Source organism: Paenibacillus sp. J22FR5 (assembly GCF_059691975.1).
The window spans coordinates 230,216-287,886 of record NZ_JCAUAN010000005.1; the positions used below are offsets into that span (position 1 = coordinate 230,216).

Here is a 57,671-nt window from a genome sequence, read left to right on the forward strand (position 1 = left end):
CATATTCTATTTCGTAACCGTTATTATCGAAAAAGTGATGATTAACGGTAACATAATGGTAACAGAGAAAAAATATTGATCGAGGAGCCATTTATGCATAAAAATAAAATCATTTTGAATAAAGAAACAGCTATTCGTAAAGCAACCAAGTATGAAATGCATACAGGGGAGGGGATTATCCCCTTCGTTTTTGGGAAATCGCAAATGGAAGAAGTGAAAATTAATACAAAGGGCATAGCTTATGAATTTGCAGGTATCCGCACTGAAAAGCATATCCTTGATTTTGCTGATAAGTATGGGTTATTGGGTTTACACCCTGCAAATGCGTATATCGAGAGCGATCATTATTACTACTTAAATAACTACGCTCTCACAAGTGAACCTATTTATGAATCAGTTTCAGAGTGGAAGGTTCATATCGATCATGCGAATAAGCTTTTAAAGCTTCATTCTAGGTTGATAAATGGGAAGTCAATTGAGGATGACATCATCAGGATTGACAATCTAGTTTTTGGGGATGACGATTGGAGGAACCGTGAAGATTTTCATAAAGAACTACAAAAAAGCCAATGGCAGAATTCAGTGTCTTTGGAAAAAAGAAATTTTATACATTTGGAAGCTAATCGCCCTTTAGCAGCAGCACAAATGTCAGATGCCCTTAGAAGATTTGCCAATGGCGATCCGGAACCACAGCCTCAGACCATCCCGTATTACTTTTGGTACAATAATCTTCCAACGCTCCTACCATATAGAGAGGTAATACCAGTAACAGAAGAAGGATATCATGTGGTCGCTAAAATCATTCTGAAACTACATTTGGAAGAAATGATGAATAAATTGATCTATATTGATTTTGACAACGTTGCCAACGAGCTTCCTTTAAAAGCTGCTAAAGATCTAAAGTTCATAGAGCATAAAGCAACAAATTATTTAATTGCAGCTATCTACTACGATATTTGGAGGATAGTCAATCAGCGGGAGGAAGTAGAACATTGCTGCGTTTGTGATAAAGCCTTCCCACTAAGGCGAAAAGGCAAAATATACTGTGGTAAAGCTTGTAATGTTCGCAAGTTAAGGGAAAAGCAGGATTCAGCCCTAGTCATTGAAGAAAGTCGAATGTAATAATTCAACAGCACAATTCCGTACTAATTATATATAGTTAATAACTATTAAAATATATGTTATAATAGATATTAACTATATATGTTTTTTCTATTTTTGTTAAAGTAAATAGCCATTAATCGCTTGATACTAAAGGATATTTTAAGGAGTGGTCATAATGGCAGATATTCATAGGGATATTCGAATTCATAAGCCGCAGCATGTTCGAAGGATGTTAAACGAGGTCATTAATGAAATTCGACACGAAACCCAAATGGATAAAGAAAAGCGCGCTCGTGTTTTGGGATATCTGGCTAACATCACCCTAACCAGTTTAAAGGACGGCGATTTGGAAGAACGATTAACTGCCTTAGAACTGAAAGTGAAGAACAAGTGATAGGGAGTAGATAATAATGAGGAATTTGCGAATCGATCGGATTGAAAAGTCATTTCAACTGGAATATGAGCGGAAGCAGCTAAATATCGTTTTGGGATCTTTGTGTTATGAAAATGATTTTATGATACTATGTGATGGATTCAGCGGCACAATTGTTGAAGGAATTCAGTACATGGAGTATCACCCTGAAAACCAGTATGTTATTTTTGGAGATCATAGTAAGGCCGAAGGGGTAGATATCTGATTTTAGATCTAAATGACAAAACCATACCAACCTTTCCAATCTTACGGATTAAACCATCCATGACTTCTTTCATTTCCTCACCCCCCAAAGTGTTTGAATTCGTTTAATTTGGTGTACTTTCTCTTCTTGATGACTATCACTAACCCCCTTACAATTTAAATCTTATATGATTGGATTTCTAAGTTGAAGCCCTCACTTTTACCCCGGATATCCCCTTTAAATTTAAGGGATTGAAAAAATATGTATTTCCGTTATAATTAATTTTTTTCTTAACCGTCTCATTTAAAATCGCCGACTAACAGAAAGGGATTGCCTTGTGAATAGTGGAATATATATTATAAAAAATGGACGTACTGGGGGAGTTCTATTTCATGAAAAATGAGGTTGTTACCGCTTCATTGGTTTCTGCCATAGTAGCCACATTATTGACGCTGTTTGTAGTTTACACGTTGAATCCTGTAGGAAAACAACTGCAGGCAGCCGCCTCAACCAATTCTTCCACCTCCATAATGCAAGAAGACTCGGATTATAGATATTTTACAGTCAAATATCCAGGTGGTAATGGTGAGGGATTTAGCTTTCCCGCCAGGGAAAACAAGAAGACTAGTGAAATGGAGTTCTTAAACCCAGCCAAAGGGCTATGGGTACGAACAATTTCTATCGACTTTAGTGAGATACGAAACAAATAAAACGCTAACCCCGCCAGCAAAAATTTCGTTGGAGCCATTACATTTAATGCTCCTGGGATATTTATGTTCAAGTCCGACGCTTCTTCATACACTAAAGATTACAAGAACATAATGAACTACGGTACCGACAATTTTATTGGGAATTTGAATATTCACCTTGGTAATTACTACTTACTGGATAGTCACCCAGTAGAGCGTTTAATACTTGGAAAAAACCATTCAATCTCCCAATTTTACTCTCTTTTGTTCGGCGACAATGTTATTAAGAAACTTGTTGATGCCACTAATTAATAATAATCCAGTCAAAGCTTAGACCGGCAATTAAAAGAACATAGTAATACTGAAAGCCGCCATAGTGCGGCTTTTTTATTTTCTTTCCCTTTAGATCATACAACGTACGTAAATGCCAATGTAAGACGGTATGTATGAATGCACGGAAGCCGTCTCTGATCTCATTTTCCTATGATTCTTGGCGAAATGTTCAAATGCCTTGTCATGTACTGCATGAATTGAATTTAATAATCATGGAAAATAATGGGATATAAATGATGAATCATGGAAATTATATTAGTGCCAGTTGTACCACAACTACTAAAGGAAGGCCGTGGAAAACGATGTCCGATTTTTTTGTCGCTTGCGCCAATGACGCCAAGCGCCGTCTGTTCATACATAAGCAAGCTAATGATCAAGTGAATGTCGCGTATTTGATGCCTCATGGACATACCGAGCCCGGCGTGACCCTTAACCAGGCATTGAGTCAATATGGCGGAACTTTTATCCTCACATCCCAGTCGCTATTACTTGGCAGCGCACGCGAAACTGGCGAACTGACTGATCAACTGATCGATACGATCGGCAAGCGCAAAGGAATCGTATGGTTGCGAGATTCACTTGTAATCAATACATCTTCACTATTTCCAGTGTGGTTGGGAGAGGACTCAGAATTAACTCATCCGGTCAGTCTTTCCATTAACGGAGACCGTTGGAGGCTTGACGTTCCGGGCGGTGCTTCCGTAAGCCTTGGCGAAGTGAATGACGTAAACGAACTCGTAATAAGTTCGCCTGCCAGTCATGCCATTTCATTTGCTGGTTCCGACTCTCCGAACTTCCAACCTTTCAACCGGATCGTCATTCCTTTGGAGGGAGAAGAAGTAGGCTGCTGGCACATCGATTCACTTTATGTGGCAAGTAGTTCTCTAGTTGGAAAACTGAATATCGGCTTTCAATTTACGTTCCCAGGTCGGGACGTTCGCAGCCCTGATAAATTCGGTTTCTATCCCTTGATCCGCACGAAATCGGATACGGAGGCGATTGGCTTTAAGGCAAGCTTTGATCCCTGCTATTCTAACCAACAAGAAGAAGCGGCAGTTTACGGACAAAAAAACCTCTTCGTGACTATTTCCGGTTTACCGGACGAAATATAGACGGCAGCATGACGAAACTGGACTCGACTTACATGACGAAATACGGTTACCCGGTGCAGCTTACGCCGATCCCTTCGCACGAATCGGCAGCCATGCTAGTCTTCCGCAGGTCAGATAACTCCCATCGTATGGTGCTCTCGCCGGCTGGTCTATACGGCTTATCCGTGGAACATAGTATAGAGAATGGCTGCATGGAGCTAGTTTGCGGTCTATCCGGCATAGAGAGCCTCTCTTTCATGGCAGGGGACTTCATTCACTTCACGCCGTTTCAACCGGCTCACGCTTTGAAATATCCGTTCAAAGCTTCTAAGTCGAACGGACACCCAAGTGAAACCCCAGCTTCCATGCTCAAGAGCCATGAGGTCACTTCTTATGCTAAACTGATTCCCTTTCAGCCGACTTCCCAATTCCAGACGGATTCTTCCATCCAGTACTCCTCCCAAGTAACGGGCAGTTCCTTATACGGTCACGGGTTGCTCTATAACGACTACAGTAACATGTTTTTAGATTTTCAGGATACCTTTGTACAACTTCACGAGGATCATTCTCCATTCCCCCTTGTCCCGTATCGCGCGGTCTCTGAGCATATAGGAACATTCACCATGGACGATTATGCCCAGTTCGAGAAACGAGTTCTTGCCCCCGTCCGCAGAGATGCAATTAGGCCGCTCCGAGAGCTAGCGTTGCCGATTCTTGCGGAGCAAGGAGAACCGTCGTATACGGCAACGACGCCTTCTGGACAATTGGTCGCAATCAACGGAAGCCAGTTTGTCAAAGTCTTGCTTGGCCAATCAGACGCATTCGATGGAGAACTAAGTTTCGTCCGTTTATCCGAGCAGCTTCAAACGGCATTTCAAACAAACCAACTCTTTCTTGTCGCCTCATCATCGCGTTTCATTGGAGAATCATATGAGAGCGATCCTGCTAAGCCAGGCTTCCGCAACCGGATCGATTTCGAAGGTTGGAAGTTCAGTGTGAATACAGGTTCGAGCACTATGTACGGAGATTACCACGATGTCGTCGTCATCAAGGGCAGAAAGGACGATCAGCCCGATTCACCGGCCCTTTCCATTTATGATCTTGCCTGCAGACCTGATTTATGGACGCAGGCGCATCAGTTCTCGGCAACGGCAGTAACTTCAGACTCGGAAATTGACGCGGCTTCGGACGTGTCCGACCTCTCGAAGTGGATGACGGAGTATATATGTCAAGCGTTGAACCAAACGGACGAAGCGTTTGCTTCCTTCAAAGCAATTGTTAAGAATCCAAGCTGGACTGGCGTCGTGGATGTGACCGGTTCATACTACAACATTGGCGATTATAAGTTGAAACAGTGGGAGCTTATCTATCTAGGCCCGATTTTGCAAGTACGCTTGCGCGAATTCTGCTCATTAGCGGAAATATAGGTATAGAATCAAAATTGAAATATTATCAGTTTAAATAATTGGATTAAGTAGTCCCCTCTTTCGGTCAAAGAAGGATTTTAGAAAAATAAATAGAATACATATAATCGCCAGCAGCTGTGGTGGGGACTGGGAGGGACAGTTTGCAGGGTGCTTTTTGTATATACTCTCCGTTATCGACACCGTGGAAAGGAACTAAATGCTTTACATTGTTAAAATCTTACTTGTCGTGACGCTCATTATTAGTAACCCAGTTTCCGAATTTTCTTCGTTGCCTCCGCAACGAGTGGAGTTTTGTTTAGAACGGGAAACTAAGAAAGGCTGATGATAGGAGTGCATGGTGACTATGGCGGAAGGGAAACACGAGTTCCCATCTCGAACACGAACGTTAAGTCTTCCAGCGCCAATGGTACTTGGAGCGCAGGCTCTTGGGAGAGTAGGACGTTGCCAGCCACAAAGAAAAGCGCACCTTATGGTGCGCTTTTCTTGATATTTCGGATATACGTAGACATTGTTCAAACATATTGCTCATTTCTTGGGATTTGTTTCTTATCATGAATAACGCCTCCAGGTTCTTTTAACCTAGGAAGCAATTCGCGAATTTGAAGATGCCGGAGTAGATCACAAGCGATATGATAATAGAGTCTGCCCCTCATAACGGGAGCGGGCTCTATTAATATTAAATATACTCCAACAATTTTTAAGCTCAAATGTTATTTTATGGGCTGCGTGCCCATGGCAAAAAAGTTTCGATGATGGCTATTTTAAACTTACCAATAATTCTACGGCTGGTATATCTGCAGGCGCCCAATTAAGCGAGCCTAAAAGTTTACGAGGTAACCATTGTAAAAGTTCATGTTCTTTAGCTATTGGATTACCTTCAATTATTCTAGAACGGTATAAATGTAAATGAACAGTAACATTGGTATATGGAAACAGTGTATCTATTACTTTATCTTGAGCTTCAATTAAACAACCAAGCTCTTCTTGAATCTCGCGAACTAGCGCCTCTTTATGTTGCTCCCCCGGCTCAATCTTTCCCCCCGGAAATTCCCAAAGTCCGGGTAAAGACATTTTCTGACTCCTTAAGGCACACAAAATTTCATCTTTCTGATTTATTATTACTGCGCCAACAACTTCGATAGTCTTATTCATAGTATCCTCCTTATAATTCGGGCCAATTTAAAGAACGAAACAATTGAAATATGTCATCCATCTGGGGTGATTTAGGTATATAGATGATCACTCCATCACGACCTCTAGTAAGGAGAACTCGATAAATATTTAGTCTTATTTTCATGGGGTCTTTCATTTTTTGATCGGTAACCGTGTTCTTCCATTCCTGTCCACTCCAGAGTAAATCACTTCCCCAACAAACGACCGGCATATCCAGTTCGAGTCCTTGAACACCAAATTCAGTGGCAGCAGTTTGCATATTATTACAGTAGTAAGGGGAAGAAGTTTGATTAAAATACGAAACTTCTTCGTTCCAAGGTAGAAGTTTTACTGAGTCAGAAAATAATTTCAAATGTCCTCTTTTTGAAGATGTTACTAAACCGTACGTGTTTCCCTGAATTGGATAAGTTCCATAAAGGAATTGTTTGGCGCGATCTAAATTTTGTGTTACATAAACATGAAATCTTTCTTTTTGAAATTGATATACTAGTTCAGCTAATTCACTATGATCGTTACTTAAAAATTTACGTACCCATTCATGCCACTTCAATGCTCCGTGGCTGCGTAAGGTACTAGTTAGATTTAAAGACGGGTGAGAATGCTTTTGTTGGCTGTTAATAAATTGATGTTGAATAGTTGGAGGGAGGTGTACTTCCCAATTACCTTGTTTAATAGCATCGTCCCATTGCGCAAGCCCACTTTCTTCACCAATATAAATCTCTTGTCCTTCACCGACTAATCCAATAATGACGGCCCAATCATGATGTTGCATCATGCGTACTATTAGCTCTGGTTCTGAATGTTTGTTGTTCATTTTTTCTTTGTCCCATGCTCTCTGAGCTTCATCGAAAATGAGAACTTTCTCATGAGGAAGGGAATTCCGAATGAGATACTCCCTTTTAACATTTTTTAAAGCTTGTACGAATGTTTCATTCCCAAGTAAATTTTGTAGTACTTGAACTAAGGGGCCATTTCCTGAAACGTAAACAGCTTGAGGTGTTGTATGTGCAAATTGAAGCCCTATCAAGGTTTTACCAGCACCAGGAACGCCTGTTAGAAGTACGAGGTGATGAGATTGAGTCGATTTTGCTAAAAGTACTATCTGTTCCAGTTCCATAAGTACTTCTGGAATATTTGTTTGATTGACAACGCGAATATTGGGAAGAGGCTCTTCAAGGAAAATACGCTTAGCTATATCCAACATAGTAGGTAATGGTTCGTACTCACCATTTATTAATTCCTGAGGTTCCACTGTAACACCAGTCGCGGTTTTTTTAATTAGTGAAAAATATGTTATCAATGAAGATGGATCGCTTACACATATCCTATATGTTTGATCCGCAGTAACCTTGCTTCGATTTGAAGAAGTTAATACTAAAACACCTTTCACCAGTAATTCTTTTTTTGATACTACATTATGATACATAAAAAGGTCTCTCACATATCCTGAACATTGCCGTAAATCTTCAGGTAGAGGCTGTCCTTTCATTTTAAATTCCAATACATGAATTTGGCCAGGAACCAATAAAAGTACATCGGGTCTTCGGCCACCTTGTCGTGGTAGTTCATACTCGAAAATTAGGCTCCAAGGTTCATTCGTAAAGGGCTGAAGAACATTCTGTAGGTTAAAGATACAATCTCTCCAAGCTTTTTCTTGTAATGTCGTATCTTCCTTTTTGTGACTATGATGATCTTCTTTTGATGCTTTAATGAAATTAGAAATCCCCTGTAAAATGGTTTCTAAATCTGTTTCCAAAAATGTTGATATAGTACCGAACCATCCACAGCGAAACATGATATTGCTCCTATTCAGATATATATTTGTCGTTAGTTGGCAAGAAAAAAGCACCCTAAGGTGCGATTGCTACCTGTTATTAAGCTTAAAGCTAAGAAAACAAATCCCTTAAGCAGGTATTTTACCTGACTATAACATTGAATTTATAGCTGTTACGTGCAAACCATGAGTTATCGATTCTTACATAATTTTCACAATATTCACGTATAATGCCGGCATTGTCGAGCAGATCATCTTTGCTTACGATTACACATGTTTGTGATAAAGCTGCAGCCAATAGTTCAATATCGGTTGATAAAGTTATTTTCATGAGAAAAGACCTCTGAGTTCCATAAATTTATTCGGTACACTAAGATACATATCGTATTATACTTTGTTCTGTTATTTTTTGTAAACAATAGTATGCTATTAGGATGGCTTCGATTTTTCTTGTAAGGATACGTTAAGTAGAGACAACAAGCTAATTATGAGGTAATATGTGGAAAATAAGAATAAATGAAGTATTATTAAAGGATAAGTTATTCTTATACTGGAGGGTAATATGAAACTTACAAGTTTAAGTGTAGAGAATTTCAGAAATTTTCTTAAAACAGATATTAAATTAGCTAATCAAAATGTTATTTTTGGTATGAACGATATGGGGAAAACAAACTTAATGTACGCGCTTAGATTTTTGTTAGACAGAGATGTTCGTAAAAATGGCTTTAGAGAGACTGATTTTTTTAAAAATAAGACTGATAAAACAATAAAAATAACTCTTGGTATTGATTTGACAGATCGCGATTCTAACGATGACTCTAAACATGCCATTTCTAAGATAGCTGGAGCACGAACAAGCGATGAACTAGACACATTCTATTTTCAAGTAAAAGGTGTATTTGACATTAGTGAAGGACTAGGGCTTCCTAAACTATTTTGGGGGAATAAGATTGATAATCTTGAAGAGATTGCCCAAGATGGGATATTTAGTGCTTTGGATAAGTTATTCAAAATTGTTTATGTTGATCCAATAATCGATTTAGATGAGACTTTCAAAAAAAATAGAAGTAGACTATTTGATCAAACTAAACTTGACGATAGCGATATTGATATATCAAATGATATAAAGAAATTAGGAACGCAATTAAACGATAAAATTAGCAGCATGAATGTAATTCAAACTTTTCAAACAACGATAACTGAAGAATACAAAAAATTAAAAACAGAAAATATTAGCATTGAGATGAAATCTGAGCTATCAATTAATGGATACTTCACAAATTTAATTCCTTATATCAAAAGGGATAATGACGATAATATATATCCAACATCTGGCGATGGTAGGAAAAAAATATTAGCTTATTCACTATTAAATCATCTTATTAAAGTCCAAGAAGGAAATAGAATTATTATATATCTCATTGAAGAACCTGAAAATAGTTTGCATAGATCTATGCAAATTGCTTTGTCAAAACAGTTGTTTAACTCAAAAGTATATAACTATTTCTTTTTATCAACACATTCATCTGAGTTATTATATGAAATGGACAATGCATCGCTTATCAGGATCTATTCTCAAGGTAATACAGAAAGTGAATCATTTCTTTACCATGTGGATGATGAATATAAAAACGTAAAAAAGGAACTAAATAGATCATTGTCTACGGCACTTTTCGCTGAAAAAGTTCTCTTAGTAGAAGGGCCATCTGAAAAAGTGTTATTTGAAAAAATATTAGAAGAGGTTCATCCTACATATGAATTAGATGGTGGTTATATTTTAGATGTATATGGCATAAAATTCAGACCATATGTAAAAGTACTTCGTGGCTTAAAGATTACTGCGATTGTCAAAACAGATAATGATCTTAAAGCAAAAAAAGGTCAGCCTAAAATCTTTGACCTAATAGGTCTGCAGCGATGTTTGAATTTATTAGATCTTGAGTCTGAAGAGTCGGAAGTGGAAAGTTTACTTCCTGTGGAAATTGATTACTTTATTGATGGTAAATGGACGCAATCGATGAAAAATCAAATGATAAGAGAAAAAAAATTAGCACTATATTCCCAGTATAGCGATAAAGTAAAAGAATTAGTTAAAGAAAATATATATCTTTCGAAGCTAGATTTAGAACATGATCTCTTTGAAGCTATTGAAAAACGGATGAAGGAAATACTAGGTTCTGATCCTATTAAGTACCTCCAAGATCATAAATTATTGAATATGATTGAATTGACAAACGAATTAAATAAAGTAGACTGCCTCAAAATTATAAAGCACCCCCTCTTCAAAGCTTTGAGAAAGTTGGTGCCTCATGAACTTAATTGACCAGGTTGCAAGAGATGGTATCTTGGCCGATGATGGAAATATTATGGTATCGGCAAGCGCAGGATCAGGGAAGACAACTATTATGGTAAAGAAAATGGAGATTGAACTGGATAAGATATCTAATCATCGTACAATAGCGGCAGTTACATTTACTGTAAAAGCAACAAAGGAAATTAAGAAAAAAGCATTGGGAAAGGTTAGTAAACCTTTTATTGTTATGACAAATGATTCTTTTATTGAACATGAAATTATAAGACCCTTTATTAAGGACGCTTTGGGTACTGAGTATGAAAGCAATTATATCGTTGAATATGGAAATTATAAATTTCAAGATTTCGACGCAGGATTAGAACAATTAAGAAGTCATAATATTTTGGGTAGTTTTCTAGATATTAAAAAGAACTTTAACTTTAAACTGGCACTGAAAGTTTTAGGTTCTTCCATTGCAGCGCAAGAATATATAAAATCAAAATATGCAATTGTTTTTATAGATGAATACCAAGATTCAGATGAAGATATGCATCGTTTTTTTATGTTTTTAAAAAATAAACTTAATATTAAGTTGTTTATTGTAGGAGATTCAAAACAAGCTATATATTTATGGAGAGGTGCTAATGAAAATATTTTTCAATTATTAGCAAAGGAAAATTTTAAATCTTATGAACTTGTCAAAAATTTTAGATGCCATAAAGAGATTGAAAACTTTGCAAATATTTTTCATAATCCTAAATACTACGAAAATGAAATCAATGACGTTAAGAATGTAATCATAAAGGAATATAGTAGCAACAACGGTTGGAATTTTTCTGGATTTGTTGATGAATTCGAAGATTTAGTTGATCAAGAAAAATTAGATCTAAAAAGAGAAATAACAATAATTGCAAACATTAATAACGATGCTCAAAAAATAGCTGAGTTACTAAGTGAAGCAGGATATGACTTTGTTTTTATCCCTAAAACACCTATTGAAGATGGGCTTCCAAATGGAAGTCTATTATGGGAATTGGCCTTACTTACCAAGAATCCTGCCTACTCTATTTTTGATTTTATTGAAAAGACTGGGATTGATGAAAGAAGCCAGACTCGAATTGAAGTTAATAAGATTTTAAGCGGTCTCAAAAATAATGGTATGTTATCACAGGAATATGTCAGTAACATTATATCGAATTTAGCGACATATTTAAGTATTACAATTAGTAATGACGAGGTAGAAAAATTTTATACAAGTATAAGTGAAAGCAAGTTTGAAATGGCTTTTCAAATAAATGAAAAGAATCATAAAGTAATGACGGTATTTGCTTCAAAGGGCCTGGAATTTGAACAAGTAATTAGTTTTTCTAGGTATTACAAAATTTATGAAGGTATCAATTTACAAAATCATTACGTATGTATAACAAGAGCAAAAGAAAAATTTATTATGTTTAATGACAATACAAATTATTTTAATCATTTGCAGGAGGTGGCAAGACAAGTAAATATTACTGATATTAAAAAGCTTGTTGAATACAAACTATAAAAAAAATCGGGTATTTATTTTGTTGTTGCCTATCTATTAACCCCAATAGAACAATGTTGTATACGTAAATATAAAGAAGGTTCATAGTGTGAGCATCCCCTTGTGAACCTTCTTCCGTTTTTCTACCTGCCGCTCCTGACAATATAAATTGTAGAACCCCATCCAATGATGTCAAAATAAAAAGCTTACAGTTAAAGCTTTCAGACATTACGCTTCCTTACCTCACGAATCAATGTGGATTTACTAATACCTGTGATCGCAGCCACTTCATTGTATGAATTAGTACTTAACAACTCCAAGGAATGATCCAATTGTTTTAACGAATAAGACTTCGGCCGGCCTTCTGTGAAGCCTTCCTTCTGCTTGGCTATTGCTTTACCCTCTTGCGTCCGTTCAACAATCATATCCCGTTCAAACTCTGCGAAGCTGGAGAAGATCGTAAGGATCAACCGACCAGTGACGGTATCTTCGATTATTCCCATGTTTAGGACATGAATCTTGACACCCTTGGCAAACAGTTCTTTCACCGTTGTAATGGCGTCGACGGTAGAACGTGCAAACCGATCGAGTTTCGTTACGATCAACGTATCGCCTTGTTTCAAGACTTTAAGTAGAGCTTGAAATTCAGGGCGTTCCTTTTTCGTGCCGGTAAACTTCTCTGAGTATATCTTTTGAGCTCCATGTTCCTTCAATTGCTCGAGCTGCGATTCTAAATCTTGGCCAAGCGTTGAAACCCGTCCATAACCATAAATCATCATATTTTCCTCCCTTGATTTTGACTATAAGATATGACCCCGTTAGATGCCTCTATCCTACGCTTATCTATGGGTGGTGTCAATACTCTTAAGATATGACCATGTTATTCGGTCAACACGTACAGATAACCGTTCACTCGGATGTACCCTAATACCGTGGGACACTTGTCCCTTTGGAAACCATTTAAACCATTTCATCATCGGTGGCGCCCTTCTTTCTTGGAACGACGATCCGCACCCGTGGCGCTACCTTCTTGAAACGTTCAATGGCCCAATCACTTTGATGCTCACGCATGAGTGTTTCCCAGGCGAGAAAGCAAAGCGGTGATATGTAATGATTGATCGTGACGTACATCGGATTGAGATAATACATGGTTTCAAATCGCGTCATAAGCTGGCATTCGATCAATCGTCGAATCAATGCATATACATGGCTGCGATCCAGGTCTAGCAGATCGACCATATCCATAGCGGTCATTGCCCTGCTTCGGAAGTGCAGCGCATTATCAGGTGTTAAGAATTCCCCAAATCTTAACAGGTGACGCAAGTCACGGTCCCGTAATGTTGTCGGCATTCCGAGTTTCAACGGCAATTTAAGATAGCGTTCATTCGCCAGAGACATATACCCCTTGCTTTCATCAAATCGCGTGAAGAGCAAATCTTCTTCTTTTTCGAATACAATTTCGCCGCCTTCACCCATGATACGCGTCATTTTTTCTTTTCAATGGTTCAGCTAAATCTGTGTCATTAAGATGTGAATATTTGGACTAAAAAGTAACAAGATATACACATTCGCGCTACACTGGAAAACCCGAAACCCCTGTACCCACAAGGGCTGCGAGGTTTTTCCATAACCGAGCTATATATAGTAGATCTTTATAGCTCGTCCGATTACTCGCTATTTTGGTCGCTTTCGCTCCATTCGGCATCAATGCTTTGATGCTTTTCGGAAGGAATCGAAGGACTTTCTGACGTACTGAACGTCACGATATGTTCAACGATTGCATCGACTTTCGTCTTATCGGAATGCAAATTCTCCCATTTCCATCAATAACTTGAAATGCGCGAACGATCCTGCCTTTGCTGCCTTTACCGCTTAATGCATCATCGGCAATGATTCTTGGTAAATCAAACATAATCCATGGAACAGCGAAAATGGAATTATTTCTTCTATTTGAATCAATTTCATAAATCAAAAGCCTTATTGATTCATTTAAAAATTAATCCTTACTTGCCTTCACAATTTGTTGGCTTTGTGGGATTATTTTTATTTATGCTTCTATAATCGAAAATGCAGCTTGCATAATGTTTCCATGAATATACGCATACGTGTAGGTATAGGTCCGACAAAAATCCTAGCCAAACAAACAACTAATAATATTGCAAAGAAGAATAAGAGTGGCATTTTCACACTCGGTAAAGAGGATGTAGAGCGCGAGTTATGGCCGTTGACCGTAGATAAGATGTATGGGGTCGTCTCGCGTATGACACGCCATCTGGGAATGATTACGATAAGTCACGTTGCGAGGATGCCACTTGCTGCATTAAAAAGTAAGTTTCGTGCTCGTTTCGGTAAACAATCCGATATCCAAGCGGAAGTAATTTGGCAGACGGCCAACAGGTTGGATGATAGCCTTGTCACACTAGGAACCTTTAATGCAGCTCCGAAGTCTATAGATCATGGTATGACGTTACCTCGGGATTATCTAACTGTGAAAGAGGTTTATATCGTTTTCAAGGGTATCTATAAAAAATATATGTGAAACCCTTCCATATGGCTTATGAATTCCGCAATTCGGGGGCTAAGAAGAAAGGTCTTTAAGGTGATGTTGGAATATGTGAAATTTTATCAAAATAGCATTTAATTCGACAAAATATTAATCATTCGACAACGAGATATGACATTTGATCTATTTTTAAAATGATAAAATAGTCCTTGTTTTGTAATTCCTAACATGAACTTTTTTGGAAAATGCAATTGACTTAATGGTAATATCCTCATGTTATCAATTTTGTAAAGGAGTGAGAATCACATATAACTTAAAGAAGCAAGTTTCCCTCGTCATATTTATAAAATTCCGAAGGAGCCAACAGTGAAATGAATATAAAAAGTAAAGTAGCCTGTTTAATAACCGTATTTGTCGTGTTTTTACAAATATCCATTCTGTTTATTATGCCTGAGTATTCCGAAGCAGCAATTTATGATGAACTACCGGTCTCGTCCAGTATTTCTGCTGGAAATGGATATACACTAATGATTACAAGTGACGGAACGGTAAAAGGTTGGGGAAATAATGGAACTGGGCAACTAGGTGTTGGAGATACCACAGATAGAACAACGCCTACTGTGATTACAAACCTTACTAATGTGAAGCAGGTTGTAGCTAGCAGTAATGGGCATTCGATGGCCTTGCTTACGGATGGAACGGTCAAGGTTTGGGGAAATAATGCAGGGGGGCAATTGGGCCTTGGGGATCTTACCAATCGTACAAGTCCGACACCCATTTCAACCGTGTATTTAAGTGACGTAAAACAATTAATACTCGGGAAATCCTTCTCATTTGCGTTAATGAACGATGGCACAATAAAGGCCTGGGGAAAAAATAGTTACGGTCAGTTAGGTTTAGGGGATCTAATAGACCGAACTTCCCCAACTCCAGTGTCAGGTTTATCAGGAGTTAAGCAACTGGTTGCGGGCACAGGTCACGCGTTAGCCCTGTTTAACGACGGCTCGGTTAAAGCTTGGGGAAATAACGCGGATGGCCAATTAGGATTAAATGACACGACAAATCGATCAAGCCCGACTCTTGTTTCTTCTATTGCTAATGTCTCTCAATTAGCGGCAGGGGCTAATCATACCCTAGCACTAATGAGTGATGGAACAGCAATGGCATGGGGAAGCAATTCATCAGGTTCATTGGGTTTAGCTGATAATTCAATAATAAGCCGTAGTACTCCAACTGCGGTTTATAATTATTCCAACAATATGTCCAACATAAAGCAATTGTTTGCTGCCGATAATCAAAGCATGGCAATGATGATGGATGGAACACTGAAGGTTTGGGGAAATAACGCTAACGGGCAGCTTGGGATAAATAGTCAATCCAATTCGTATTTAGCTGTCGCGATTACCAATTTCTCTGGCTTTGCTGGAGTTGCATTAGGAACCGCTCATAGTTTTGCTGTAATGAATGATGGTTCCCTTATGGGATGGGGCGACAATTCCTCCAGACAACTGTTAACTGGAGAGACAACCAGTCGCCTAAGTCCAATAGCAATTAGCAATCTATCCATATACGGTGCGATTAATATTGATTTACCCACCAGTCTGACATTTCAGCCAACAACAGTTACGACTGGAGGGGCAGGTACCTTTATCCTTTCTCCGGATGGGACCGTACAATCCATAGGTAGTAACACTAACGGTCAATTGGGTGTGGGGGATACAACTAATAGAACCTCTCTCACCACAATTCCGGGACTTTCGGGAGTCAAACAAATTTCAGCAAGTAGTGCCCATACATTAGCATTAATGAATGACGGTACGGTTAAAGCATGGGGACTCAACAGTAGTAGTCAGGTAGGTGTAGGGGATACAACAAATCGTACCGTTCCTCTTACTATTAACGGTTTAACGGATGTTAAGCAGGTTGTAGCAGGGGAAGGTTTTTCCATTGCTGTACTGAATGACGGGACCGTGAAAGCTTGGGGGACAAACGCTATCTATCAATTAGGGTTTGGAGATATCACTTCGCGTACAACACCTACCTTAATTCCGAATCTAACGAACGTAAAACAAATCGCAGTGGGGAGTTCCCCGCATGTATTGGCATTATTGAACGATGGAACGATGAAAGTCTGGGGGTATAACGGCAATGGGCAGTTGGGATTAGGCGATTTAACGACTCGTACAACACCCACACCCATTTTAGGTTTAACTGGGATTCAACAAATTGCGGCGACTTCTAGTTCATCTTTTGCTCTTCTTAGTGATGGTTCGGTAAAAAGCTGGGGCTCAAATGGAAATGGTGTATTGGGTCTTAATGATAGCGCGAGCACAAACCGGCAGACGCCAACATCGATTACAAGTGTTACTCAAGTGAAACAAATTACAGCAGGCAGCTTCCATGTGATCGCACTCTTAACCGATGGTACCATAAAAATATGGGGTAATAACGGTTATGGGCAGTTGGGATTGGGAGATACGACATCCAGAGTGGCTCCTGTATCGATAAGTGCACTTACGAGTGTAAGTGCCGTTGCTGCAGGTGGAAACCAGACCTTCGCCATGACGGATGGTAGGATTAATGCTTGGGGAGATAATACCTACTCGCAATTAGGACTGGCGAGCGTCACTAAACAACAAGTACCTGCAGAAATCCCTAACCTCTATACGTCGATAAAATTAGTACTTACGGATACAAGCGGGACTTTTACGCCAAGCTTTATCATGACCGGACGTCCGAATAGTCAAGGGTCGTTCAAATATACCATTGATTCAGAGACGGCTCCACGTCAAACGGTAGTCCAAACCTTCACACAAAGCAGCCAGACAATAACATTTGATCCAACATCGCTAGGTTCACTTGCTGAAGGTAAACACACGATGGTGATTGAAGCGACAAATGGAACTTATAATACAAAGGAAACGGTTGTCTTTTGGATTGAGAAATCGCCATTGACGGGAACAGTCACAATGACAACGACGGACACAAGTATTATTGCGTCCAGTTCTCTCGTTGACCCTTCACCTACCGCTGATATTGCATCTTATAGATACACAATTGGCACTGCATCCAGTGGGTGGTTAAATGTCCAGAACTCAGTCAACTCAACGATACTCTCTTCAACGACAGCGGATATTAGTAGCACAGGAAGACCAATGACCCGCCTCTCTAATGGTTGGATTGTCGCGTCGATCTACAACTCTGGTGTGTATCTTTATGTATCTAAGGATAATGGCAGTTCGTGGTCACAGCTATGCTACCTTACTGGAACCAACTTCACCACAAATGCCGCGATAACAAGTGTTGGTAGCAAGGTATTTGGTGTTATTAAGTATGGAAACACGGGAGTCGGAAGCTTTGTTTTTGATGCTACTTCACAACAAAATGTCAATATTAGCGGTTCCGTAAATGTGATTGACACCGGGACACCTTATGATGGCAAGCCAACTATTGTGGCTGATAAATTCGGCACTGTACACGCAGCATGGGGACTATATATCAGCAATACTAACAACTATCAACTGAGATACAGCAAGACAACAGATGGTATAACATGGGATAGCTCCAAAGCTGTCATTACACGAAGTAGCACTACTAGTGTTTCTTTCAAGAATCTGAATATGGCAATTGTCAAAGATAATATTCCGGTTATAGTTTGTGAGGTTAATTATTATGATGGTTCTAATTGGTCATATTCTATACAAGTAAGTACATTGAATTCGGGTACATGGACTAGCTACCCTGTAGCGTCTTCATCCATCAATCAATACTATTTTAATCCTAATGTTGTTGTGGATAACAATAATATCATTCATGTGGTTTGGGAGGGTAATGATAGTTCAGATAGTGGGTACGCTAACATTCGCTATAGCAAATCGTTAGATGGAGGAATAACATGGGACAGTCCAGTTAAGATAACCACAGGGTATACCACAAATGGTAATTCAACGACTAATCGCTTTCCGACAATAACAGTTGATAAAAGCAATTCTATTTATGTTTGGTACTTCGGAACGGATTATTCAATCTCGTCTTCTTACACTAACTTAAAGCAAATTGTAAATAACGGTAGCGGCTGGGGCACACCTGTTAAACTTACAAACTATACGAATGGAAATGCGGATTATCCACGGGCATTAATCGATAATAAGAACGCTATGTTCATGTATCGAGACGGTCCTGCGGGCGCGATCAAGTTTGTAGGTGCATCATTAAGTGATCGAACATATTCAAGCACAGGACTAACTCCAAATTCACAATACACGGTAACCTTTGATGCAAAGGACACGAACGGTTACGTCAGTACTTGGACGGATTCAACGTATACGAAAGCTCAAATGCCTTCTACATCGCTGTCCAATCCAACGAATACGACACTGGATCTAACGGTGTCGGATGCCAACCCAGCTCCAACGCTGTATCAGATTGTGACGAGTGGCCAATTTGTCGCACAGGATGGATCGTTAATCACAGATCCTGTTTGGATTAGTTTAACGAACAAAAAAATAACAATTACAGGTTTGGATTCTGGAGCAGGATATTCATTCAGAGTTAAAGCGATGAATGAGCTTGAGGAAGAAACAGATGTAGCATCTACGGGTACAGCAACAACAAATAGTGCACCTCTGGATGCTCCTAATAATATTGCAACTACGCCAGATACGAACCAAGTCACGATCACGTGGGATTCAGTTGATGGCGCCACAAGCTATCAGGTCGAGGTGGACGGCAGCATAAGTCTCGTCGACATTTCCGATGCTAGCGTTCTTACCTATGTTCATTCCGGATTGTTGGCCAATTCGCAACATTCCTACAGAATCCGTGCCAAGAAAGGTACGCAAGCAGGCAACTGGAGCATTGCAACAGCTGCCACCACCTTTGATAATGCTTATAATACGCCGCCAACGATCACGGTGACCGCTTCCAGCACCTCGGTTTCAATTACTTGGGGGGCTGTGGCAAAAGTTGTCGGATACGAGCTCGAAGTGGATGGCGAAATTAAAAATATGGGGACTAACACGACGAACACCTTATATACTCACACGGGTTTAATTCCCGGAACGCGTCATACGTATCGAATTCGCTCTAAAGATACTAGAGGAGCGGGTAGTTGGGGCAGTCTTCAATCGGTGGTGACTTCCATGACTACGCCGGCTTTCTCCTCAACCATTAGAACTTCGTCAACGAATACGAAGATTACGTTGTCTTGGGATGATGTCGCAGGGGCTCAAGGCTACGATGTCGAGACGGATGATGTTGTCACGGACAACGGCACGAGCACATTTGTCGAATTAAGCGGCTTAGCTACTTCTACTTCCCATTCCTTCCGGGTTCGCACCAAGAACGCGTCAGGGGTAGGAGGATGGAGCAGTTATGTCACCGTGAGTACCAACTTACTGGATACACCATCTGATTTCACGTTATTGGAAAGTGACACTTCAATTAATTTGACATGGAGTTCTGTATCCCAAGCAACCGGGTATGATTTGATGGCAGACGGAGTGCTTGTCGATGCCGGATCGGGAACAACATATACCTATAGCAATTTAACGCCTGAAACTCTTCATAAATTTAAGATTCGTGCTAAGAATGCTTCAGGGTTTAGTGGATGGAGCGATGAGTATTCAACAACTACGTTGCCTCTAAAACCGGGACTTCCGACCAAACTGTCTGCTGTGGCAGGTAAAGATATTATCACGCTAAAATGGGATACTGTTACGAATGCAACGGGCTATGATGTAGAGTTGGATGGCATTGTCGTTGTCGAAACCTATGAAGGAACCCAATATACGGATACAGATTTAAATCCGGTTTCGTCTCATACGTATAGAATCCGTTCAAAGAATGCGGCTACCGTCGGAGATTGGAGCCAGATGATCTATGTCACCACTCTGCCTGGGGCACCTCAGTCCCCGAAAAATATCGTCATTACGTCGTCGGGAAGTATTGTCAATGTCAAGTGGGATACAGAGCTCGGTGCAACGAGCTATGACATTGAAGTCGACGGTGTTGTCATTGATGTAGGCACGAAGACGCAATATCAACATCGGAGATTGGTTACTGGACAAGAGTATAAGTATCGGATTCGTACAAGGAATAAAGTAGGCACGAGCGATTGGAGCGGTATCATTAAAAATAATGCAATCTCCGCAAAACTTACAAAAGGTAAGACGGTTGATCTGGGACTTACAGCCTCGGATGTAGTGGACTTTAGCCAATACACATTGACCGTTACCTACGATCCGAATGCGGTTGATGTAGTCGATCTCTCTAGTCTGACAGATCAAAAGGAACTTAGCGTCGGCAAGATTCAAGGCACAGATATCACTATTGTTGAGTTTAGACCTGGTAAAATCACCTTTGTTTGTGATAAGGCCATAACGCCGGGATTTTCTTGGACGGGCCTCATCAATAGTATCCAATTTAAAGCCAAAGTATCCGGTGGCTCCTCAATTACGTATACGGTCTTTGTAAAAAAATAAGCACTTAATTAAAGGAGATGCCCATGAGCTGGTCTAGTAAATATTTCCTATCTATGCTACTAAGCTTAAGTATATTTGGGGTTACTACAATTCCTGTCAGCGCGGCTAATACAGCCCCAGTCAGTAAGGTAACATCAAGCCCACGTGAAAAAGTGGAATTTATTATTAAGTATAAAGATGCCACAAAAGCAGATAATGTGAAGTCTGAAGCCAAAGATAAGTTGAAGCTCAGCAAGTTGAAAGTGAAAAAGAAATTAAAAGGTGGCTCAAGAGAAGTACTGGAAATTTCAAGCTCGGATGATCTTTCCGGTGTAATCAGTGAGCTCCAAAAGAGTAGTAATGTTGAGTACGTACAGCCTAATCTTCCTCTTTCAGCAAGCTCCCTACCAGAAGATGCTAGATTCACGGAGCAATGGGGTTTATCTGCTATCAACGTTCAACAAGTTTGGGACACAACGGAAGGTTCGCCTTCCGTTGTCGTTGGCGTGCTTGATTCAGGGATCGATACGGGTCACGCAGATTTAAAGAAAAATGTGTTTACTAACAAAAACGAAATCCCGGGAAACGGAATTGATGATGATGGTAACGGACTGATTGATGATGTTCTAGGCTGGGATTTTGTACACAATGATAGCACAGTATATGACGGTACGGAAGATGCACATGGTACTCATGTTGCCGGGATTATTGCGGCTTCTGCCAATCAAATCGGGATTAGAGGTGTAGCACCGGGAGTTACACTCCTGCCTCTTAAGTTTATAAGCAATGGTGTCGGATACACCTCGGATGCTATCGAAGCGATTGAATATGCTAAAAAAATGGGTGTTAAAATCATAAATGCCAGCTTTGGAGGCAGTGACTTTAATGTTGCATTGAAGGATGAAATTGAAAACAGTGGCATTCTCTTTGTATGTGCAAGCGGAAATAACGGCAACGACACATCAGTGAGTCCAACTTATCCGGCTAGTTACGGTCTTTCAAATATTATTTCTGTAGCGGCTGTCGATAACCAAGGGAACTTGGCTCCGTTCTCGAATTACGGCAGTAAGGTGGATGTTGCGGCACCCGGAACTTCGATCCTCAGCACCGTTCCAAGTGATAGCTACGATAGTAAAGACGGGACTTCCATGGCAACAGCTTTTGTTACAGGCGCCGCGGCGTTATTACAAACGGAACATCCCGATTTCTCTGCACAAGAACTGGCAACAAGAGTGAAAAAAAATGTAAAAAGAGTTACACAGTTAAACGGGGTAATTGCGACCGGCGGTATTATCGACGTAGAATCGTCCCTGACAAATGCCGTAGCGACGAGTTCTATGAGTGATACAAGTGCAAATACAAACACAACGGGAAGCGATACTGCGGGAACGGACAGCCAAGTATCTACGTTAGATGTGACGGTAAGTGCCGACCTGCTGGAGCAGCTTCATTATGGCGAAACCGGGGTGAATGTCGCCTCCGGTAACTATTCAACTTCGGCCACCGATTTGAGTGTGGATTCACCGGGGCTAAAGCTCGAGGTAAGTCGTACCTATAACACGAAAGACAATACCCCTCATTTATTAGGTAAAGGCTGGACGTTAAATTTCGAAGGTAGCATCAAAGATACGACCATTTCAGGAACGGCCGCTAAGATCGTCAAGATGCCTAAGGGTGAGACGCACGTATTTACTAAAAACAGTAATAATACGTTCACTGCCAATGATTCTCACAGTACGTTAGTGATGAATGCAGACAATACATACACTTTGACTACCAAAGATCTGAGCGTGTATGTATATAACCAGTATGGTTGGCTTAGTTCCATGAAGGACCGGAATGGCAATGCTATTGTACTAACCATTGATACCCTAGGCCGTGTGTCCAAAATTACGGATACGGCAAAGCGAGATTATGCTGTAAGCTACAACTCCCAAGGTTTTGTGAGCACCATTAGTGATCCTTTGGGTAGAACGGTGAAATATGATTACGATGGCAGCAACCGCTTATCTAAAGTGACGGACCCTAATGGTAATGTCTTAGCAACCTATGAGTATAATGGGTTAGGCAATATTGTTAAAATCAAAGACGGAAACCAGAACATTCTGGAGAAATTTGAATACGATGGCCAGTCGAGAGTAAGCAAACATACCGATGTGTACGGAAAGACGGATTCTTACACGTACAACTATTCGTCGACAACGATTTCCGATAGTGCTGGAAGAACGATCATCAAGCAATTTGACAGTAAGTATTATACAACCTCATCTCAAGACCCTGAGGGCAAAATTACGACGGTTACGTATAATTTAGTGTACGGGATTACGAACAAGTACGGAGAAATAGCTTCAATTACGGATCGTTATGGGAATAAAACTCAGTACACGTGGGACATAAACGGTAATATCACCAAGATTATCAATCCGGATAACAGTACCCGTGTCTATACGTACGACAGCAAGAACAATATGTTGTCAGAGCAAGACGAGCTAGGAAATATGACGTACTACAAGTACGACGACCAGCTCAATAATCTGATCCAGAAGATTCAGCCATTGAATGGTACTGATGCTTATACCGATACTTCAGATAATTCTAAGTTTGCCATTAAGAGTTATTCGTATTATTCGGATTCAGAAGCGGCTCAATTTAAAGCCACGGTTAAGGCTCTGCTGAAATCAGAAACAGATTCTGAAGGGAACACAACTACCTATAAATATGATGAGCAAGGGAATAAAGTGGAGAAGATTGATCCTTTGGGTAACTCCACCTATTATTCTTACAATGAAATTGGATGGCTTATGAGATCGACGACCCCATCGGGGTTTGGGACAAGCTATTCCTATGATTTGGATGGCAATGTGGTAAGAAGGATCTTGGATCAAGGTGAAACGACACGAGATTTGTATGATGTTATGGGGAATAAAATTCAAGAGATTTCTCCGAATCAATATCAAGCGGCTAAAGATGGATTGAACGATACGAACGTTTCACAGATCTATCGAGACAACAATGTGGGACTCAGACTAGAGTATGATCCAAGCGGGAAGATCAAGAAGCAAACAGATGAAATGGGTAACATCACCTTGTATACGTATGACTTATTCGGCAACGTTCAAACAGAAACGAAACCAAATAATTCAATATATGTGTACGAATATGACTCAATGAAGCGAGTTAAAAGAGAGTTCTTTAAGGCAAATGCCTCGGCAGCTCCAATCTTGATGAAGGAGCATGCTTATTCCATCACTTCGGATGGAAAGAGACAAGAAACAGAAACAAAATACTTAAATAGTACAGATACAGCTATTACAACAAAAACATATAACTATGCAGGTAAATTAATTGAACAAATTAATCCTGATGGCTCAAAAATCGTCAGTTCCTATTTTGCAAATTCTACGTTGAAACTAACAACCAATGGTGTCGGAGGCACGACGTATTACAAGTACGATGGATTACTACGAGTTACGGATCAGTGGGTTCAAGTGGACAATGGCTCCTACATGTATTCGGGGATTACTTATAGTCCTGCCGGCAGAAAACTTCAAGAGAAGCAAGGAAAAGATTACGTCCCTTTATTCTCTGTGCCTGTAGACGATCGCCTTATTATTAAGACGCATACGTATGATGCTAATGGGAATATGTTGTCGGAGACGATCGGGAAGGACCGGAAAGAACAGTTCCAATACGATAAAGACGGTTTTGTGAGCCGTGAAGAGCGGTTTGTCACAGAGCAATCGTCGGAATCTACGGAATATGTGAATAATCAAGTGGGCAAGCCACTCTTCAAGAAGGTCACAGTTCGTGCAGGAGATTTGGAGGGGCATGAAACGGATGAACAGGGTCCAACGATCCTGACGACTGCTTATGAATACGACGGCAATGGCAACCTGATTAAAGAAACGACTCCCGATCTAACGACCATTTCGTATTCTTATGATGTGTTGAATCGTAAGACAGGGACCAGCAGAGTCGGTCAAGATGAGGCTGGTAATAAAATTGTCATATCCGAGTCTGTGACGCTGAACTGGCTAGGTAAACCTCTCACTTCTACGGATAAGAATGGGAACACGACAACTTTTGAGTACAATGCCAAAGGGTTGCTGACCAAGACGACTGACCCGATGGGCGGAGTAACCGCGTTTGATTATGATGTTGCCGATAGGGAAATCATTGAAGTTTCTCCGTTGAACTACGATTCGACCAAGCAACTTACCGACTTGAACCGGATTGAATATGTGTATGATGCCATGGGTCGTGTAAAAGCGAAAATCGATAAGTTTACGCAAAAAACAGTAGATCCTACCAGTTACGCCTGGGTAAGCAGTTGGCTAGAAAAGGTGACAAAGGCTTATCAATATGATGCAAACGGTAAGGTAACCAAGGAGCTAAATGGTGAGGGCTATAAAGCCGGTTACGGCAAGACGCTTGATGATCAGATCGAGTCCGGTTATGGCATTTTGTATACGAATGACATGACAGGTAGAGTCGTGATGAAGACAGAGCCTGTAGAACAGGATCGCAATTCTACATTCACAATCAAGTATGAATATGACGGTGCCGGCCGGAAAGTGGCAGAGATTGATGCTGCAGGGCATGTCAAAGGAACGCGTTATGATGACGCCAGCAGTGCCGTCGCAGAGACGGTCAGCTCGTCGATGGCCTCACCGGAGCAGATTGTAAAGACGAAGACGTATGATTTATCCGGAAGATTGATCGCAGAGATAGATGGGAATGGCAATAAGACCATCTATGAGAATAACGCGTTTGATAAAGTTAGAACGGTTATCTCCCCTGGCGATGACTCTATGGGTGAATACCGAATTCACAATCAATATGACGCAAAGGGAAATGTCAAACTGCAAAAAGATTCGTCGGGTAAAGATACATTGTTTACTTACGATTCCTTTGGGAATGTTCTCTCCAAGACAGAGCAAGCTCATTCCGGCAGCGACTTCACTACCCTCTACACGCAGTATGACCGAAACGGCAACAAACGATTTGAGATAGACGGCAATGGGAACAAGACAGAGAACGTGTATGACAAGAACAATAAGTTGATCGAAAAGAAGATCTCGATCTTGCTAAATGGCGTAAAGACAGTACAATCTACTAAATACATGTACGATAAGAACGGTAATAAAATTAAAGAAACCGATTGGCTGAACAATACGACGGTATACGTGTATGACCCTATCAACCGTTTGATTGAAAAGCAAGATGCCAATCAGAAGTCGATTCAGAAGCTAGTCTATAATTTGAGTGATGCCCAGATATTGTCTTACAGCACCTTAAATGAAGTGACTCAGTACGGATATGACAAGAATAACCGTCAAATTCAGACCATCGACCCTGAAGGGAATGTAAGCAAACAGGACTACGTCAAAGCAGATCTGATCTCAATTAAAGTAGATGGACTTGGGAACGAGACCTGGTATGACTATGACGGGTTCGACCGACTTGTCCGAGTGACATTGGCTAACGGTGAACAAACAGCGTATACGTATTCGATTGGCGGCAATATGCTAACGAAGACGGATGCTAAAGGTCAAGTGACCACCTACGAATATAATGCTCGCAATTTGGTCGTGAAGAAAATTCAAGATGGTGGACGTACAGGCAATGCGGGCAGCTATACGTATGCAGATGAGAAGGTAGAGAACAGCAGCTATAATGCCAATGGACTGCTGGCCAAGAAGAAAGATCGGAACGGCAATACGACCGTTTATACGTATGATGTACATGGTAGAAAGTTATCGGAATTGATAGCTAAGGATCCAGCCATTCCATCGCTGCAAGATATTCGTACGTATACGTATGACAATAACGGTAACCAATTAAGCATGAAGGACAGTACAGGAACGACGCGGCGAACCTACGATGAGTTGAACCGTATCACCTCTGTCACAGAACCTAATTTGGGTACCACAACGCATCTGTTTGATCAAACAAGCGGACTTACCACTGGATATCATGCTGAAGTGATAACAGATGTTAAGGGCAATATCACTACTAAGATATTCGATAAAGTCAATCGTCTGAAGGAGGTTAAAGCAGATAGTGACCCTTCGACTTTATATGACTATTATGACAATGGCAGTGCATCAAGCGTAACTTATCCTAACGGCGCTAAAGAAGTATATACGTATTACAAGAACACGTTGCTCAAGACTTTGAAAAACTATCAAGGCACGACACTATTAGATTCCTATAGTTATACCTATGATGCAGCGCAAAATCAAACGTCCAAGTATGAAGTCATGCATGGAGTCACCAAAGGTACAACCACATTCACATATGACAGTCGGAATCGGTTGAAATCTGTACTTGAACCGCCAGGTACGTTGACAGAGTATACGTATGATACAGCAGGAAATCGGGAAACGGAGAAGGTAACTAGCGGTTCGAATGTAACGACGACTTTGTACTCTTATAATGAGCAAAACTGGCTCATTACAACATCCGTACCTTATACGAATGGTTCCAAGGATACGACGAAGTATAGCTATGACTTTAATGGCAACATGATCGGCAAATCGCTGGAGAAATTAAAGAAAGTGGATCCTGCAAATCCGGTAGAGCCAAGTTTCGGAATGTTTATATTCGGGCAGACTTCCAATAATTCGAAGATTGCAGACATTGTGGCGGGCACAACCAAATATGAATATGACCTGTGGAATCAATTGAGCCGGACATCAAACGGAAATCAAATCACCACGTACAAGTACAATGCTGATGGATACCGGGTTGAGAAGGCTGTCAATGGTCAAACTACCAAGTATGTCTATGACAAGGATAAAGTCATTCTTGAGTTAGACGGCAAGGCCATTCAGAAGGCAAGAAACGTACAGGGAACGAATCTCCTGACTCGCAAGGCAGGGACAGAAACTGTATACGTCATGTATAATGGACATGCGGACGTTACCGCCCTAATTGGTTCCAATGGACAAATGAGATCGACGTATGATTACGATGCTTTCGGTAACCCTATTGCATCGGCAACGCAGTATTATGACGCAAATGGTAATATTGCCACGGCATCAACAACAATCGATAGCCCGTATCGGTATACAGGATATCAATATGATTCCGAGAGCAGCCTCTATTATTTAAATGCTCGATACTATGATGCTGACATTGCAAGGTTTATTACTGAGGATACGTATGAAGGGCAGATTGATAATCCGCTGAGTTTGAATTTGTATACGTATGTTGAGAATAATCCATTGAGATATTCTGATCCTACTGGTCATAGTGGGGAAGAAGGTGGTTTTTGGTCAAAATTAGTTAAAATGATTCTTGATGCCGCTCAACAAGGTCTTACCAACGTTACACCTATACAAGTAAATGGGCCTAGTATTCAAGTGACACCAATTAATATTGTAAATCCAGAACCATTGATTCAAATCCCAGACAGTGACAATGGAACAACGTTAACGCAACCAGTTGAAGTACAAAAGCCTAGTGTTATAAAAGATCCAATTGAACAGCAAGAGTCACATGTATATTTTAACAATAATACATCTCCCTCAGTGCCGTTCGAGAGAATTGGGTTAACATTAGATGACTATAGTACATTTGTGAGGACTTTACCGAAGGATCCTTATGAACTAGCAGATAGGGATTTCGTAGATGTAACTGATCCGAGAGCCATTACAAATGGTAGTAAACGAAGAATATTTTGGAGTGAGACTATGATGCTTAAAATTGCCTTTGACTATCCAGAAGAAGGAGCCACAGGGTGGGAGGGAAAACCACATTATCATATCTATAATCCATTTTCTGAGAATGGTAATAAAGATTTATATTTAGATTCTGATGGAAGAGCAATTAATAAAAATGATAAAAATTCCCATATATCACCAAAGGAGGATAATGGAAATTAAAGAGATGGATTTAACCCGATTTTTTAAAACCTATAGTCTACATGACAGTGGTCTTGAAGCAATTAATTATTTCCAAGACATAAATGAGGTTCACTTGGAAGTCGAACTAAACAATTATGAACAATCTTGGTACAAAGATGATGATGCTGAGATGGTCAAAGGGAAATTTATATTCCAAGGTGTGGAATACTTTAATATGGAAATTGATATTTACACACTACCTTTAAATGGTCAAATAACGGATGTTGTACGGATTTCTGATAAGGAGTACAAGATATTATTCTATGCACATACCATAACAAAGCATCAACGTACTGAAAAGTTTGGAATTGTCCAAATAAGGGCAGATTTGGCAAAGTGGATACCACAGCATTAATGTTAAATTTACCATAAGGTTCGGTAATCAACAGACAGTCTATGCTTAATAAGCTATACCATGTATACAAGCACTACGAACCTACTCAAGACTCATCGGTTGCACAAATTAGTGAGGCACTGTTGAAATTTTCTAGCATTATAAGTTTTGTAGAACCACAACGAGACTAACCTCTTGCTTGTGGTTTCTTTTTAGTGCCGATGTATCGCCAATATGCAACTTGCTCATATGATTATGACGAGAAGTGATTGACAGTGATAGATTTATTAGGGAGGATACGTATGAAGGGGATAAAAACAATCCGCTGAGTTTGAATTTGTATACGTATGTGGGTAATAACCCATTGACGCATACTGACCCTACTGGGCATGATGCAGTAATTATCACCGCAAATGGGGCGGCAAGTGGTTTTGGTCATACTTCTTCAATTTATCAAAATTCTAGTGGTGATTGGTATTATACTTACTGGGGAGATAAAACTGTTCTAAGCATGAAAGTGGATGCTGACTCAATGTCCTCATTATCTAAGTTTAATTCTTGGCTAGATGCAAATGCAGATGACAATAGTACGCATGGTTATACAAGTAGCACATATATAAAAGGTGATTTCACAAAATCACTAGACCATATGAATGATCTGAAAAATACCTATGATGAGAAAGATAATAATGGAGATACAACTGGTTATAGGTTACTCTATAATAACTGTCTGCAACAACAATTAATTGCTCTTAAACAAGGAAAAACAAATGATGGTACTCCAATTTCAGATTTTCTAACTGCTACGGCTGATAAATATGTCACTCTGCCAAATGCGGCCGAAGGAAAATTTCGAAAGGAATTTTATAACAATGCATTTACCAATAGCGAATACACATCTCAATTAAATAGCCAACTATCTAAACTTCAAAATTCTTGGCTAAGTTTCTTAAATTCTGCTACGATTAGCAATTTACAATCTTTGTTAAGTGAACCTCAAAATTAAAGTATGTTTAATTTTGAGGCATGAGGCGGGCTGTTTAGTCCGTCTCTCACATTGAAATGGGGGTTCAAGATGAGAAATAAGAGACTTGCCGTAATTGTTATAAGTATTTGTGTACTGCTAGTTTCCTATGTTATTTATTATGTTAATGATGGATCGCCTTTAAAAAGGTATAAATTTAAAAAAGAAGCAATGAGTTACATTGAACAAAAATTCTCAAAGACAATAATCGTTGAAGATATTAACTACAGCTTTAAAAATGGATTATTTTCATTGACTGCACATCCTGAGAACAACAAAGATCTCAAATTTCAGATATCAGAGTCATGGAATGATAAGGGTTTAAGAGATGATTATTTAATAACAAAATGTAAACTTGAGGTAGATGGAGAATTAGGGTCTTATGTAAGGGGGATTTATTCAAAAAATGAAACCGCATACTTTGTTTTTGGAAGCACTATTTCTGTTGTAGACAAATATAGCAATATTCCATATGATCAAATGCCTAGCTATCAAGATATTAAACAAGAACTAAAAAGGAATACTATAATTCATATAAATATTCATCGGAATTTTGAAGAAGAACGTTCACAAGATGAATACAAAAAAATATATGAGGTACTACAATTTATTAAAACGAAAGCGTATGCGTTTGATCAAATTTCACTTAATTTTTTAGATGAGAAGAATGGTTTATCTAAAAGCTTTGTCTTTCAGTCTCTAAATGGCATAGCTGATGTAACAGATCTTGCAAAATTTGAAATTAAAAGATAGTTATAATGTCTACCCGTCCTACGATGACCCAGAGGTACACAATTAGAATGTGATAAAAATGGGTGTTTGCAAGTCAATAAAGAAATTAGTGATTATTGGGTAAACTTCCCCCACCTTACGACTAACACTCGCAAGGCTTTATTTTTGTCCGCCGCTGTATCGCTAACAACGCAAATGAGCGCTTAGAGAGTATGAGCGGCGGCAGCCAATGGAGTCATATATCTGCTCATGCCGCTTCCTAGCTCAACACATTATTTGAACTTGAGGGCGATTCTATATGGCTGTGTAGCGAGGCAGATGCTTGGTGGGAGATTGACTTGAATGAACTGCCAATAGGCTACAAGAGGCATTAGAGGCTGTTTGGTACGGCAACATTTGCTTTCCTTTGAATAATGTATTACACGATACCTCCAATGCCAACCAATAATTCCAGAATCATTGGAGATAACTGAACTAAAATGTACCCAATAGCAGCATTTTGAAGCATTTGCATTCCTTTCTCTCGATTCCCTACCATGATGAATAAACAACCACCAGCGATCATGACACCTGAAATGGGATAAGATAATGATTGAATGAGGTTAATGAGTGGATCGAAAGCGTGAAGAATTTTCCCCTTAAACGCATCGGACATTACAGCCATAGCTGGAACTGTTTCGGAAACGAAAGGGGCAGCAGTTGTGACGGTTTGAGCAAATGCTCGCGTAATTCCGTATGGGGATAGACCGTTTACTAAGAATGCTATAGGTATTGCGTAACCAAGAAGTGCTTTAAGCTTGGGATCATTGAGTCGCCGTAATCTGTCTTTAAATGTTACGCGTTCCACTACATGTTTCGTGAGGCCTTCGACTTTTATGAGGTTAGATAACGATTTACTCCGCGTGCCATCCCAACACTTCGCTCCGACAGTAATTTGCATTTGAGTTCCTCCTATTTGATTTCATCCCATGTGTATACTACCGTTTCAAGGCCTTCACACCATTCGAGTAATTGTTTCTTTCGGCTTTCCGTCATTGTGACCCATACAAGTTTAGGGAAGTATTTCAACTTATCTTGAACTGCCGAGGTCGATTTCAACTTCTTGTATTTCTCGATCTTATCCCGGTTCTTTACCATGTGTTGAAGGTGATCTACCTCTAAAAAATGTCGCCTCATTCGGAGCAGAAAGTAAGAATCAGGTATAACCGTAACAACATCCTTTACGCTCAGTTTCATTTCGTTTTTCCAATCATCCGGTTTGAATCGAATATAGTAATCGTTTCTCATCAGATAATGGTTAACTTGGGATAACTTCTGACGGACGATTTCGGAACCGACACGCTCTCTTCCTGTTTTATTTAAATAGAAGATGCTTTCACCTGTATCGCTACGAAAGCTTGCTATATACTCACTCATGTTACTTAAAACGCGGCGGGCATTTCTGTCCCCTCCAAGATCATGTAGTCGCTGTATTTGCCCACGACTTAAATAATCAAGCTTCTTCAATGATGAGAGTATGGCCTCTTCCCTCAGGAGTTTGTTTTGCTGCACCTGCCTCATAGTACTCCTCCTTCCGTGCTTTAATCGTGATATAGGGCCTTATGATGCGATCTATAAACTGATTCTCGATGTAAGGGGTCTGAACGATATACTTGCGATCCGTCTGATATATGGCGCGCCCTTTGACCAAGGGAAGTTTCTCAGCACCAGACTCATCTAAGACTACTTGGCTGGCAGTGTCCGTTTGCAACTTGAAGCAAAGCCTTGCATCACAGTTTTGTTTGACCTGTCTTGGCAGTGTGTCAGCTGTTGGGTATTGGGTGGCAAAGATGAGCCGATAACCGAGACCTCCACCGATCCGCGCGATTTCAGCAATGATTTTCTCACACTCTGATTTGATTAACTTAATCTCTTTGAGTGGCTCGCCCTGGCTGGCAATTTCCGCAGCTTCATCGATCACAATAAAGTGACGATACTTATGACTCGCCTCACGAACATCCTCAAAGCCTTTGGATAGAAATTCAGCTTGTTGCCATTTAATTTCTTTATAAATGTCCTTTAGCGCTTTTAATGCTTCTACGGCGTCTTTGGCAACCGTAAGAACTTGACGGACATTAGAGAACCGATTGAAGGCAAGACCGCCTTTTAAATCAATCAGAGTAAGTCTAATATGCTCGGGATGATTGTGTATAAGCGTAGTCACCGTATTCTTTAGGAACACAGATTTTCCGTATCTAGTAGTACCAGCCACGACCATGTGTGGAATCAATTCGAAGTCATGGTATACCGCGACTTCTCGGGACTCGCCTAAGCTGACTGTCCACCCTCTGCATGATTGTAAGGTGTGTTCTGTGAATGGTATCAACTCAGGCATAGGATCTTTGTACACTCGGATCTGCAGCGCTCCGTCGTAATTCATTAAGATTTCCTTCCTGCGCTTCTTATCGGTCATCATATTTTTGATTTGCTCAAGCAAGTCGTGTTTCCATTGAATTTTTTTCAGGTCATTAAATCTTAAATCCAACAAGCCTTGCTTTTGATTCAATCCATCCTCGATGGTCCGTTGCTTCTTTTGGACTTCCTCAAATGAAAGACCGAGAGGTAATCGGTACACGTATTCAGTTCCCCATTTATGGCGGGTTTTACGCAGCAAATGAACCGTCGTAAGCTTGCCGTCTTCCCTCACACTTAGTCCACAGTTGGTCGCAATGCGTTGTATTTTCTTCGCTTCTGAAGCTGCGTGTTTGTCTAAAATCGTAAATCCAAAAACTCCCGCCATGATTGAAGTTGTCGCTAATTCTAAAATCACAATTACGCCACCTCCTTTGTTTTGTATCCGTAGGATAGTTCCTGTGATGAGGAATCTTCCGAACCGCTTGAATGATAACGATAATATGAAGATTGGCATATTCCTCGGACATTGCCATAGCGGAAGTCCGAACGGAGGGGATGTTTGGTAGTGTGTTCGGAAGGATGAAATGGCATGTGGTGCGGAAGATTCCGTCTGTGTTACCTATCCTTATGCCATACTAGTTGTCCAACTTTCGCAAAAATACGAATATATTTCGCTAGACTTGTCCATGCTGAGACTTAATAGGTGATATTTCCAGCTAGGCTAGGGGGATGAATAATGGGGTTTAAAAAACGTAGTAAGTACGGTGAGTTCATTGATAGGCATTTAGGATATGGCGGTCAGGAAAAAGTGAGGGAAGTAAGCAAACTCACGCCAAACACCATTACAAAAGCTTGCAGTGATGAGGATTATAGGCCAACAAGAAGCACCATGAAATTGCTGATTGATGCAGCGAAGTATCTTACTAAACAGAACATTAATAAAGATGATTTTTGGATGTAACGTTATATATGGTCAACAAAAACCATGAGTAAGTAGGGGATCTACCCTAGCAGCGCGGCAGAATTAATGAGAAGGTATCCAAGAAAACGAAGATACAATTAATAAAACAACCGATCATTTTTGAATGAGCGGTTGTTTTATTAATTGTATCTTTTTAAAGCCGTAGAGTGAGGAGATTTATAAAAAGCTGTGAAGATATGTAAATGTAATTGTAATTGGAAATCGAACGCTAAGTAGGTCCTATTTTTTTTTAGTGTGCTTAAGTATGTCAGCAGCCAATTTATGAAAAAATTTAATGTCTTCATAACTATTAGAGCTCATCAGTGCCATAAAATTATAAAGTTCTTCATCCTTTTCCTTTTGTTCAGATTTGTGACCTTTAATTTCGATGAACCGAAAAATTTCTAATGGTGAAACATCAAGTGCAAGGATAATCTTTTCAAGGGTATCTATAGATAAATTGCGTTCTCCTCGTTCAATGCCTCCTATATATGTGTAAGGAAGCTCAGCCATCTCACCTAATTGAGTTTGTGTTAACTTTTTTGCAGTACGTAATGCTTTGATCTGCTCGCCAATTTTCAACTTAAGTAAGCCCGTCATAATCGCCAATCACCTCTATACCAAGAGTAGGTAAGTTTGAGGTGGTCATGAAGTCACTTGTATTATAAAATTTTATTGAATATAGTCCTTATAAGGATTATACTATTGAGTTATATATAAAGATATCTCAACTAATGATGAAAGGCGTAAATGGGGGCGATCCTGATCTCCATAAACGTCCTTTGATGAAAAAACGAATAAAATGTAATCGTAAATCCAACCACTACTAAGCCTAACCTTACTCCCAATAGGGCAATAATTGAAGGAATTATTATTTTTCCGTTTTATTCGTTATGGATTGATTGAACTCAAATAATTGGAACGGTGAAAATAAGGGTTTATAAAAAAGGAGTAAACACGATGAAGAAAATAGCTTTAGCGGAAATTTTTGTTCACGGAAGGAATCCACAATACAACATAATGGCGAGTTTATCTCACAAAGTAAAGGCGGCAAAGAAACATTATGAAAACGGTGTAATGAAGCCTATTGAAGTTGTAAAGACAGGAACAGGATGGACGTTAGTGGACGGTTATGCACGGTATTGTGCTCTTATTGAGCTGGGCGTGACGGAGTATTACATTACAACGCGTGAAGGGGATTATCAAACGATAATTCAAGAAATTATAAGGATGAAGCGGGAGACCAGAGAAACAAAGAAAGCTGAACAAGCAGAAAGAATAATGAGAAAGGAAGAAGAGAAAGCGGAACGTATGCGTCAACACGAGTTACGTATTGAACGACAGAAGGAGTGGCTGCTGACCGAGGAAGGCAAAGCGTATCAACTAGAACGAAAACAAGAGCGAAATAAAAAACGCAATGCAAAGCGGAAACGAGTGAAAAAAGCACTTAAAGCTATTCAAGCAGATTATTTTTGGAACTGGATGAGAACGAACCACACTTTTAAAGATGGCAAGACGAAAAAAGCGGAAGTAACGAAGGAGTACATTGTCGTGTGTCGGATACTTAATGAGTACAAGCCCAAAACAAATGAATTAGAATTGTATTTCAAGCAAGTAGAGCGTAGTACCCGTGAGAGTATGCGCCCTGCCGTTCTAGGAACGTTCTTGGGATTATGGGCTGAGTATTGTGATGAACAAAGCAAGAGCATCAGCAAGGCGCAGGCCGCGCAGTAGCTAAAGGCATTAGACGGAGCGCATCAGATGTTACATATTAGGAGAGCTTGGCAATGTGCTGGATGACCTGATTTTAAATAAAAACTACTTGTTGACGAACTGTTGACGAACTTCGTCAACAAGTAGCAAAGTGCATTCAAATGCAACTTAATGTTGAGTAGAAAATCCGCATTGGATCAAGGATTTAACCCACTATAACAGAGCCGAGCAAAGCCACTCCATCACCTTGAGGGGGTGGCGCTCACAAGGCGTGAGGGTTCAAATCCCTCCGACCGCATCCCAGGCAAAAACCTTGTTGAATCAAGGTTTTTTTCTTTTTCTAGAGAGTTTAATAAGCTAGTTTGCAGTTTGATTATACGATGAAAACTACTAATTGGTCACGGAATGGTCACATTCCATTTTCCTTACTCTACGAAACACATTATTAGGTTGAAAACGCAATTATTTTAAATGAATATATTTGATACTAAAGGTTGCTGTTATAATCCCGCATACGACACATGTGGAGTGCTCAGTGTTACTAAAATGGGAGGGCGCAGAATGATACTGCGCCCCTCTTAAGCTCCGTAGGATAAGGGATTCATGAAATTGTAATGAATTTCTTTGACTGAACCCATGTCAGATATTTCGATTTTTCGAACGAGTCTGTGGATAACTATTTTCAGGACCTTTTCGTCATCAATGTCCAATCGAGCCACCTAATTGACCTGCTTTTTGAAGTCTCTAAGCTGCTCTTCCATATCATCGCGTTCGCCGATCTGTTTCTCTAGGTCGGCTTTTCGCTGATTCAGGGAGTTCTGCTCCGCTATCTGCTTTCAATTTATCGACCTTCCAATTATGATGGAAACTCTTCATTTCTTGCATAAACCACTCCGGCATCGTGACTGTTCGTTTTGAAGCTTTGCTTTTAGGAGCCTTCACTTGAGCTTGGCCACCTACCGTTAGCGAGATGCTTTTGTTTATGGAGGGATGTGGCGCTCACAAAGCGTGAGGGTTCAAATCCCTCCGACCGCAATCCAGCTTTACAAGCTTGAGAGGTTGTTTCAAAAGGTCCGGTAAGACCTGAGAGATAGCCTTGTTTTTTTTTTTTTGAGAAAAAAAGAAACAATTCATAACGGTTCAAATAAACGACAAATACGCCAAGAATTGTACGAATTAAGTGAAGACAGGATTCGACATGGTTCTACAAAATTCTCATTTATCGAAACTTTACATTGTTAGTTCATTCTGATTGAGAAAATTCCTTGAGAAATTATTGAAAAAAATGTCTAACATTTTCCTCTGTATATGTCGATATACCTATTGGACTTATAACGCAAATATAAATTTAAGGAGGAAGTCCTATGTTTAAGTTTAAGAAAAAGGTATCGGCATTAACGGCAGTAGCTACAATAGCAGCAACTTTCGTAAATGTGGTTCCGGGATATGCAACGTCAACGCCACCGAAAATCGACTTCACGAGTGAGTCAGTAACGGGTATTACTTATGGTCAAGTGAAGGACTATACGCTTAATAGTAGTTCACTGGTAACACTTACAGCTGATGTAGCACCTGTATCCATCGTACCAGGAACATCCACTTTCAAGTATCATCTTGTTGGCGGGACTACTGAATCTACTTTAACGATCCCAGCTCGTCCAGCAAAACCGGCGTTGATTGTGGATTATTCTGGTGAGAAAGTCAGTTTATTGAAAGACATGAAGTACAGCGTCAATGGCGGAACAACTTGGACCACAGTAACAGATGCTACATATGCTTTATCATTGAAAGATGTAATTCCGATGAATAGCGCATCTAGTTCGGTAACGCTATCTGTTTACAGATCGGCAACAGCTACCACTTTCAGCTCTGAAAAGAATAACATTACACTTAATAAACGTGATGCTGCTCCTAGTGCCACACTTGATCTGAATGCTGAAAAAGTTAACGGTGTAAGTAACACAATGGAGTACAGCACAAATGGAACTACATGGACGGCAGTTACAGCAACGTCTATCGATGTTAAGTCGCTTATTCAAGCAAATTCCGGTACTGCGACAACGTTGTTTGTTCGCACTAAGGGGAGCACGACCAGCACCAAATTTGCCTCAGATTCTAAACAAATTACGTTGAACAAGCGCCCTGCCACTCCAACAGGTATTACTTTTACTACTGCAACTGGAGTTCTTTCCGGTGTAGCAACAACGATGGAATACGGCGTTGGAACAACCCCTACAAGTTGGACTACTTTCACAGGTACAACGGCAGATGTCAGCTCTCTTGTCAGCAGCACTGCTGATGTAACTTTGAAAGTACGGACAAAGGCTGTTGCTGGCACACAAACACCTGCATCTGATGCAGCTAGCGTAGTTTTGAAGAAAGCAGGAGCAGCGCCTACAGCAACTCTGAGCTATGCTAATGAACAAATTACACCGCTCGATTCTGGTAAAACTGCAGTAAGTACAGATGGCGGAGTTACTTATACAGTAGTTAACGCCACGTACTACAATGTAACACCAAGTAACACTGTTACACAGACAGTATATTTGCGCACTGTAGCTACGACTGATGCTCCAGCATCTGCACCAAAAATAATAACAGTTCCAGCTCGTCCGGCTGCGCCAACAACACCTCAGTTCGACAAGGCAAACGAGGCGATTTCGATTGCTGCTGATTTTGCTAAGATGGAATACAGTTTGGATGGCGGAAATACATTTAGGATAGCTACCGCAAAAAATAGCGTTTCTGATATACTTTCAGATACAGTTACAAGTAATGTATATGTACGTTTTAAGTCAACTACAACAGCATTCTATTCGGCTAATCAAGTGATCACGCTTCCGGCTCGTGGTGCTAAACCAACAGGACTAACAATTAATTATACGGCTGGGGACAAGTTGACTGGTTTATCAACTTCTGTTCACGAGTATAGTACAGATGGAAAGAAATTTAGCCCTGTAACAGCAACAACTCTGGACCTTACTAACTTTATCAAATCTTCAGCTACTACTCCGACGACTTTGATGGTTCGTGAGAAAGCTTCATCGAGTTCCGTAGCTTCTAATGTATACGCATTTAATCTTCCTATTCGCGAACTCGCTCCTGCAGTTGTTGTCGTATATCCGTCAAATGCGATCTACGGAGTAGACAGCTCGATGGAATATTCAATTAATGCAAGTTCAACAGCGCCTACTTGGACTAGTGTTACAGGCAGTTCTATTGACATCAGCACTCTGCTAAGCGCAACCGCGACAGTAGACGTAACAATTCGTGTCAAAGCAACATCTACAGTACCTGCATCAGACAGCGTTAAGGTATCACTAGCGAAAATGCCTAGTGCTCCTGTCGTCACTAAAGATGATACCAAAAACACAATTTCCGGACTTAATAATACAATGGAGTACACCACAAGCACAAATGGTGGAACGACTTGGTCAGCTTACAAAACTTACAATATCGGAACTGCTCCTGTACTTACAGGTAGTATCCAAGTGAAGGTTCGTGTCAAAGCAACGGCTACAGCTCCAACAAGCGCCGCTTCTGCAGCTCTAATCTTTACACCTTAGAAGTATTTTTGAATTTTAAAAGACTGTAATCACCAGTAGATTGGTACTCACAGACTGGACACTTTGAGAAAGTGTCCAGTCTGTGAGTACCTTTTTTGTATTACTAATGTAAGCACCGGAGGGGATTACATATGACTCTCGAAAGAAAGCTTCTTGACGTCTTATGAAGCGTGAACTTACACAGGATGAAGTGATTGAAAGACGGGTATCAAGAATTAAACTTTCCGAATCAAATAGCTAGATACGTAAGAGATTCCGGGTAGCTTCCCGTTCGGGTAAATCCATCCCCTACTAAGTATAACCTTACTCCCATTCTAATTCGGTTTCGAAATTCAAATGCAACGGAGCAGGAAGTAGGTCGAAAATATCTTGAATCATCTCGATGGCAAGCATAGTATCCAGTGTGTGAGGCGGGTTATCTTGACGGTTTACCCAATCACGAACCGAATATGTAGAGTTCATACTTATTACAACAAGTTCTTTCATCCATGTCAAAAAGTGCGGACCCTATATGACTTGACATTACCATCAAACACGTCATAATGATAATATCAAATCGACATTAAAGTTGTGAGAGCAGGTGGCACAATGGATGCAAACGGAAATGAATCACACTACACTTCCCATAAATATCGGACACCAGATGGTGCACCAAGCGATATCGTTATCTTCACCATTACCTCAACTGAAAAGAACACCACCAAGAAGGCTCTGCTCATTCGGGCCTGGCGGGTTTTGTCAAGAGTCGGAAAGTATGTACGCTTGCGCAATGGGGGAATTGCAAGAAGAAACAGGTGTGACCGATGTTCAAATGGAATACTTTAACGTCTACAGTAAACCTGGCCGTGATCCAAGAGGATGGATCATCTCTCACGCTTCTTCGCTTTAGTTCACTAGAAGTGGTTGGCTGAAAGGCGTGCCGACACGGATGCGTCTGATGTGCGCTTATTTACGGTGGAGGAGGCTCTTGGGCTAGCGTTAGCTTTTGATCATAGGGAGATTTTGACCGACGTGTTGCAGAAAATCCGAGAAAAGATGCTCACAACAACGATTGCCAAGGAATTTCTTCCTTAAGAGTTCACGATTGGTGAGGTGTATCTAGTCATCCAAACCATCGTTCCGAGTTTTGAGGAAAGCAATTTCATTCGCAAAATCACGTCTACACAAAGCCGCAAAGGAATTATTGAAGAAGCCGTGGAGCGAAACGGAGTGGTAAATCTTTCAAACCGCTACTCGCAGAGAGCAGCACAGCTCTATCGTTTTACCGATCTGACGCCACAGCTGTCCATTTACAGTTAGGCGCTTCTCTTTTATCTTTTGATAATGTCATATTGATAGTATTGTTGTTTGGGAACTAACCTTAAGGAGGGAAAGTATTGAAATTACAGGTTGCAGGGAAAGCATCGAAATGGTTTGTCTATCAGAAAATGATCATTGTCTTTATCTTATTCTTCCTCCCACTTATTTCCATAAACATTTGGTTGAATTACAAAGGAATGTCCATCACGAGACAAACCATTCTGAATTCCACTTTGGCAGGCGCGGACTTTTATTCTAAACAGCTGGATAACGAACTGTATTTAATTCGAAATTTACAGAACCAGCTGCTAAACGACGATAATCTGCAGAAGCTGAGTTTCCGGGGCAGGACACTGGAGAATTATGAAGAGGTTCAGCTCATTAATCAGGTTAGGGATCGACTTACGACTCTTACCGAATCCAGCGCATATGTGGTGAACGCCGGCGTTTATGTCGAGGCCATCGGAAAAACGATTTCCACGATGAATGGCGCTACCGTTACACCCAATCCGGAAATGGAATTGATTCAGTCCCTCATCCCGAGTACGCCAAAGCATTCGTTTTATCGGACCGGGGAAAGGATCTTTTTCATTGAAGTTGAGAATAACGGCGGTATCTGGTCCTATATCGAAATTTCCATACCTAAGCTGCTAAACGCTTTAAGAGAAATTACAAAGCTGTATCCGGAGTCCAATGTCTTTCTTGGAAATCAAGAATCTGGTATTGTCTTGACGACTGCGAAGGAAGTCAAGGATTCAGCCGAGATATTGAACTTGACAGGCGAGTCAATTGTTAAAGAACCGAATAGGTCGGTGATAAGAAAGCTCCATGGTATAAGTTACTTTATCATCCAGGATGAGGTCAGTTCCATGCACTTGTCTTTAATGATGTACGTAAACCAGAATGAAATCACGCGTCCTTTAGTCCATTTCAGTTCATGGTTCTATTCCCTATTCTTTATGGCTGTTATCGTTATGGTGCTGTACTCATTTTCTGTTCATTTGATGATCCACAGACCATTATCCAAGCTGGTCAAAGCCTTCCATATGATTGAAGCCGATAGCCTCAATATTATGATTGAGTCCAAATCAAACGATGAGTTTCATTATGTCTTCAACGGATTCAATAACATGGCCCACAAACTGAAGAAATCGATCGAAGAAAACTATGAGCAAAAGATTGCGTTGCAGCACTCCCAGTTCAAGCAGCTCCAATCTCAAATTAATCCGCATTTTCTTTACAATTGCTTTTTCAATATTCATGTGATGTGCCAAGTGGGGGACACGGACGGAGCCGCTACGCTTTCGCAGAAACTAGGGAGCTACTACGAGTACATCACAAGAAGCGGATCGGATGAGGTTCCGTTTTATAAAGAATACCGCCATGCACTCGATTATTGTGAAATTCAATGTATTCGTTTCTCAAACCGGATTGCTTACGAATATCAAGAAATATCGAATATCCCGCAGTTTATCCCCGTGCCGCGGCTTATTATTCAGCCCATTGTCGAAAATGTATTCGAACACGCCTTTGAAGACGGTACAGAGGAAGGGATCGTTTATATTAGTACGGAATATCACGAAGGTAGATTGCAAGTAACGGTTGAGGACAACGGGAACATGCTAACCGATGAACATGTGGAACAATTGCGAAAAAAACTCACAATGGATTCGAAACATATTGAACAAACGGGTTTAATTAACGTGAATAACCGGCTTCAGCTAAAGTATGCATCGGGCAGCGGACTCTTCGTCTCGCGCAGTCCGTATGGGGGATTAAAGGTTGATTTAGTTATAATCTTTGGATAAGGAGGCTTGACCATGTACCGATTGTTGATTGTAGACGACGAGCCCGGCATCGTAAATGGCTTGGTTCAGCTTTTTCAGGAGAATACTCAATTCGAACTGGATGTATGCAAAGCCTATTCCGCCAAAGAAGCTGTCGAGATCGCTAAGAAAAAGAAGCTGGATATTCTAGTCAGCGATATACGTATGCCCCAAAAGAGCGGACTTCAGCTCATTGATGAAATTACCTTCTATTGGCCGTTATGCCGAATTATATTTCTGAGCGGATACAATGATTTTGATTACATTCATGAAGCTCTGCGCAAAAACGTGGACGATTATATCCTGAAAACAGAAGGAGTTGGCCCCATTTTCGAAGCCGTGAAGCAGGCTTCCAAAAAACTCGATGAAGAGAATCGCCGAAGAATTCAAGAAGAGAAGGCTAGGATGCATTTTCAAATCGCCGAGCCTTTTTTGAAAGACGAGCTAATGAGAAGGGTTCTGGAAGGTGAGCCTAAGCGTTCACTGAGAAACGAGCCTCGTTATGAAGATGTGGACTTTGGCATTTCGATTGATCAGCCGGCATTTTTACTGTTTGGAAGCATAGACCGCTTGGAGGATGCGACTTCCAGGGGGTTTCTTGAATCTGTTCAAAGGACACTTGACAATTACCTGCCCGCGACAATTGCAAGAGAGCAGGCTATTTTAGGTAATGATCTTGTCTGGCTTCTTCAGCCTGAAGCGGTGCTGCTAAGTCGTTTTCAGGCCGCTGAAACGGCGATTGAATCGCAATGGAATGCTGTCAAAGTCTATATGAAAGGCATTTTGGAACAAGTACAAAATGATTGTGAACTAAGGTTGGATGTATTCGTATCATTCGGCATATCCGGTAATCCTGTAAGCATATGGGACACGATTCGGGATCAATATAAATCCTTACGGTCCATGCTGAAAAACAGGGTGTCAGCAGGCCAAAATATGGTCATGATCGACCTCGAAGGATCCAGTATGGATGAGGAATCTTTATATGAGGGCGTCGGGATGAGGCAAGAAGACGTAAAATCGTTGGTCATTGACCAGATTCATACGTATATACATGAGCATTTATCCGGAGATATCTCGCTGACCTCCATTGCGGAGAAAGTGCATTTTAACCCATCGTACTTATCTCGCTTTTATAAACAAATAACAGGGCGTAATTTGCTGGAATATATCCATATGATGAGGCTGGAGGAGGCGATTCGCCTTATGGAGCATACCAACCTGAAGTTAAACGAAATTGCTGTGCGAGTCGGGTTTGATTCGCATTCCTATTTCACGACATTCTTCAAGAGAAAGAAGGGTATCTCCCCCCAGGAATATCGGAATAACAAATGAGTAAAGAAAGTGAAAGTGAATGTAAAAAACTCAAAATTGAAAGCACATTCACCAGGTATCATAATTAATTTAGTAATAGATTCATCATAATTAATAGAAAAAGGGAGGAACGTGTTCAATATGAAACGGATTGCGACATGGAAGATGATTTTGATTGCGACGATGACGTTTTCGGTATTATCAGCATGCTCAAATCAAGGAAAAGAGACAGCTAATTCAACGCCTCAGACCTCTACCAATGGGGGGGAAAAGGGTAGTAACACGTCAAATGACCCATTAGGCAAGTATCCTAAGACGGTAACGGTCAATGAAGTGTTGGGCTATAATCCTCCTGAAGATCCACGCACACCCAAAGGAATTACTCCGGAACAGAATGCTTACCTTAAAGATCTTAAAGATATGCTCAATATTGAAGTCAAATATAAATGGACAGTTCCAACAAATCAATACGACCAGAAATTTTCACTAGCCATTGCTTCAAATGACTTGCCGGATATTATGGAACTGGCTCAGACGAATTATGAGAAGTTGAAAAAAATGGGGAAGCTCGCCGATCTGACCGAGGTCTATAACAAATACGCCTCCCCAGCACTCAAGAAGTACATGGAGTCCGACGGTGGCTTTGCAATGAAGGCATTCAGCGAGGATGGCAAATTATACGGACTTCCAGGATTTGAGGATCCTTTCCTATCCACACAACTGCTTTGGATTCGAAAGGATTGGCTCGACAACCTGCATTTGCAAGCGCCCAAAACAATGGATGAATTAGAAAAAGTAGCGTTGGCTTTTGTGCAAAATGACCCGGATCAAAACGGTAAAAGCGATACCTATGGGATTGCAACACAAAAAAGTCTGTTCTTCTGGGGATTTGACCTCCGGGGCTTCTTTAACGGATTTGGTGCTTATCCGTCAGTTGGCGACGGCCAGACCGCTTGGATGAAGGATAGTAGCGAAAAATTGATTCCAGGGCTCATCCAGCCTGAGGTGAAGACAGCACTTGGCAAGCTGCAGTCTTGGTACAAGGAAGGCATCTTGAATAAAGAATTTGCGTTGATGGATGAGAATAAGACAGTAGAAGATATTACAGCAGGTAAAGTAGGGATTTCCTATGGGGAATGGTGGTATCCGAACTGGCCTTTGAACTTGAACGTTGACAAGGATAAAAACGCGAACTGGATCGCGCTGCAAATTCCAGGTTTGAATGGTGCTGGGAAATCACTCGTTCCTAAGCTTCGCTTAAGCAAACTCATCGCCGTAAACAAAGATATGGAAAACCCGGAAGCTGCCATTAAGATGATTAACTTCTACATTGAAATGGGCAATAAGAAATATATGGATCAGAATAAAGCTGAGAACGGTTATGTATACAACTGGTTCGTTCCCCGGATTTACAATCCGGCTCAAATTGAAACGATCTATACCGAAGTCAATAAGTCGCTGGAAGCGAAACAAAATGAAATTACACTGGATGACGAGAATTACAAAACCGTAGCAGATGTCTTCAAGGCTTCAACGAATTATCTTGCGGGAAATACTTCGGAAGCAACCAAAGGCGTGAACTGGGGACAATATTTTAGCCGCGCGTCTAAAGATGGTGGCTGGGGAATTACGCGTCAGATCAAACAGAGTAAAGCTTATGTAAACAATGAGTTCTACGCACTTCCTACTAAAACCCAAACGGAAAAGGGATCACAGCTTGATAAATTGATGTCGGAGAGCTTCACCAAGATTATTATGGGCGGGTCTCTTGATGAATTCGATAAATTTGTTTCCAGCTGGAAATCCCTTGGCGGTGACCAAATCACCGATGAGGTCAATGACTGGCACAACAAGCAATCTGTAAAATAATTTGTTGATTAGACGGGAGGGTATGGTTCCGAGCAATTGGCAAATCCCTCCCTTTTTAATCGGAAGGAGGTCCGTCATTGAGGACTCTGAAAAAAGAATATCCGCTTCATTTGATGCTGATGCCCGGCATGATCGTCACACTGATCTATGCCTATGGCCCCATGGCCGGCCTTGTGATGGCTTTTCAGCAGTTTGAGCCGCTGTCCGGCTTTTTTCACTCCAGGTTCATCGGATTAGATAATTTCAGGTATATTTTCGAGTTGCCCGATTTCAAACAGGTGCTATGGAATACTATTCTTATCTCGGTTTTTAAAATGATGCTGTTCTTGCTTGTTCCATTGATTCTGGCACTGCTTCTTAACGAGGTAACCAAAAAATGGTTCTCGCGCATCACGCAATCATCTATTTTTTTGCCGTTCTTTCTCTCATGGGCCGTACTTGGCGGCGTCATTATTGAATTATTCTCTCTGAATGGTCCGATAAACGGCCTGCTCACCGCATTGGATATAAAGCCTATTATGTTCATGCTGAACAACCAGTGGTTCCGAGGGATAATAATCGCTTCCGATGTCTGGAAAGGGATGGGCTACAATATGATTGTTATGCTTGCGGCTATCACCGGGATCAATGCGACCCTATATGAGGCAGCTGAAGTAGACGGGGCCGGAAGATGGAAACAAATGCTGCATATCACGCTTCCAGGGATGGCGCCGATTCTGATTTTACTGGGAGTATTAAGCCTTGGAGGAATTCTCAATGCGGGCTTTGAGCAAATCCTGATTCTATATAACCCGACGGTCTACGCGGGTGCGGATGTTATCGACACGTTCGTTTACCGGCTCGGGATGTTTAGTCAACAATTCGGACCCGCCGCCGCTGTCGGATTGTTCAAGTCCGTGATTTCCCTTGTACTCGTGTCTTTGACCTACTATGCGGCCTATAAATATAACAATTACAGAATTTTTTAACATAGAGGTGGAGAGATGCGTAATCGAACAATTGGAAGAACGCTTTTCGTACTAGTCAATTCGCTGCTTCTAACGGTTATCACCATACTGGGCATTCTTCCGTTCCTTCATTTGCTCTCGATCTCGCTTAGTTCGAACACAGCGGCAATTGCAGGCGAGGTAAAGCTGTGGCCAGTCGGTTTTAGTCTGGATGCGTACGACTATCTAGGTCATAAGATTGAGTTTTTTCGTTCGCTTAAGGTGTCCGTCGAGAGGGTCATATTGGGCACAGCGATCAATTTGTTTCTGGTGTTTATTACGGCTTATCCGTTATCGAAATCTACTGAAGCATTTAGGCTCCGAACCAAATATGTTTGGTTCTTTGCGATTACGATGTTTTTCGGTGGCGGGTTAATCCCAACCTATATCATCGTATTGAGCACCGGCTTGATAAATTCCATATGGGCTCTGATTGTGCCTGGAGCACTCAGTGTTTGGAACATGGTCCTGATGCTGAATTTTTTCAGAACGATTCCGAAGGAACTGGATGAGGCAGCAACGATTGATGGAGCAGGACATTGGAGAATATTGTTTCACATTTACTTGCCAGTCTCACTGCCGTCCATCGCAACTATAGGATTGTTTACGATTGTTGGACACTGGAATTCATGGTTCGATGGCATTCTGTACTTGAATTCTCCGAGTAAATACCCTTTACAGACCTATCTGTCCACACTCATCATGTCGAGTAGTTCTCAGATGGCGTCGCTCTCGGTTGAACAGATCAAGGAGATGGGGAATTTAAGCGATAAAACGCTTAGGGCAGCCCAAATTTTCATGGGGGCGCTGCCAATCATGCTTGTGTATCCCTTCTTGCAAAAGTATTTTGTCAAAGGAATGACGGTAGGAAGCGTAAAAGAATAGTTTAAAAAAAGTATTGGAGAAGATATAGGATGAGCAAAATTAAGGTTGCATTAATCGGAGCAGGTCAACGCGGAGTCAACTATCTGGAATACGCTTTGCAGCATCCACATGAAGTTGAAGTTGTTGCGGTTGCGGAACCTGTTCGAGAGCGGAGAGAGAGCTTTAAAGGCAGACATGGTGTTGCCGATTCGAAGTGTTTTGAGAGTTGGGATGATTTATTCGCTGTTCCCAAGCTAGCTGATGCCGTATTGATCTGCACGCAGGATAAACAGCATTTTGAGCCGGCCATGAAGGCTTTGAAGGCGGGTTATCATGTGCTTTTAGAGAAGCCGATATCGCCAGACCCCGAAGAATGCATTCTGATGGGGGAATTGGCTTCCCAGTCTGGCCTGGTGTTTTCCATCTGTCACGTACTTCGGTATACGCCGTTTTTCTCGACGCTGAAAGAATTGCTGGATCAGGATACAATTGGTCAACTAATGTCGATCCAACATAATGAGAATGTGGGTTACTGGCACCAAGCGCACAGCTATGTGCGTGGGAATTGGCGCCGCAAGGACGAGTCTAGTCCGATGATTCTGGCAAAGTCTTGCCACGATCTTGATATTCTGCTCTGGCTGGCAAACTCGGATTGCGTTAGTGTATCCTCGTTCGGTTCACTTAGTCATTTTACGGTTAGTCAAGCACCAAAAGGAGCCCCTGCCCGCTGTTTGGACGGTTGCCCGGTTTCGGATGAGTGTCTCTATTATGCGCCGAAGCAATATTTGACAGACGATACCGATTGGCCGACTTCCGCTATCAGCGATGATAATAGCTATAGTGCCCGCTACAAGGCCTTACTTAAGGGGCCTTACGGCAGATGTGTTTACCATTGCGATAATGACGTTGTAGACCATCAGGTCGTTAATTTGGATTTTGCCAATGGGGTTACAGTGTCATTCACGATGAGTGCATTCACGAGAGATGTCAGCCGAACGATTAAATTAATGGGAACCCGTGGGGAGATCCGAGGTGCCATGGAGAAGAATGAAATTGAGATTCTCCATTTTGGGAGTGGGAAAGTCGAACGGATCAATTTTGAGAATGTGAGCGGTCATGTTGGTCATGGAGGGGGGGATGCGAGGTTGATCCAGGATTTTCTGAAGATGGTTCGTTCAAATGGCAGAATTCAAGGGCTAACCTCGGCAAACCGCTCTGTTCAAAGCCATCTTATGGCATTCGCAGCTGAGGAATCCCGTATCGAGAGAAGCACCGTCCATTTACAGGAATTTAGGAAGCGTTTCGGAACGCGACAAGACAAAAGAGGGGATGAGATATGACACATTCGCTCAACAGATTTGAGACTCGTGTTCTGAGTTCATTAGCCAAAGTGTTCTCTGATGAAGAATTAGTTGAAGCGGCGTATGAGAAAGGATCCATGCTGCTGAACGAAACCTATTCCTTTCAAGTCGCATTCCGCTCGGAGCGGCTTCTGAAAGGGATTAACGTTAAGATTGAATCAGCAATAGAGAAATATATTGCGGTCCGAAGCGTCGGAGTCGTACCTTCGGAATTGCCGGCTTATCATGATCATGACGATAATGTGCTTCGTGTCTTACCCGGTTTATATCCTGATCCGCTATTTCCATTATTTGAAACGGAGGGGATAAACGCGCCTCCGGGGCAATGGCGGTCGATTTGGATAACAGTGGAGCTGGAAGGAAATGTGGAGCCAGGTCTATATAGCATCTGCATTGGTTTGGAATCAGAGGAGGGGGTCATGCAAGGGCGGGAGACCTTTGAATTGGAAATCATAAACGCCTCCCTTCCCAAGCAGCGGCTGATTCATACGGAATGGTTGCATGCAGACTGTCTTGCGACGCATTACGAGACGGAAATTTTCTCGGAGAAGCATTGGGCATTGATGGATTGTTATGTTCAAACGGCGTTTAAACACGGTGTTAACATGATATTGACTCCTTTGTTCACGCCGCCGCTTGATACCGATGTCGGCGGAGAAAGGCCAACAGTTCAGCTTCTCGATATTGAAGTGACCGCGCCGCATTCGTATCAATTCGGCTTCGATCGTTTGAAGAGATGGGTTGAAATGTGCCAAAGCCGTGGTGTCGAATACTTTGAGTTTTCTCATCTTTTCACACAATGGGGAGCCAAACATGCGCCGAAAATAATGGCAATGGAGCAAGGGGAATGCAAACAGATTTTCGGTTGGGAGACAGATGCGTCGGGAGAAGCGTACAGACGGTTTCTCGCGCAAATGCTGCCGTCCTTGACGAAATGGATTCATGAAAATGGCCTCTCGAAACAAAGCTTCTTTCACATTTCAGATGAACCCACTATCGATCATCTTGAATCTTATGGGAATGCAAGCCGAATGGTTCGAGAATATCTGGATGACTTTCCGATTATTGATGCCTTGTCTGATTATGATTTTTATGAGAAAGGCCTGGTGAAAAATCCGGTTCCGGCAAATGATCATATGGAGTCGTTTCTTGAGAACGGGGTGTCTCCATTATGGACTTATTATTGCTGCGTACAGTATAAAGCGGTTTCAAACCGTTTCTTTAATATGCCGTCCGCGCGCAATAGGATCTTGGGTATTCAGCTTTATAAGTACAATGTTTCCGGTTTTTTGCATTGGGGCTACAATTATTGGTATTCGCAGTTTTCACGCCGGGCCGTCGATCCGTATCGCGTAACGGATGCAGATCATGCCTTTGCATCTGGAGATGCCTACTTGGTATATCCCGGTGAACAAGGGCCGATCGAATCGATTCGTCTTGAAGTACTGCAAGAAGCGTTACAAGATTTACGGGCGCTGCAGCTCCTAGAGGAGATTCATGGCAGGCAGTACGTGCTGGATGCCTTGGAGGACGGGCTTGAGCGGCCGATTTCATTCCATTGCTATCCGGTCGAGGCCACATGGCTGTTATCGAAGCGGGAATGGATCAACAGGAAAATAAAAGAGCATTTACAGTAGAAAAAGAAAGCGTTAACAATACCATTGTATTCGGGAGGGAATCATGATGAAGAAGTTGTTTATGAAGAAATGGTTTGTTCTATTTGTAATGCTATGCATGATTGCAACTATGCGCATTCCGCCACCGGCCAGCGCAGCAGGAACGACATACTATGTGGATTCTGAAAATGGCAATGATGCTAATTCCGGTACCGACACATCGGCTGCGTGGAAATCGCTCACCAAAATCAATGCGACTGTTTTTAATCCAGGTGACACTCTCTTGTTTAAAACCGGAGGAATATGGAACGGACAGCTATCTCCAAAAGGATCCGGAGTAAACGGCAGTCCAATTGTGATCGATAGGTATGGTACCGGCAGCAAGCCTGTTATTAACGGTGGCGGGTTGAATAACACAGGGACGATCTATCTGGTCAATCAGGAATATTGGGAGATTAACAATCTGGAAATTACGAATGATGACAACCTGAGCACCAATGATACGACAGACGTTAGAATGGGCATCTATTATAAGATCGATGCCAATATATCGGAAAGCAACCATGTGTTCCATCACATTTATATTCGAAATTGTTATATCCATGATGTAGATGGGAACGAGAACGGGTCTGCCGCCGGGGCAGGGATCTCCGGAGAAATTGTCGGACCAAGCACAGCTTCATCTGCTAGATTCGATGACATCCGGATTGAACATAACACCTTGACGAAAGTAGACCGGACGGCAATCCAGCCGAATAAGTTGAACATTTTCACTTGTCCCGGTACAGACTCTTGCTTCCGAGACGGAGTCCGTAACAATAACCAATGGGGCACGGGTTTCCATGTAGCTAATAATACAATGAGCGATATTGGCGGAGACGGGATTCTCATGCGGGAAACCAAGGATGCGATCGTCGAGCATAACGTGTTGTCTAGCTTTGGAACAAGAGCGTTAACGACCACGGCTGTTGCCGGAATTTGGTTATGGAACGCCAATCATACGATATTCCAGTTCAATGAAGTATACGGAGGTCCTGCTTCGAACCAAGACGGCTGCGCATTTGACTTCGATTATTACGGCATCGATACTGTTTACCAGTACAACTATAGCCATGACAATCCGATGGGCACTGTTTTGCTTATGGGAGCGAATGAAAATGATATATTCCGCTACAACATCAGCCAAAACGACGGCTTGGCTTTCCGCCATTTTGCTTATAATGAGACGACGTCGGCGTATCTCTACAACAATATCTTTTATTATGACGGCGCTAATCATAAGATTAACGGAGACAGCAGTGATGAAACAAAATTAGGCTATCATTTCTATAACAATATTTTTTATAACACGAGCACGACAACACCGACGAAATGGGGAAATGGCAACTGGGATCAGCTGACGTTCAGCCACAACATTTTTTACGAAGCCAGCGGACAACATACACAGCAGGAGCCTTTCGATCCTTATGGGATGACGGGTAATCCGAAGTTTGTGAATCCCGGTTCGGGAAGTATTGGTCTTGATACGCTGCAAGGGTACCAGCTGCAAACGAACTCTCCTGCTATCGACGCCGGTATCGAAAGTCCGCAAGCTCAAGGAATCAAGGACTTTTATGGAAATATGATCAATGCCGTAAGTCCCGATATGGGTGTTCAGGAATTGACGGGAACTCCTTCCACAGCGATACGCATCTATGTACCACAGCAGCAGATGAGCGCCGTTGTGACAAGCAGCACGACAGGCCATAGCTCTATGAGTGCGGTAGACGGTCAGGATCAAACCTATTGGCAATCGGAAGACGGATCGAATCCATCCTTGACGATAGCTTTGGGAGGGACATACAACATCGATCGTGTCATCTACGTTCCTTCAGCAGATGATGCGGCCGGAGTCATTACCAATTACCAAGTGTATACAAGTACCGATGGCGTAGGCTTTACAAAAGTTGCTACCGGCACGTGGGCAAACAATACATATGGGAAAAGGGCGGTGTTCTCGTCCGTTTCGGCTTCCTATATTAAAATTATAGCACTGCATTCATCGGGACATACTTCTGCAGCGGAAGTACAGGTCGGAATCGGTACAGGAACAAATGGAGCGGGGCTTTACACGAAAATATCGCAATCATCTATGACCGCTACAGCTTCAAGTATTTATAGTAGTTCGTATGCTGCAGCCAAGGCGATTGATGGAAGTACTTCGACTTATTGGTATCCATCTAGTCTTCCAACACCTGCGAGTCCTCAGTATATCATCCTGACATTGAATCAAAAGTACACCATTTCAAAATTCGACTATAAACCTTATTCAGGGGCATACGCGGTTACAGCGTATAAATTGTACGTCAGTACGGACGATGTCAATTTCACGGCAATCCCAACCGGTACCGGCAACCCGGGCACATGGGCAGCAGATTCAAGCACGAAGGTAGCTACCTTTGATCCGCTAGAAGCGACAACTTTTAAGTTCGAAATGACTGCAACAGGAGGCAGCAGACCTGCGGTTTTAGAACTAAATCTGTATTCTCCAGATAATTCGGTGCCGGTTCCGGCTCAACCGACCCATCTGACAGCTTCGCCGGTTGATTCACAAGTGAACCTGATGTGGTCGACCGTAACGGATGCGACATACTATAATGTGAAGCGCAGTACGAACAGTGGTGGGCCGTATACGACGATTGCCGCCAGCGTAACAGGAGCAACTTATTCGGATGCGGGCTTAGTTAACGGAGCAACCTATTACTATGTAGTAACTGCAGCAAACCCCGGAGGTGAGAGTTCAAACTCTAAAGAAGTAAACGCAACTCCGGTACAAGCACCGACAGTACCGACAGTACCGACAGCACCATCCGATTTGACAGCGACAGCGGGCAATGCTCAAGTAAGCTTGACATGGAGCACCGTCACCGGCGCGACGTACTATAATGTGAAACGAAGTACGACCAGCGGTGGTCCGTATACGACGATTGCCGCCAATGTAACTGGAGCAACTTATTCGGATACGGGCTTAGTAAATGGAACAACCTACTACTATGTAGTGACAGCTGCAAATGCAGGTGGAGAGAGCTCGAATTCGAAGGAAACTGGCGCAATTCCGTTTTCCGACAGTAACAACGAAAGTAGTAGCAGCAACAGCACTTCGACAACTGCAACAGCCGGCCAGTCGGTTGAGCCGACCAAAGACGGTGTGCAAATTATCAATGTTCAGCCGGTAAGCGACAAAACCGCAGACGGGACATCGGTCGCAAAAGTAACCATCGAAGGAGATGCATTAGCGCAAGTGATGAAGCTGCTCAAAGCTTCGACAGAAGCGGATCAGCGAATTAACATCGAAGTCAAAGGCAATGAAGACATCGGCAAGGTCGAGGTTCCGGCCGCATCATTGGCGGAACTGTTAGCCGAAGTACCGGCAGCGGTGTTTTCCATGAAATATAATGGGGCAACCTATGACCTTCCGTTGAAGGTAGTGGACATATCTGGCCTTGCGACAGCGTTAGTGTCCGCAGCGAAAGATATAAAAGTCAGCATTAGTATCGAGAAAGTCAGCAGGACAACTTCCGCTGATATCGAAACGAAAGCCAAGCAAGCAGATCTGAAACCTATTACCCCAGCTGTAGACTTTAACGTAACGGCGGAAGCTAACGGGAAACAGGTATCTCTGAATGATTTCGGAAAGACTTATGTTACCAGAACGATTGAAATAACCAAAGTGGTAGATGCGAAGAACACAACCGTGGTTCAATACAACCCGGCAACAGGAACTTTGAGCTTCGTACCTGCGACCTTCTCGGCGTCGGATGGAATTACGAAAGCAAGCCTAAAACGTCCGGGTAACAGTATCTATACAGTTGTAGAGTCCGCCAAAACATTTGAGGACTTGAAAGGCCATTGGTCTCAAGCCGACGTTGAATTGTTGGCATCTAAGCTTATTATTAACGGAATGACAGAGAGCAGCTTCGCTCCGCAAAAAGAAATTACACGCGCACAATTCGCAGAGCTTCTAGTACGTGCTCTGGGGCTGTCGGAAACGAACACAGCACAATTTACCGACGTGAAAACGAATGATTGGTTTGCAGGAGCCATCGGTGCTGCAAGCAAGGCCGGGTTAGTGGAAGGCTTTGAGAACGGCACATTCCAGCCGGATGCGAACATTACTCGTGAGCAAATGGCTGTGATGATCACACGCGCAATGAACTTTGCGGGCAAGAAAGCAGCAGCGGATGTGAAGGACTTAGCCAGATTCACAGATGCTGGGTCCATCAGTGAATGGGCTAAGGATGCCGTAACGCAATCGGTAAATGCGGGAATCATCAATGGCGTGACCAATCAGACCTTCGTACCGAGCGCGAAAGCAAGCCGTGCCGAAGCGGCGGTTATGCTGAAGCGTTTGCTGCAGTATGAACAATTCATTAATTAATTAATATTATAAAAAACGGAGTCCAGCGTTTGAACGCAAATGGGGCTCCGTTTTTTAGAGTTTCGGTGCAACAATCTACTGCAGAAAGGACAGACGAATGATTGCATTCGACCTGCCCTTTCTTTATCATATGCATGACTTCTATCCCGGCAATTGTTTTCTCTGCATCACTTTATAAGCACGATCATGATAATCAAGCTGAAATGATTTCAACATCGTCGGAGAACCATCCAGCAAAAGCACATCATCCAAATGAATGACGGTCTCCTCACAAATCCATCCTCGAATAAAATCTATAGATGTACCCTGCTACAGCAGGTCAAACTATAAAATACGGAATTACGCTAATAAGACGGCTGGTTGTTTGTTCAAGCTTTAATCGTATTTACGCTAAACTACTAGCCAAAAACTCTACTATAATCTAATATATTTTATATTTTTGACGCGATTATTTTTGTTAATCTTAATAAGAGAGTTAAATGGTTATTGGGAGGTATATCAACATTAGGAAAGTACATCTGCTCTAATGAGAATAACCGTGGTATTTATAAATTAATCAGTGCCTTGCGAATCATGGCCATATTTCTTGTAAACGCTTTATTTTTATAATGGGAGGTTTTTTTCTTGAAAAGAAGAATAGGAAAATTGTTTGGTACATTGTTTTTAATCTGTTCTCTTTTGATCAATTTTCTTCAAGTACCGATTGCGGCTGCAGCCGATATAGAAATACCGCAGGATGCAATTAAAATTAATGGCGAAGCTGCAAATCCTGGAAATATTGGTAACGATAATAATGGACAAGAAGGAGGTTATGCTTGGATCGATCACGGTAGTGCCAATTCGTTTATCACTTATGAGGTAACGGTTGGCACCGCTGGATGGTACAACTTCGCCTTCCGATATACCGCTGGAACAGTTGGTGCAGCTAAAGAAAGAACGTTAGCTATAGATACCAATGGTCATCTAAAAGTATCAACGTTGAGTCTTCCGGATACGGGCACATGGAATACGTGGAATACAGTCTTAAAAACGATACAGCTTGAAGCTGGATTAAACACCATTACACTTCGTTCAGAAGCAGTATCGAATGGCATGTGTTTGGACTATTTCCACGTGTGGAAACTAACAGAAGAAGCATCCCTCTCGTCGATTAAGTTTGGGAGCGATTCAATATCTGTTGATGTAGGGAAGACAGCACCTACCGTTGTACAAGCTGTCTACTCCGACAGTTCAACTGTTAATTTGTTGAGTGGCATGATTTATGCTTCCTCCAATAATCAGATCGTTTCGATTGATTCGTCTGGTACGGTTACCGGGGTAGGGGAAGGAACCGCAATGATCACCGCCACATATGGCGCATATACCGCAACGGCGAATATAGCGTCCAATATGCCAAAATTTACTGTTGATCTGGCGAACGCTTACCGCCCTGCAACACATGTAGCTTCTGGTATGCTTTATGGTTTGGCGGAAGCAGGAAGACCGGACAACACACTCATTGCTCCGATAAAACCTAAGAACTTCACGCAGATGGCACCAGGCGGCGGACAGCTTCCGAATGGTGAGACGACACCTATTGGCGATGCACTTCTGGTTGCACCGATCGCGAAGGAGAACGGGGCGACTGTCACGATCCGTATGCCGGATAAGTATCCCAATTTCCCTTATGAATGGGTGAGCTGGGATGATTGGTACGCTAAAGTCACGTCGATCGTGAATGCCCGAATAAGCTCTGGAGCAACTAACATTTACGCATACGAATTATGGAACGAGCCGAATTGGACTTGGGATACGACGAAAGCTGGATCCTTTAATGAAGGTTGGGAAAAAACATACGACAAAATCAAATCTTTGGATCCCAATACTAAGATTATGGGTCCAAGCATTAGTCTTTACGATGAGACTTATATTCGGAATTTCCTGACTTATTGCAAAGCAAATGATTGCTTGCCTGATATCATCAGTTGGCATGAGCTTGGAGATCCGGAGCCGGAAGGTAACTTCAGAGACAAGCCTGGTACCCCGTACATTAAGAACCATCTTGCAAGTTATCGAGCGTTGGAAGTGGAGTTAGGTATTTCTCCACGTCCGATTAGTATCAATGAATACGGCGTTCAGACCGAAGAAGGTATTCCTGGCAACATGGTGCAATACTTCGCACAATTCGAACGTGGTGGTGTAGATACGGCCGATCTTGCATTCTGGTTCAGGCCAGGACGGCTCAGCAACCTGATTACGGATCAAGGAAAGAAGAATGGCGGCTGGTGGCTGTATAAATGGTATGGCGACATGACTGGCAACATGGCGATGACAAAACCTAAATCAGAGACTATGACGCTGGGATTGGATGGCATTGCGAGCATAGATACGGATAAGGAAACGGCTCGAATCTTGTTCGGTGGAACGGACGGAGATTCTGTCATTCAGATAAAGGGATTCTCAGATACCTTGAACTTTGGAAATGAGGTCCATGTGAAGGTGCAAGCGACACCTTG

General features: G+C 41.6%; 36 protein-coding genes, 1 rRNA gene and 2 pseudogenes (1 of these 39 cut by a window edge). 28 read left to right on the forward strand and 11 right to left on the reverse strand.

What is annotated here, in order from left to right; translation table 11 throughout:
* The first annotated feature begins 93 nt into the window (after positions 1–93).
* The 7 genes from AC58P7_RS10455 to rrf all read left to right on the forward strand — a co-directional run bounded on the left by AC58P7_RS10455 (position 94) and on the right by rrf (position 5,711).
* Entirely contained in the window at positions 94–1,122 is a 1,029-nt protein-coding gene (locus tag AC58P7_RS10455) for a hypothetical protein (protein ID WP_497342453.1), read from the forward strand.
* Between the two features lie 157 nt (positions 1,123–1,279).
* On the forward strand, positions 1,280–1,498 hold the full coding sequence (locus tag AC58P7_RS10460; protein ID WP_497342455.1) for a hypothetical protein: 219 nt from the start codon (positions 1,280–1,282) through the stop codon (positions 1,496–1,498).
* Between the two features lie 16 nt (positions 1,499–1,514).
* The gene (locus tag AC58P7_RS10465) at positions 1,515–1,742 is read left to right on the forward strand and encodes a hypothetical protein (RefSeq protein ID WP_497342457.1); all 228 of its coding nucleotides are present in this window, start codon (positions 1,515–1,517) and stop codon (positions 1,740–1,742) included.
* Between the two features lie 371 nt (positions 1,743–2,113).
* Positions 2,114–2,431 (forward strand): hypothetical protein, encoded by a 318-nt coding sequence (locus tag AC58P7_RS10470; protein ID WP_497342459.1) that lies wholly within the window; start codon positions 2,114–2,116, stop codon positions 2,429–2,431.
* 614 nt (positions 2,432–3,045) lie between these two features.
* Positions 3,046–3,855, forward strand: a complete 810-nt coding sequence (locus AC58P7_RS10475) for a hypothetical protein (RefSeq protein ID WP_497342461.1) — start codon at positions 3,046–3,048, stop codon at positions 3,853–3,855.
* Between the two features lie 8 nt (positions 3,856–3,863).
* Positions 3,864–5,261 carry a hypothetical protein gene (locus AC58P7_RS10480; protein WP_497342463.1) on the forward strand — a complete coding sequence of 466 codons (1,398 nt, stop codon included), beginning with the start codon at positions 3,864–3,866 and terminating at the stop codon, positions 5,259–5,261.
* Positions 5,262–5,594: 333 nt separating this feature from the next.
* A 5S ribosomal RNA gene (gene rrf / locus AC58P7_RS10485) occupies positions 5,595–5,711 on the forward strand.
* A gap of 306 nt (positions 5,712–6,017) precedes the next feature.
* Here rrf and AC58P7_RS10490 read toward each other — a convergent pair.
* Together AC58P7_RS10490 and AC58P7_RS10495 are read right to left on the reverse strand one after the other, a co-directional pair.
* Complete coding sequence (locus AC58P7_RS10490) at positions 6,018–6,413, reverse strand: (deoxy)nucleoside triphosphate pyrophosphohydrolase (RefSeq protein ID WP_497342465.1); 396 nt, start codon at positions 6,411–6,413, stop codon at positions 6,018–6,020.
* A gap of 10 nt (positions 6,414–6,423) precedes the next feature.
* Positions 6,424–8,229 carry a DNA/RNA helicase domain-containing protein gene (locus AC58P7_RS10495; RefSeq protein ID WP_497342467.1) on the reverse strand — a complete coding sequence of 602 codons (1,806 nt, stop codon included), beginning with the start codon at positions 8,227–8,229 and terminating at the stop codon, positions 6,424–6,426.
* Between the two features lie 541 nt (positions 8,230–8,770).
* Between AC58P7_RS10495 and AC58P7_RS10500 the strand changes: the two genes are divergently transcribed.
* Both AC58P7_RS10500 and AC58P7_RS10505 read left to right on the forward strand, forming a co-directional pair.
* The gene (locus AC58P7_RS10500; protein WP_497342469.1) at positions 8,771–10,531 is read left to right on the forward strand and encodes an ATP-dependent nuclease; all 1,761 of its coding nucleotides are present in this window, start codon (positions 8,771–8,773) and stop codon (positions 10,529–10,531) included.
* Positions 10,518–12,047, forward strand: a complete 1,530-nt coding sequence (locus AC58P7_RS10505) for a UvrD-helicase domain-containing protein (protein ID WP_497342471.1) — start codon at positions 10,518–10,520, stop codon at positions 12,045–12,047. Before AC58P7_RS10500 ends, AC58P7_RS10505 begins: the two co-directional genes overlap by 14 nt.
* Positions 12,048–12,247: 200 nt before the next feature.
* Here the strand turns inward: AC58P7_RS10505 and AC58P7_RS10510 are convergent, their stop codons facing one another.
* The 3 genes from AC58P7_RS10510 to AC58P7_RS10520 all read right to left on the reverse strand — a co-directional run bounded on the left by AC58P7_RS10510 (position 12,248) and on the right by AC58P7_RS10520 (position 13,834).
* A complete protein-coding gene (locus AC58P7_RS10510; RefSeq protein WP_497342473.1) occupies positions 12,248–12,802 on the reverse strand; it encodes a recombinase family protein in 555 nt (184 codons plus the stop codon).
* Between the two features lie 184 nt (positions 12,803–12,986).
* Positions 12,987–13,502 (reverse strand): hypothetical protein, encoded by a 516-nt coding sequence (locus AC58P7_RS10515; protein ID WP_497342475.1) that lies wholly within the window; start codon positions 13,500–13,502, stop codon positions 12,987–12,989.
* Between the two features lie 191 nt (positions 13,503–13,693).
* Entirely contained in the window at positions 13,694–13,834 is a 141-nt protein-coding gene (locus AC58P7_RS10520) for a hypothetical protein (RefSeq protein ID WP_497342477.1), read from the reverse strand.
* A gap of 281 nt (positions 13,835–14,115) precedes the next feature.
* On the opposite strand from AC58P7_RS10520, the gene AC58P7_RS10525 reads away from it, so the two are divergent.
* The 6 genes and pseudogenes from AC58P7_RS10525 to AC58P7_RS10550 all read left to right on the forward strand — a co-directional run bounded on the left by AC58P7_RS10525 (position 14,116) and on the right by AC58P7_RS10550 (position 31,011).
* A complete protein-coding gene (locus AC58P7_RS10525; RefSeq protein ID WP_497342479.1) occupies positions 14,116–14,565 on the forward strand; it encodes a hypothetical protein in 450 nt (149 codons plus the stop codon).
* A 335-nt stretch (positions 14,566–14,900) separates the two neighbouring features.
* A complete protein-coding gene (locus tag AC58P7_RS10530) occupies positions 14,901–21,011 on the forward strand; it encodes an RCC1 domain-containing protein (protein WP_497342481.1) in 6,111 nt (2,036 codons plus the stop codon).
* Between the two features lie 23 nt (positions 21,012–21,034).
* Positions 21,035–28,879, forward strand: a complete 7,845-nt coding sequence (locus AC58P7_RS10535; protein ID WP_497342483.1) for a S8 family serine peptidase — start codon at positions 21,035–21,037, stop codon at positions 28,877–28,879.
* The gene (locus tag AC58P7_RS10540; protein ID WP_497342485.1) at positions 28,869–29,255 is read left to right on the forward strand and encodes a hypothetical protein; all 387 of its coding nucleotides are present in this window, start codon (positions 28,869–28,871) and stop codon (positions 29,253–29,255) included. Before AC58P7_RS10535 ends, AC58P7_RS10540 begins: the two co-directional genes overlap by 11 nt.
* Before the next feature lie 259 nt (positions 29,256–29,514).
* Positions 29,515–29,625, forward strand: a pseudogene (locus AC58P7_RS10545) (RHS repeat-associated core domain-containing protein); the annotation flags it as partial.
* A 684-nt stretch (positions 29,626–30,309) separates the two neighbouring features.
* A complete protein-coding gene (locus AC58P7_RS10550; RefSeq protein ID WP_497342486.1) occupies positions 30,310–31,011 on the forward strand; it encodes a hypothetical protein in 702 nt (233 codons plus the stop codon).
* A 397-nt stretch (positions 31,012–31,408) separates the two neighbouring features.
* On the opposite strand, the gene AC58P7_RS10555 is transcribed toward AC58P7_RS10550, so the two are convergent.
* The 3 genes from AC58P7_RS10555 to AC58P7_RS10565 are packed head-to-tail and all read right to left on the reverse strand — an operon-like array spanning position 31,409 to position 33,799.
* A complete protein-coding gene (locus AC58P7_RS10555; protein ID WP_497342487.1) occupies positions 31,409–31,930 on the reverse strand; it encodes a hypothetical protein in 522 nt (173 codons plus the stop codon).
* Between the two features lie 11 nt (positions 31,931–31,941).
* Positions 31,942–32,550 carry a replication-relaxation family protein gene (locus AC58P7_RS10560; protein ID WP_497342489.1) on the reverse strand — a complete coding sequence of 203 codons (609 nt, stop codon included), beginning with the start codon at positions 32,548–32,550 and terminating at the stop codon, positions 31,942–31,944.
* On the reverse strand, positions 32,483–33,799 hold the full coding sequence (locus tag AC58P7_RS10565) for an FtsK/SpoIIIE domain-containing protein (protein WP_497342491.1): 1,317 nt from the start codon (positions 33,797–33,799) through the stop codon (positions 32,483–32,485). The genes AC58P7_RS10560 and AC58P7_RS10565 overlap by 68 nt, the downstream gene beginning before the upstream one ends.
* A gap of 321 nt (positions 33,800–34,120) precedes the next feature.
* Between AC58P7_RS10565 and AC58P7_RS10570 the strand changes: the two genes are divergently transcribed.
* Positions 34,121–34,345, forward strand: coding sequence for a transcriptional regulator (locus AC58P7_RS10570; RefSeq protein ID WP_497342493.1), 225 nt, complete (start codon positions 34,121–34,123; stop codon positions 34,343–34,345).
* Between the two features lie 240 nt (positions 34,346–34,585).
* Here the strand turns inward: AC58P7_RS10570 and AC58P7_RS10575 are convergent, their stop codons facing one another.
* Entirely contained in the window at positions 34,586–34,945 is a 360-nt protein-coding gene (locus AC58P7_RS10575; RefSeq protein ID WP_497342495.1) for a helix-turn-helix domain-containing protein, read from the reverse strand.
* Positions 34,946–35,305: 360 nt separating this feature from the next.
* Between AC58P7_RS10575 and AC58P7_RS10580 the strand changes: the two genes are divergently transcribed.
* Entirely contained in the window at positions 35,306–36,079 is a 774-nt protein-coding gene (locus tag AC58P7_RS10580; RefSeq protein ID WP_497342497.1) for a hypothetical protein, read from the forward strand.
* 741 nt (positions 36,080–36,820) lie between these two features.
* Here the strand turns inward: AC58P7_RS10580 and AC58P7_RS10585 are convergent.
* Positions 36,821–37,000: a hypothetical protein gene (locus AC58P7_RS10585; RefSeq protein ID WP_497342499.1), complete on the reverse strand. Its 180-nt coding sequence runs from the start codon at positions 36,998–37,000 to the stop codon at positions 36,821–36,823.
* A 422-nt stretch (positions 37,001–37,422) separates the two neighbouring features.
* Here AC58P7_RS10585 and AC58P7_RS10590 point away from each other — a divergent pair, with 422 nt between their 5' ends.
* On the forward strand, positions 37,423–39,624 hold the full coding sequence (locus tag AC58P7_RS10590) for a hypothetical protein (protein ID WP_497342501.1): 2,202 nt from the start codon (positions 37,423–37,425) through the stop codon (positions 39,622–39,624).
* Positions 39,625–39,927: 303 nt separating this feature from the next.
* Here the strand turns inward: AC58P7_RS10590 and AC58P7_RS10595 are convergent, their stop codons facing one another.
* Positions 39,928–40,086: a hypothetical protein gene (locus AC58P7_RS10595; RefSeq protein ID WP_497342503.1), complete on the reverse strand. Its 159-nt coding sequence runs from the start codon at positions 40,084–40,086 to the stop codon at positions 39,928–39,930.
* A 126-nt stretch (positions 40,087–40,212) separates the two neighbouring features.
* Here AC58P7_RS10595 and AC58P7_RS10600 point away from each other — a divergent pair.
* The 10 genes and pseudogenes from AC58P7_RS10600 to AC58P7_RS10645 form a co-directional block, all read left to right on the forward strand.
* A pseudogene (locus AC58P7_RS10600) lies at positions 40,213–40,923 on the forward strand (NUDIX hydrolase).
* Positions 40,924–41,000: 77 nt separating this feature from the next.
* The gene (locus AC58P7_RS10605) at positions 41,001–42,731 is read left to right on the forward strand and encodes a sensor histidine kinase (protein WP_497342505.1); all 1,731 of its coding nucleotides are present in this window, start codon (positions 41,001–41,003) and stop codon (positions 42,729–42,731) included.
* 12 nt (positions 42,732–42,743) lie between these two features.
* Positions 42,744–44,084: a response regulator transcription factor gene (locus tag AC58P7_RS10610; protein ID WP_497342507.1), complete on the forward strand. Its 1,341-nt coding sequence runs from the start codon at positions 42,744–42,746 to the stop codon at positions 44,082–44,084.
* A gap of 120 nt (positions 44,085–44,204) precedes the next feature.
* Positions 44,205–45,932 (forward strand): extracellular solute-binding protein, encoded by a 1,728-nt coding sequence (locus tag AC58P7_RS10615; protein ID WP_497342509.1) that lies wholly within the window; start codon positions 44,205–44,207, stop codon positions 45,930–45,932.
* A 77-nt stretch (positions 45,933–46,009) separates the two neighbouring features.
* The gene (locus tag AC58P7_RS10620) at positions 46,010–46,900 is read left to right on the forward strand and encodes an ABC transporter permease (protein ID WP_497342511.1); all 891 of its coding nucleotides are present in this window, start codon (positions 46,010–46,012) and stop codon (positions 46,898–46,900) included.
* A 15-nt stretch (positions 46,901–46,915) separates the two neighbouring features.
* Positions 46,916–47,803 carry a carbohydrate ABC transporter permease gene (locus tag AC58P7_RS10625; protein WP_497342513.1) on the forward strand — a complete coding sequence of 296 codons (888 nt, stop codon included), beginning with the start codon at positions 46,916–46,918 and terminating at the stop codon, positions 47,801–47,803.
* Positions 47,804–47,832: 29 nt separating this feature from the next.
* Positions 47,833–49,122 (forward strand): Gfo/Idh/MocA family protein, encoded by a 1,290-nt coding sequence (locus tag AC58P7_RS10630; protein WP_497342515.1) that lies wholly within the window; start codon positions 47,833–47,835, stop codon positions 49,120–49,122.
* Positions 49,119–50,780, forward strand: coding sequence for a DUF4091 domain-containing protein (locus AC58P7_RS10635; RefSeq protein ID WP_497342517.1), 1,662 nt, complete (start codon positions 49,119–49,121; stop codon positions 50,778–50,780). Before AC58P7_RS10630 ends, AC58P7_RS10635 begins: the two co-directional genes overlap by 4 nt.
* A 46-nt stretch (positions 50,781–50,826) precedes the next feature.
* On the forward strand, positions 50,827–55,176 hold the full coding sequence (locus tag AC58P7_RS10640; protein WP_497342519.1) for an S-layer homology domain-containing protein: 4,350 nt from the start codon (positions 50,827–50,829) through the stop codon (positions 55,174–55,176).
* Between the two features lie 624 nt (positions 55,177–55,800).
* Positions 55,801–57,671, forward strand: the 5' end (the start) of a protein-coding gene (locus AC58P7_RS10645; protein ID WP_497342521.1) for an S-layer homology domain-containing protein. 4,687 nt of this gene lie beyond the right edge of the window; 1,871 of the gene's 6,558 nt are visible here — the first part of the coding sequence; its start codon is at positions 55,801–55,803; its stop codon lies beyond the right edge, outside the window.

Coding starts and splice junctions, on each gene's coding strand:
- AC58P7_RS10615 (WP_497342509.1), top strand. CDS start 44,205: ATGAAACGGATTGCGACATGGAAGATGATTTTGATTGCGACGATGACG.
- AC58P7_RS10535 (WP_497342483.1), top strand. CDS start 21,035: ATGAGCTGGTCTAGTAAATATTTCCTATCTATGCTACTAAGCTTAAGT.
- AC58P7_RS10460 (WP_497342455.1), top strand. CDS start 1,280: ATGGCAGATATTCATAGGGATATTCGAATTCATAAGCCGCAGCATGTT.
- AC58P7_RS10490 (WP_497342465.1), bottom strand. CDS start 6,413: ATGAATAAGACTATCGAAGTTGTTGGCGCAGTAATAATAAATCAGAAA.
- AC58P7_RS10575 (WP_497342495.1), bottom strand. CDS start 34,945: ATGACGGGCTTACTTAAGTTGAAAATTGGCGAGCAGATCAAAGCATTA.
- AC58P7_RS10495 (WP_497342467.1), bottom strand. CDS start 8,229: ATGTTTCGCTGTGGATGGTTCGGTACTATATCAACATTTTTGGAAACA.
- AC58P7_RS10525 (WP_497342479.1), top strand. CDS start 14,116: ATGAATATACGCATACGTGTAGGTATAGGTCCGACAAAAATCCTAGCC.
- AC58P7_RS10480 (WP_497342463.1), top strand. CDS start 3,864: ATGACGAAACTGGACTCGACTTACATGACGAAATACGGTTACCCGGTG.
- AC58P7_RS10635 (WP_497342517.1), top strand. CDS start 49,119: ATGACACATTCGCTCAACAGATTTGAGACTCGTGTTCTGAGTTCATTA.
- AC58P7_RS10590 (WP_497342501.1), top strand. CDS start 37,423: ATGTTTAAGTTTAAGAAAAAGGTATCGGCATTAACGGCAGTAGCTACA.
- AC58P7_RS10550 (WP_497342486.1), top strand. CDS start 30,310: ATGAGAAATAAGAGACTTGCCGTAATTGTTATAAGTATTTGTGTACTG.
- AC58P7_RS10455 (WP_497342453.1), top strand. CDS start 94: ATGCATAAAAATAAAATCATTTTGAATAAAGAAACAGCTATTCGTAAA.
- AC58P7_RS10465 (WP_497342457.1), top strand. CDS start 1,515: ATGAGGAATTTGCGAATCGATCGGATTGAAAAGTCATTTCAACTGGAA.
- AC58P7_RS10475 (WP_497342461.1), top strand. CDS start 3,046: ATGTCCGATTTTTTTGTCGCTTGCGCCAATGACGCCAAGCGCCGTCTG.
- AC58P7_RS10570 (WP_497342493.1), top strand. CDS start 34,121: ATGGGGTTTAAAAAACGTAGTAAGTACGGTGAGTTCATTGATAGGCAT.
- AC58P7_RS10510 (WP_497342473.1), bottom strand. CDS start 12,802: ATGATTTATGGTTATGGACGGGTTTCAACGCTTGGCCAAGATTTAGAA.
- AC58P7_RS10500 (WP_497342469.1), top strand. CDS start 8,771: ATGAAACTTACAAGTTTAAGTGTAGAGAATTTCAGAAATTTTCTTAAA.
- AC58P7_RS10540 (WP_497342485.1), top strand. CDS start 28,869: ATGGAAATTAAAGAGATGGATTTAACCCGATTTTTTAAAACCTATAGT.
- AC58P7_RS10625 (WP_497342513.1), top strand. CDS start 46,916: ATGCGTAATCGAACAATTGGAAGAACGCTTTTCGTACTAGTCAATTCG.
- AC58P7_RS10470 (WP_497342459.1), top strand. CDS start 2,114: ATGAAAAATGAGGTTGTTACCGCTTCATTGGTTTCTGCCATAGTAGCC.
- AC58P7_RS10640 (WP_497342519.1), top strand. CDS start 50,827: ATGAAGAAGTTGTTTATGAAGAAATGGTTTGTTCTATTTGTAATGCTA.
- AC58P7_RS10505 (WP_497342471.1), top strand. CDS start 10,518: ATGAACTTAATTGACCAGGTTGCAAGAGATGGTATCTTGGCCGATGAT.
- AC58P7_RS10560 (WP_497342489.1), bottom strand. CDS start 32,550: ATGAGGCAGGTGCAGCAAAACAAACTCCTGAGGGAAGAGGCCATACTC.
- AC58P7_RS10530 (WP_497342481.1), top strand. CDS start 14,901: ATGAATATAAAAAGTAAAGTAGCCTGTTTAATAACCGTATTTGTCGTG.
- AC58P7_RS10580 (WP_497342497.1), top strand. CDS start 35,306: ATGAAGAAAATAGCTTTAGCGGAAATTTTTGTTCACGGAAGGAATCCA.
- AC58P7_RS10630 (WP_497342515.1), top strand. CDS start 47,833: ATGAGCAAAATTAAGGTTGCATTAATCGGAGCAGGTCAACGCGGAGTC.
- AC58P7_RS10595 (WP_497342503.1), bottom strand. CDS start 40,086: ATGAACTCTACATATTCGGTTCGTGATTGGGTAAACCGTCAAGATAAC.
- AC58P7_RS10515 (WP_497342475.1), bottom strand. CDS start 13,502: ATGGGTGAAGGCGGCGAAATTGTATTCGAAAAAGAAGAAGATTTGCTC.
- AC58P7_RS10555 (WP_497342487.1), bottom strand. CDS start 31,930: ATGCAAATTACTGTCGGAGCGAAGTGTTGGGATGGCACGCGGAGTAAA.
- AC58P7_RS10610 (WP_497342507.1), top strand. CDS start 42,744: ATGTACCGATTGTTGATTGTAGACGACGAGCCCGGCATCGTAAATGGC.